General features: G+C 58.7%; 34 protein-coding genes and 2 pseudogenes (1 of these 36 running past the window's edge). 23 read left to right on the plus strand and 13 right to left on the minus strand.

Annotated features, from left to right (window positions below; genetic code table 11):
• Both DVK07_RS14215 and DVK07_RS14220 read left to right on the plus strand, forming a co-directional pair.
• Positions 1-332, plus strand: the 3' end of a protein-coding gene (locus tag DVK07_RS14215; protein WP_121597665.1) for an ATP-binding cassette domain-containing protein. Its footprint begins 724 nt before the window's first position; 332 of the gene's 1,056 nt are visible here — the last part of the coding sequence; its start codon lies off the left edge, out of view; the stop codon is at positions 330-332.
• Positions 329-1,204 carry an ABC transporter permease gene (locus DVK07_RS14220; protein ID WP_121597666.1) on the plus strand — a complete coding sequence of 292 codons (876 nt, stop codon included), beginning with the start codon at positions 329-331 and terminating at the stop codon, positions 1,202-1,204. Before DVK07_RS14215 ends, DVK07_RS14220 begins: the two co-directional genes overlap by 4 nt.
• A gap of 88 nt (positions 1,205-1,292) precedes the next feature.
• Here DVK07_RS14220 and DVK07_RS24355 read toward each other — a convergent pair whose 3' ends face one another.
• Positions 1,293-1,481, minus strand: a complete 189-nt coding sequence (locus DVK07_RS24355; protein ID WP_394338882.1) for a HalOD1 output domain-containing protein — start codon at positions 1,479-1,481, stop codon at positions 1,293-1,295.
• A gap of 323 nt (positions 1,482-1,804) precedes the next feature.
• On the opposite strand from DVK07_RS24355, the gene DVK07_RS24360 reads away from it, so the two are divergent.
• Together DVK07_RS24360 and DVK07_RS23365 are read left to right on the plus strand one after the other, a co-directional pair.
• Complete coding sequence (locus DVK07_RS24360) at positions 1,805-2,149, plus strand: HalOD1 output domain-containing protein (RefSeq protein ID WP_158603160.1); 345 nt, start codon at positions 1,805-1,807, stop codon at positions 2,147-2,149.
• A gap of 167 nt (positions 2,150-2,316) precedes the next feature.
• The gene (locus tag DVK07_RS23365; RefSeq protein WP_199719524.1) at positions 2,317-2,460 is read left to right on the plus strand and encodes a hypothetical protein; all 144 of its coding nucleotides are present in this window, start codon (positions 2,317-2,319) and stop codon (positions 2,458-2,460) included.
• 442 nt (positions 2,461-2,902) lie between these two features.
• Here DVK07_RS23365 and DVK07_RS22255 read toward each other — a convergent pair whose 3' ends face one another.
• Entirely contained in the window at positions 2,903-3,781 is an 879-nt protein-coding gene (locus DVK07_RS22255; RefSeq protein WP_147441169.1) for a hypothetical protein, read from the minus strand.
• 159 nt (positions 3,782-3,940) lie between these two features.
• The gene (locus DVK07_RS14235) at positions 3,941-4,969 is read right to left on the minus strand and encodes a response regulator (protein WP_121597668.1); all 1,029 of its coding nucleotides are present in this window, start codon (positions 4,967-4,969) and stop codon (positions 3,941-3,943) included.
• 635 nt (positions 4,970-5,604) lie between these two features.
• On the opposite strand from DVK07_RS14235, the gene DVK07_RS14240 reads away from it, so the two are divergent.
• From DVK07_RS14240 to DVK07_RS14250, 3 genes are read left to right on the plus strand one after another with little or no spacing between them, the layout of a single operon-like run.
• Complete coding sequence (locus DVK07_RS14240; RefSeq protein ID WP_121597669.1) at positions 5,605-6,276, plus strand: FIST N-terminal domain-containing protein; 672 nt, start codon at positions 5,605-5,607, stop codon at positions 6,274-6,276.
• Positions 6,273-6,728 carry an FIST C-terminal domain-containing protein gene (locus DVK07_RS14245; RefSeq protein WP_158603161.1) on the plus strand — a complete coding sequence of 152 codons (456 nt, stop codon included), beginning with the start codon at positions 6,273-6,275 and terminating at the stop codon, positions 6,726-6,728. The genes DVK07_RS14240 and DVK07_RS14245 overlap by 4 nt, the downstream gene beginning before the upstream one ends.
• Entirely contained in the window at positions 6,725-9,208 is a 2,484-nt protein-coding gene (locus DVK07_RS14250) for a GAF domain-containing protein (protein WP_121597671.1), read from the plus strand. The genes DVK07_RS14245 and DVK07_RS14250 overlap by 4 nt, the downstream gene beginning before the upstream one ends.
• 98 nt (positions 9,209-9,306) lie before the next feature.
• Here DVK07_RS14250 and DVK07_RS24365 read toward each other — a convergent pair.
• Positions 9,307-9,616 (minus strand): annotated as a pseudogene (locus tag DVK07_RS24365) (ATP-binding protein); the annotation flags it as partial.
• A gap of 50 nt (positions 9,617-9,666) precedes the next feature.
• Between DVK07_RS24365 and DVK07_RS14260 the strand changes: the two are divergent.
• The 3 genes from DVK07_RS14260 (at position 9,667) to DVK07_RS14270 (ending at position 11,346) form a co-directional block, all read left to right on the plus strand.
• Positions 9,667-9,864, plus strand: coding sequence for a helix-turn-helix domain-containing protein (locus DVK07_RS14260; RefSeq protein WP_233565435.1), 198 nt, complete (start codon positions 9,667-9,669; stop codon positions 9,862-9,864).
• A gap of 146 nt (positions 9,865-10,010) precedes the next feature.
• Positions 10,011-10,895: a DUF5821 family protein gene (locus DVK07_RS14265; protein ID WP_233565436.1), complete on the plus strand. Its 885-nt coding sequence runs from the start codon at positions 10,011-10,013 to the stop codon at positions 10,893-10,895.
• Between the two features lie 169 nt (positions 10,896-11,064).
• Positions 11,065-11,346: a helix-turn-helix transcriptional regulator gene (locus DVK07_RS14270; RefSeq protein WP_094519860.1), complete on the plus strand. Its 282-nt coding sequence runs from the start codon at positions 11,065-11,067 to the stop codon at positions 11,344-11,346.
• A gap of 46 nt (positions 11,347-11,392) precedes the next feature.
• Here DVK07_RS14270 and DVK07_RS14275 read toward each other — a convergent pair whose 3' ends face one another.
• Positions 11,393-11,620 carry a helix-turn-helix domain-containing protein gene (locus DVK07_RS14275; RefSeq protein ID WP_147441171.1) on the minus strand — a complete coding sequence of 76 codons (228 nt, stop codon included), beginning with the start codon at positions 11,618-11,620 and terminating at the stop codon, positions 11,393-11,395.
• 177 nt (positions 11,621-11,797) lie between these two features.
• Between DVK07_RS14275 and rdfA the strand changes: the two genes are divergently transcribed.
• From rdfA to DVK07_RS14290, 4 genes are all read left to right on the plus strand, one after another.
• A complete protein-coding gene (gene rdfA / locus DVK07_RS22260) occupies positions 11,798-12,466 on the plus strand; it encodes a rod-determining factor RdfA (RefSeq protein ID WP_147441172.1) in 669 nt (222 codons plus the stop codon).
• A gap of 75 nt (positions 12,467-12,541) precedes the next feature.
• The gene (locus DVK07_RS14280) at positions 12,542-13,402 is read left to right on the plus strand and encodes a hypothetical protein (RefSeq protein WP_147441173.1); all 861 of its coding nucleotides are present in this window, start codon (positions 12,542-12,544) and stop codon (positions 13,400-13,402) included.
• The gene (locus DVK07_RS14285; protein WP_121597675.1) at positions 13,399-14,667 is read left to right on the plus strand and encodes a hypothetical protein; all 1,269 of its coding nucleotides are present in this window, start codon (positions 13,399-13,401) and stop codon (positions 14,665-14,667) included. Before DVK07_RS14280 ends, DVK07_RS14285 begins: the two co-directional genes overlap by 4 nt.
• The gene (locus DVK07_RS14290) at positions 14,660-18,175 is read left to right on the plus strand and encodes a UvrD-helicase domain-containing protein (protein ID WP_121597676.1); all 3,516 of its coding nucleotides are present in this window, start codon (positions 14,660-14,662) and stop codon (positions 18,173-18,175) included. Before DVK07_RS14285 ends, DVK07_RS14290 begins: the two co-directional genes overlap by 8 nt.
• Before the next feature lie 272 nt (positions 18,176-18,447).
• Here the strand turns inward: DVK07_RS14290 and DVK07_RS23670 are convergent, their stop codons facing one another.
• Together DVK07_RS23670 and DVK07_RS14305 are read right to left on the minus strand one after the other, a co-directional pair.
• On the minus strand, positions 18,448-19,119 hold the full coding sequence (locus tag DVK07_RS23670; protein ID WP_233565437.1) for a hypothetical protein: 672 nt from the start codon (positions 19,117-19,119) through the stop codon (positions 18,448-18,450).
• 354 nt (positions 19,120-19,473) lie between these two features.
• The gene (locus DVK07_RS14305) at positions 19,474-19,677 is read right to left on the minus strand and encodes a hypothetical protein (protein WP_158603162.1); all 204 of its coding nucleotides are present in this window, start codon (positions 19,675-19,677) and stop codon (positions 19,474-19,476) included.
• A gap of 518 nt (positions 19,678-20,195) precedes the next feature.
• Between DVK07_RS14305 and DVK07_RS22725 the strand changes: the two genes are divergently transcribed.
• Complete coding sequence (locus tag DVK07_RS22725; protein WP_158603163.1) at positions 20,196-20,372, plus strand: hypothetical protein; 177 nt, start codon at positions 20,196-20,198, stop codon at positions 20,370-20,372.
• 1,478 nt (positions 20,373-21,850) lie between these two features.
• Here DVK07_RS22725 and DVK07_RS14310 read toward each other — a convergent pair.
• Positions 21,851-31,762: a type IV secretion system DNA-binding domain-containing protein gene (locus DVK07_RS14310; protein ID WP_233565438.1), complete on the minus strand. Its 9,912-nt coding sequence runs from the start codon at positions 31,760-31,762 to the stop codon at positions 21,851-21,853.
• 607 nt (positions 31,763-32,369) lie between these two features.
• Between DVK07_RS14310 and DVK07_RS14315 the strand changes: the two genes are divergently transcribed.
• Together DVK07_RS14315 and DVK07_RS14320 are read left to right on the plus strand one after the other, a co-directional pair.
• Positions 32,370-33,155, plus strand: coding sequence for a ParA family protein (locus tag DVK07_RS14315; RefSeq protein ID WP_233565441.1), 786 nt, complete (start codon positions 32,370-32,372; stop codon positions 33,153-33,155).
• Positions 33,148-33,675 (plus strand): HNH endonuclease, encoded by a 528-nt coding sequence (locus DVK07_RS14320; protein WP_121597680.1) that lies wholly within the window; start codon positions 33,148-33,150, stop codon positions 33,673-33,675. Before DVK07_RS14315 ends, DVK07_RS14320 begins: the two co-directional genes overlap by 8 nt.
• A 3-nt stretch (positions 33,676-33,678) precedes the next feature.
• Here DVK07_RS14320 and DVK07_RS22265 read toward each other — a convergent pair whose 3' ends face one another.
• The 4 genes from DVK07_RS22265 to DVK07_RS14335 all read right to left on the minus strand — a co-directional run bounded on the left by DVK07_RS22265 (position 33,679) and on the right by DVK07_RS14335 (position 37,061).
• A complete protein-coding gene (locus DVK07_RS22265) occupies positions 33,679-33,927 on the minus strand; it encodes a hypothetical protein (protein ID WP_147441175.1) in 249 nt (82 codons plus the stop codon).
• Between the two features lie 30 nt (positions 33,928-33,957).
• Complete coding sequence (locus tag DVK07_RS14325; RefSeq protein WP_121597681.1) at positions 33,958-35,568, minus strand: hypothetical protein; 1,611 nt, start codon at positions 35,566-35,568, stop codon at positions 33,958-33,960.
• Positions 35,565-36,341 carry an ABC transporter ATP-binding protein gene (locus DVK07_RS14330; protein WP_121597682.1) on the minus strand — a complete coding sequence of 259 codons (777 nt, stop codon included), beginning with the start codon at positions 36,339-36,341 and terminating at the stop codon, positions 35,565-35,567. The genes DVK07_RS14325 and DVK07_RS14330 overlap by 4 nt, the downstream gene beginning before the upstream one ends.
• A gap of 288 nt (positions 36,342-36,629) precedes the next feature.
• Positions 36,630-37,061, minus strand: coding sequence for an ArsR family transcriptional regulator (locus tag DVK07_RS14335; RefSeq protein WP_121597683.1), 432 nt, complete (start codon positions 37,059-37,061; stop codon positions 36,630-36,632).
• Positions 37,062-37,193: 132 nt separating this feature from the next.
• Between DVK07_RS14335 and DVK07_RS14340 the strand changes: the two genes are divergently transcribed.
• The 6 genes and pseudogenes from DVK07_RS14340 (at position 37,194) to DVK07_RS14370 (ending at position 42,040) form a co-directional block, all read left to right on the plus strand.
• Positions 37,194-37,769 (plus strand): hypothetical protein, encoded by a 576-nt coding sequence (locus tag DVK07_RS14340; protein ID WP_121597684.1) that lies wholly within the window; start codon positions 37,194-37,196, stop codon positions 37,767-37,769.
• Between the two features lie 134 nt (positions 37,770-37,903).
• Positions 37,904-38,671, plus strand: coding sequence for an IS5 family transposase (locus DVK07_RS14345; RefSeq protein ID WP_233565439.1), 768 nt, complete (start codon positions 37,904-37,906; stop codon positions 38,669-38,671).
• Between the two features lie 21 nt (positions 38,672-38,692).
• A pseudogene (locus DVK07_RS14355) lies at positions 38,693-39,232 on the plus strand (transposase); the annotation flags it as partial.
• Positions 39,233-39,685: 453 nt separating this feature from the next.
• Positions 39,686-40,702 carry an ATP-binding cassette domain-containing protein gene (locus tag DVK07_RS14360; RefSeq protein WP_121597686.1) on the plus strand — a complete coding sequence of 339 codons (1,017 nt, stop codon included), beginning with the start codon at positions 39,686-39,688 and terminating at the stop codon, positions 40,700-40,702.
• Entirely contained in the window at positions 40,699-41,469 is a 771-nt protein-coding gene (locus tag DVK07_RS14365; protein WP_121597687.1) for an ABC transporter permease, read from the plus strand. The genes DVK07_RS14360 and DVK07_RS14365 overlap by 4 nt, the downstream gene beginning before the upstream one ends.
• Positions 41,470-41,497: 28 nt before the next feature.
• The gene (locus DVK07_RS14370) at positions 41,498-42,040 is read left to right on the plus strand and encodes a metal-dependent hydrolase (RefSeq protein WP_394338883.1); all 543 of its coding nucleotides are present in this window, start codon (positions 41,498-41,500) and stop codon (positions 42,038-42,040) included.
• Positions 42,041-42,113: 73 nt separating this feature from the next.
• On the opposite strand, the gene DVK07_RS14375 is transcribed toward DVK07_RS14370, so the two are convergent.
• The gene (locus DVK07_RS14375; RefSeq protein WP_121597689.1) at positions 42,114-42,776 is read right to left on the minus strand and encodes an SdpI family protein; all 663 of its coding nucleotides are present in this window, start codon (positions 42,774-42,776) and stop codon (positions 42,114-42,116) included.
• Between the last annotated feature and the right edge of the window lie 500 nt (positions 42,777-43,276).

Below are 43,276 nucleotides of genomic sequence, written 5' to 3' on the forward strand. Positions count from 1 at the left end.
GTGTCGGCGGCGAAATCCTCGACGTCGATCTGGAGGACGGGAAAGACGCAAGCGACCGCGCAGCCGCCGTCGTTCGGGAGACCGACATCTTCAATTCGGAAGCGATGGTTGAGGTGACCGAAGACGGCATCAGCGTCACCTCTGAGAACGCTCGCGAGCGTGGCACGGACCTGCTCGTTGCCCTCCGGGATGAAGGATTGACAGTAACCGGGTTCAACATTCGTGCCCCGACCCTAGACGACGTCTTCCTCGCTATCACTGGCGACGAAATGGATGACGACCAAGCAGTGACGGGTGACGAGGCAGCAACTGCCGCGGAGGTCGAACAATGAGTACTCCGTCGACGGAGGCCGACGCCGATGTGCATCGAGTGAGCAACTCCTTCGTCGGTGACGTGTGGACGAATTTCAAACGCTGGAACCTGAAAGCCGTCCGCAACCCATTCGTGTTGGTCGTCTCGCTCGTCCAGCCGATCATCTTCCTGCTGTTGTTCACCGAGGTGTTCGGGCAGATAGCTGGCGGGGCGATCAATCGCGGTGGCGGCGCCGGCATCAGCTACGAGACGTATCTGGTTCCGGCAATCGCGATTCAGGTATCGCTGGCGGCGGCCATCACCTCCGGCATCGGCCTCGTGAACGATATCGAGGAGGGCATGTTCGAGAAAATCCTGGCGACACCGATGAATCGGACGGCCGTGTTCGTCGGAAAGACGGCCGCAGAAGTACTCCGGATCGTGGTACAGGTCGGGATCATTCTCGGCCTCGGGGTCTTGCTCGGCGCGGAGATCGCCACCGGGCTCATCGGCGCGGTCGGAATCATGCTTGTCGGCCTGTTGTTCTCGCTGTGGTTCATCGCCCTCTCGAACGCGGCTGCCGTCATCACGAAAGACCAGGAGTCGACGATCATCGCGGCGAACCTCCTCCAGTTTCCGCTGTTGTTCCTCTCGTCGGCGTTCCTGCCGCTAGACGCCCTCCCAGAGTGGATTCAAACGTTCGCTCGGTTCAACCCCGTCACCTATGGCGTCGACGCTGCCCGGGCACTGATGCTCGACCAAGACGTGATGACGGTCGTTGAGGTCACGCAATTCAGTGGCATCTGGAACACACTAGTTCCGGCAATTGTGGTTCTCGCTGTCCTCGATCTGGTACTCGGTGCTGTCGCGGTCTTCCTGCTCACCCGCGCGACGAGTTCGGACGTTAAGTGACGGAGAAATTTTATTTTTCGTGCTTAACAGAACCGTCCCAGCTACCTATCCCACCAGCTCGGAACGTTACGCCCGCTTTCTTCGGGGATTACCCCCCCCCCCCTCCATTTGACATACTAGCGACAACTTCTCCAGTCGAATAGACCATCACGTCAGAACCGTCGAGTTCAAATGAAACAGCTATATCACTTTTCGACTCGCCGGAACCGTGCTGAAAGAGTGCGTCCGGGTCAAGCACGCCATATAGGTCTCGCCCTGAGAGGCGTCTGATGGACACGGCCAAATTATATCACACCGTACATACTACCTTCTGTAACCAGGGGGGAGGGAAGCGCGTGACAATTTCCCTCCGTCATCATGTGAGTGGGGCTTACCGGTAAGCGTTCCTGATTTGTAGCCCAGAGTACCCGATTTTTACCAATGACTCGGACTTCCTTCTGATGGGTTGGAGTCTTATTTTGAAGCGAGATGTTCAGGACGTCATAGAACGGTTGAGATACCCCCCTTTTGCCCTCTCGAATTGTTCAATACAGAATAGCGATGTTTTGTCACTCACATTCTCACGACAACATTATGATGGGGTGAGGGTTGTGGTCTACTATGAACAATCGGGGAGAACCACTCGTATATCATGGCTGTATACCGGTCGTCGACGCAGAATACGACACCCAGAGAGATAGTTCCGCTACAGAGGCTATTATATGGGCTCTAGCAGACGCTACCAGTGTGGATCCGACTGTTCTTCCCCCGCTGTTCGATTACGTTGACCCGGACGCCATCAACGCGCTGTTTGACCGTTCTGAAACAGATATAGAGGGAACCACTATCCTCAGCTTTCAGATAGACACGTGGAACGTATTCGTTCGATCTGATGGTCGCATCCGCATCTGTGATGGGACCCAACCAACCGATCCGGAACCAGTTTTTGATTCTACCATCGCCTAACACGGTTTCTCTACGGTCAGTGCTTTTGATTCGTTTGGAGGAGCAGTGTATCAGGTAATTTACAACTAAATCTGTGAAACAATTGTGAAGTGTTCTATGACACCCTCGCGCAGATGTTATTAAATCCAGCAGTACAGTATATGTAGTGTCGAGCGGTATATTATACGATGGGAGGAGATGGTATCGTTTCGGACGAGAGGATTTGTGTCCTCTACGTGGATGACGACCAGGGACTGCTAGACGATCGCGTTAAGTTTGGCGTGATTGTGGTAGACGGCGAAGGCTTCGAGCCAGTTTTGAGCTGTCTCTAGCGCGACATTGCTGAAACTATTTACAAACGATGATGTTCGCCGTTCTATTTCCCAAAAGACACGTTCGATAGCATTCTGATTTCCATGTTGAATGATTTAAAATCGATAGCCATCTTCAGCGAGAACTGATCCGAGATAGTCTGCGTCATAGACGAGAAATTCCACGTTATTGAGCTGATAGCGCCGGTGTAGTTCGGTCAGAACCATCGCGTCGTCTGTTTATTTGCGGTCGGATAGAGACTCACTTAAAGGATCTCGTTCGTCTGCGGATCAACCGCGCCGTACAGCCAGAACTCAGGCGGGACTGGTCCGAAACCAGGGTGGAGATGTATCCCATTTCGTCGGTATCGCTTTTGACATAACTTCCGCAAAAAACCAGCAACCGTCGTATTGAGTTTAGATCGGTACGATGCACACGGCTCCGAGCACATTTCATTGATGGTTATAATTTTGATGGCGGAATTTTCTCTGTACTTGAAATTCCAAAGCGGTCGCGGTCAATATCGAGATCGAACGTGACACGGCCATTTGGGTCCGCTTCGCGCCAGAACTCAGGGAATTTTGTAACCGTCATCGTTCGTCGTTGCTGACTCCCCTGCCCAAACCACCCGAAGTTCAGAACTCCCTCGAAGGTTCGCTTGAGAAGCGCTCGTTCTCTCTCAGTAAGGAGCTCAGAATCGGCACCGGCAATAAGAATACTATTCGACTCGGCGGCTACGTGACAAAGCGTCTGCGAGATGAAATACAGATCCATCGGGTCAAGAAACTTCGAGGTGATCGGGAGGAAGTCAGAAATCGAGTCAACTATCGCAATCTCGCCTGGAACCTCCTCAATCAGGTCGTCAAACCGGCGAAACACTTGCTGATACTTATCGCTAGGTCGCTCTTCCTTTGATTCATACGTGAATCCCGTCCCTTTTTCGGCTGGCTTGACTGGCCCGAGGTCCGCTACGTCATTGGCGAGACTATGGAAACTGATGTGTTCAAGTGCCGTATCCACCCACTCTGAACTCCCGGTATCGTGAAGATTTCTCTGGAATCGCGTCTCCGAATCATTGATCGATAAATACCGAACCTGTGATGGCTGTCGAACATTGTTACTTACCTCTCCATATGCCAATTCAAAGAGATCCGACTCAGCCTGCCAGTTTCCGTGTAGTATCGCAATCGTTCGAAGGAACTCGTGATGCCCTGTTCCAAACGGTCCCATCGCGAGGAGGGTGGTTCCTGGTCGAATACCTCCACGAAGACGACTATCGATACTTGGGACACCTATCGGTATCTTTGAAGTACTCGTATCGCCGGTAGCATTTGGATCCATACTCAAAGGATGTCATAGTGGACTGATAATTATTCGGCTGCTGACGCCTGTCTCTTAGCCGTGAAACGGCCCGAACGCACAGATTAGACACTTATGCTGAAATCAACAATGTGCTACACAAGAGCGCAGAGGAGAATGTTAAGCCGATCGGACTGTCGGTCACCGAACAGCCTTCTCGATCCGTTCGACAAGAGTCTCGTACTGTTTCGGGCCGACATCCTTTTCGACGTAGTCGGTCACGTCGTCAAGGATCGCTTTCTTCGCTACCTCCTCGCTGCCCCGTCCGGTGTACAATATAAAAGGAAGCGTCGGATGGCGGTCTCGGACGGCACTGAGAAACTCGATGCCGTCCATACTCGGCATCTTGTAGTCGCTGACGATACAGTCGATCCGCTCGGCGCGATGAGGTTCAGAAAGACGTTCAAGTGCCGCGAGAGGCGTTAAATCCTCACTTATCGAGAGTCGACTCGACTGTTCGGCTAAGAAGACGCGGGTCATTTCTCGACTCTGCTCGTCGTCGTCGACGAGCAGCACCTCGATAGCACCATTTCCGTCCGACACCGACCCGAGCGCATCGACCGCGAGCAGGTCGGCACGGAGGTACCGACCGAAGAGGTTCAACAGGCGAAACGACGGAAACTGAACGCTGATCCGTTCTGCTCGGTCCGGTGCGTTCAGGAACAAGACGACCGCCGGAGCATCGGTTCCTGAGAGGCTGAACCGAGCGACGTCGTCCCGGTGGACGGTGATCTGATCACCGCCGTCTGTCGGTTTGAACCGTATCTCTGTGGCAGAGACACCGAGCTGACAGGATCGCCTGTCGTCACCCCGGTCGTCCGCGCGTCGGTGGGAAACGGACACTATCACGTCGACGAACAGCTGTTGAAAAAGCAGACGCTGGAACTTCACGAGCGTCGCAGCGTCGGCCCGCACGGCAAGTGTCTCGCGCCGGTTGCCGCTGTCGAACGCCAATGTAGCCGTCTCTGGCGAGTCGGCCGCGGCAGCCATTGAGACATCTCGTACGATGTCGAAAATCTTGTCGATGTCGATCCGACGCGTCACGTCACCAGTCCGGACGCGAATCTGTGCGGGCGTCATCCCGATGCGCCCGCGGCTCGGCGCGCCGCTCGTCGCTCGACTGAAATCGACGACAGCATCGAACTCGGCGACGATCGAATCAGTCAACACCTGCTTATTGACAGAATGATCAATAAGTGTTTGTTAAAACTATATTAAACGACGCCCTTGGCAGAGGATTGTTGATCAGGTCTCAGCAGTAGCTAGAAGTCACAGCGGGGAAAGGTGGCGCGACCGTGTTTGAACGGTAGTTGCCTTGTCTTGCCACCGGTTGAGGGGAGCTTCAGACGCTCTCCAAAGAAGATTTCGTCAAGCTAACCGAGAAATAGATGCCGTCTGAGCGATGCCATATCGTCAGACTGTATCTAGTTTCGGGTTTATCTGGCAAAATATTATAGTAAGAGAGTCTGAGACTGTCGTCACTAGGCGGAAAACAAGGCAATCGCACCGCTGGGCCACTCCCTGCGACGGGAATGTCGTGGTCGCGACAAATTCCGAGGCTGTAAGGGACGCGTGTCGGTTTCAGGTACCCAAGCGGTAGTGGAAGACGACGGCATTGCTCATGCTCGTGCCGCCGGTGGTGCTCCTTGTCACGGCGGTGATGTTCACCACTGTTCCGTAGCTGGGGGTAGTATGCTTCTTCCGTCAGCGAGGTCGATCCGACTCGAGTTGCTCCGCCGCGGTTCGATGTACGTGTAAGTAGAGCAGACCGTACGGGTTGGAACCTGTAGTATCGGAGTGTTAAAATGGCGCTTTCGCGTATCGAGCGTATGTATTACGTGTACGCCGACTCGCCCGATGCGATCCGGACGACAGTGCGTGATATGGCATCACGGGACGAGGTGGCAGGTATTTTGCTGTGTGCCGCACCGGACGCCGACATCGCCGACTGGCTCGACCCGTTCTTCCAAGAACTTGATTTGACCGTGTTCGGCGGACTGTTTCCGGAGATCATCTACGACGGTGAAAATACGGAGCGCGGGGCCGTCATCTGCGGACTCGCGTCCGAACCGCGCGTGACGACTATTCCGAATTTAAGTAGTAACCGCGATTACGCGTCCGACCTCGAACCAGATCTACCGGTCGATGGGTACGAGACGGCGTTCGTCTTCGTCGACGCGTACAGCGACAACATCCAACAGTTCATCAAGTCACTGTTCCGAACGTACAGCGTTGAACTCAATTTCATCGGCGGCGGGGCTGGAACGCTCGAAATGGAACAGCGTCCCTGTTTGTTCACGAACGATGGCATGGTGGAGGACTCTGCGGTGGTGGCGGCGGTCGAGACACCGGTGACGCTCGGGGTCAAGCACGGGTGGAGCGAGATCGCCGGCCCGTTCCGCGTAACGACGCTGACGGGAGCAAACTACGGGGTCTCGACGGCCGGCCGGCGTTCTCGGTGTATGAGTCTGTCGTGACAGAACACACCGGGACAGAAGTCGCGAGTGACAACTTCTTTGAGACTGCAAAGGCGCACCCGTTCGGGATTGCGAGGATGGACGGCGAACAAATCGTCCGCGACCCCTTTGAAGTGACCGAGACAGACGGGCTCAACTGTTTCGGAGATATCCCCGAGGGAGAGTTCGTACACGTCCTCGAAGGCGAGCCCGACTCACTAATCGACGCAGCCCGCCGTGCGGGGCAGGCAGCGCGCGAGTCGGACGCCACGGTCGACGGGCTGTTCTTTTTTGACTGTATCTCGCGGGTGTTGTACCTCGAAGACGAGTTCGAGCGCGAGCTCTCGGCTGTTGCGAGTGACGACACGCCGATGATCGGTGCCCTCACAATCGGCGAGATCGCCAACGACGGTTACGGACACCTCGACTACTACAATAAGACCGCCGTAGTCGGCGCGGCCGAAGAAAAATGACATCGCGGCAGCGCCGCGTCCAGACCCTCTACGAGATCTCGCTCGCGATCGAGACCGGCGAGACGCTCGCCGAAACAGCTGATAAGGCGCTCGCCGCGTATCTTCAAAAACTGAACTGCTCCGTCGGCGGCGTCTTCGAAACCACTAGGGCCGCCGATCGCGCCGAACTGAATCTCGTGACGTCTATTCCCGCGAATCCGACTCGGAACAAGTTATTTCGTTGCGCGCAGGACCGCCTCATGACCCTCAAAGACGGTTTTTTCGCCGGTTTTGCGATTCGTGGACGCCGCTCGGACAAGCCGACGGACGGCCGCTCAAAGCACGATTCGTCTCGCTCGACCGCCGACTCACTTCCGGCCACCGGAACGGTCGATGGCTCAGGAACGTACTACCTCTTCGAGCTGCCGGAGTTCGGCGTGTTACTTCTCGGTAAACAGGGCGGGTCACTCGACGTGGAGACCGTCTCGGCGTTGGATCCGCTGAATGATAGGTTGGCGCAGGCCTGTCGGGCAAACCGCAGAGAGCGCGCCCTCCAAGAACAGCGCGACCGGTTCGAGACCATGTTCGCCGCGACCGCGGAGCCGACTGTTGAGGTCGTCATCGAAGACGACGGGACCGAGCGACTCCACCGCGCCAACGACGCGTTCAGATCGACGTTCGGATACGACGACGAACCGCTCGGTGGCCGGGATATCAACGATCTGATCACTCCCGAAGACCAACCGGTAGATACCGACGCGCTCGCAGCGAGCCTCGAGACGGGGGAGCCGTTCAGGCGAGAGATGCGGCGCAAAACGCCCGACGGAATCGGGTACTTCCTGTTTACAGCCGTGCCGGTCAGCGCGACGGACCGAACCGAGTACTTCGGCGTGTACGTCGACATCACTGACCAACGAGAACGCGAACTGACTTTACAAGGGCTCTACGCTGCGGTACAGGACATTCTCACGGAGGGATCTCGCCGCGAGATCTGCCGTACGGTTGTAGAGACCGTCGAGTCGGTTCTCGGGCACTCGGACGTGGGCGTCTACCTGTATAACCGGGAAACGGGGGCGCTCGAACCAGTCGTCACGACCTCGGGGGTCCGAGACCGGTTGAGTGTCGAGTCGGTCACGTACACCGACAGAGACACCGTGGTTTGGGACGCGTACCGCCGGGGAGAGCCGATCCGGATCGAAGATACCGCGACGTTCGACGGCCGCCTTCCGAACGCGGAGCAGCCGGTCAAAAGTGCGGTCGTCATCCCCGTCGGAAGTCATGGTGTCGTCGTCGCATCGGCGCCTGAATCGAACGGCTTCACTGACGAAGACGTGTACTTTCTCCGAGTACTGAGTCAGCTCACGGCGATCGGTCTCAACCGCCGACTGAACGAGGAGGGACTCGAGCGGACCCAAGAGACAGCCCGGCGTGCGCTTCGCGAGCGCTCTCACGGTGACATGGCACGCTCAGTCCTCGCCGAACTCCCCGAGGCGCTGAACATGCCACTGATAGGTGTCTGGAAACACCACCCTGGGCGGCGTCAACTTGAGCCCCTCGCCGCGACCGATCACTCCGAGCAGCTGTTCGGGGATTTGCCATCGTTCTCGAGCGGCCACAGTCTCGCGTACCAATCCTTTGAGAGCGGTACTACCCTAGTCACCGATGAGGTAGCCGCGCATGCTGATTCCCACAACCTCGAGACGCCCATCGAGGAGGAGGTGATCGTTCCGATCGGCGACTTCGGAGTGTTGATCGCCGGGTTGACGCGCGCGGAAAGCTTCAGCGACCTCGACGTCGAAATGCTCGACTCCGTCAGCACCAACCTCGAAGCGATCGCGGAAGTGATTGACGGGCGTCAAAACGTGGACCTTTTGAATCAAGTCATCGCTCGGATCCTCAGGCACAACGTTCGAAACAAGCTCACGACGATCATGGGCTACGCATCGCAGATAGAGTCGGCGGCCGACGAACCGATTCGAGGGTACGCCCGGCGCGTCCTCGACAGCTGCCGCGCCCTCGAGAAGACAGCGCAACACGCCCAAGAAATGCGGGAGATCGTGAACAAGCGAAACGACATCACCTCAGTGGATCTCGAGTCCGCGGTCTGGGCTGCTGTCTCGGATATTGAAGCGGAGTACCCGGAGGGAGAACTGGACGTCAACGTTCGGGAGGCGCTGACGGTGACGGCGCACCCCGAGCTTCAGACCGCTCTTGCTCACCTGATTCGAAACGGGTTCGAGCACAACGACGCTGATGAACCTCGGGTCGAGGTCACAGTACGGCGAGACGAGGAGATCACCCTTGTCCTCGTCACGGATAACGGTCCCGGCATCGATCCGTACGAACTCGATGTGATCGAAAAACGCGGAGAGTCCGCACTGGAGCACGGAAGCGGTGCGGGACTGTGGATTGTCGACCGCGTGGTCCACTACTCGGAGGCGGCGCTGACCGTGGACACCAGTGAGGGAACAACGGCAATGATTACGTTTCCCGACCGGTGACGGTTGGCGGTGCGATCGGCGACCCGATCGCGACCGGACGGGTCGCACACGCGAGCGGCGGCTTGCGTCCGAGCGACGGCCCCCTCAGGCGGCCGAAGTCACTCGGTCCGAACGAACTCGAACCGCGTGCCGCCGTCAGCGATTTCCCCCACCGAGACAGCATAGCCGTGCGCCCTCGCGATGTCGGCCACGATCAAAAGACCGAAGCCCGTTCCCTCCGCGCTCGACAGCGTTCTGGAAGAGACTCTCAAAGAGTTGCGTCAGGCGCCCCAAGTCGCCGGTGACAGTCGGGAGCCCGTCCGAAACCGCGAGCGACGCCTCCGCCGTGTCGACGTACCCCCACGCCTCCGTCGTCACGGCCCTGAGGCCCACCCCCTCAGCGTCCTCGGCCACGGTCTCGCCGCGCGATCGAGCGGCGCAAAGAGCAGGGGTACGACCACGGCCGACCGCGGTTTGGGATGACCTACGACGCGAACGGCCACTACCAGGTACCCGGTGAAGAGTTCGACACGGTGACGGAGATTTTCCAACTTGACAACGCCGGGAAGAGCCGCCGGAAGATCGCGGACGAAGTCGATGTCCCGGTGGCGACGGTACAGAACGTTCTCGACCGTCGCGAGTGGTATGTAGAGCGTGAGCAGATGGCTGAGATATAGCCCTTACGAGCCGAGCCTACGGACAACCGTGTGAAACCACGTCTCAATGCGAGCAGTTTAGATTTCCAGACCGTGATTTGTAGTCGAATACCGGATTCTACTACCCCAGATCGAGAGTCACTACTACGACCGACAATCTGCTTCCTATGAGCGTACTCGAAACGGATAGTCAGCTCTATCCCGTAACCGACAAAGTAGTCCAATCCTCAGATATCACATCTGTTGAGTACATATCGATAAAATTACAAAATATGACCAAGCAACACATTTTCACTCAGATGATTCCCGAACGAGACGAGCCAGCATTGTATATCAATCCTCGCTCTGAACAAATCGCAGCCTTCGCAGAGGAAGCAGTAGCGGTTGAGGACCAGCCCAAGGTCCGACTGCTCGCAGACGTAGATGAAATCAAAGACGCCCTCTACAGCTTCCTCACGGCCTCAAAGATCGCCGAACTCATCCACCGGGAGCAACTCAGCCTCCGAACACTCACGGGGCCAGTTCAGAATACCATCTTCACAACCGAGTCTGAGGCCGTAGTTCCTGTGATGGACAAGCACAGTATTTCGAGCTCGGACCCCGAGCTGGTCTCATCAGTCTACGGTGAGTTCGACTCCAGATTCGAGGCTGCCGAGCAGTATCACCTCCGGACACCTGCCCTCTCAGTAGTGAAACAGACGCTCCGAGAAGAGATCGGCGACGATATCGCAGCCGACCTCGACGAAGTCCTCGCACACGCTGAAGAGATTTCCAACAGCAACGAATACCTCAGTATCGTCGAGATCATGCTTATTCTCGCAGCCCGCAACGAGGTCCTCCTCTACGACGTCTCGAAATGGGGAGAGGATACGGGTATCGCTTCCAAAGCGACCTTCTCACGGGCCAAATCAGCACTCGAAGATGCTGGCCTCATCGAGACTGAAAAAGTCCCACTAGACATCGGCCGCCCCCGACTTCGGCTTATCGCAACCGACGAGCTCGCGACAGCAGACCCGAAGACACTCTCTACCGAGATCCAGTCTCCACTGTAGCATCCGCCCCACGATAGCCACCGGCTATCGAGACGGGTATACGGTACTTCTTCGACTCAAGTGTGAGATGAAGCAGTCAAAATCACTGTGTAGAGGGTGTGAAACGTATTCTATAACACGCGGTTACCAGATCAATAGTATTTCAAAACTCGAATACGAAAATTGCGACATGTACGATCTCACTGGCTTTCAGCGCGATCTGCTGTACGTCGTTGCCGGACTTGATGACCCCCACGGACTCGCGATCAAAGACGAGCTCGAGGACTACTACGAAAAGGAGATCCATCATGGTCGGCTCTATCCAAATCTCGATACGCTCGTTGAGAAGGGACTCATCGAAAAAAGTCAGCGGGACCGACGGACCAACGAGTACAGTACTACTCGCCGGGGTACTAGAGAGATCGAAGCTCGGACTGAATGGGAAGCCGGGTATATTGACCACAACAGGTGACTGAACAACAATAATTGAGGTCAATTCACAGCCGGTGATCCACTGTTCACTTCAGCATCCAGACTTTTGTTCCGCCAACTAGCTTACTTTCAATTAGCCCCTTCTCCTCAAGTTGAGTGAGACGTTGATAGGCGCCAGGCTGTGAGCAATTGAATACATCTGCGAGTTCGACGGTCCCAGCTGGTTCGCGTTCTGCGAGCGCCTGTAAGAGCTCATCATCAGTGAAATCTGGCGTGTATTGTCCCGTCTCTGGGTCGCGACGGTCCTCGTCCACGGCAGAATGTACATGGGCTTCATAAATGACTCCACCGGATAGAGTGCGAACTCAAAATGAGCTCAGACGCAAACATTTAAGCCACTTATTGATAAATAAGTGGATGTCCGAAGGTGACGCCTGAAGCAAAGAAACAGGCCGGTGCTTAGAACACCGACCTTCGGGGCACCACACCCCATGTCAACGAATCCGAGCCAACATCAAGAGACTACCGACCCTGAAGAGATTAGACAGCTGAATCTTGAGGGAGAGGTAGTAGAGACGGATTGTGCGGAGAATTCCTCTTCAACTGGAGAAAAGCTCAAGCGGATTATTGATAAGTACGGGTTTACCGAACTTGGTGACCGACTTGAACGGGAGTACACCCCTCCGAAACCGGCGACGCTCCGTGAACTACAGCAGAAAGTCAATATAAAGATTCTAGATCAAAATATGCGTGGAGCGTTGACCACAGAAGCAGAGTATGAAGACTGTTGCCATCGGCTTACAGCAGATGACCGGGAGCTTACTGAAGACCGACTGAACAGACTCGGAATAGACGGCGAAACGGTACTCAATGATATGATATCTCACGGAACAGTCCAGAATTACCTGCGAACCTATCGAGATGTAGAAAAGCAAGGTCGTCGGCGGAACACTTGCGAGGAATCTGCTACATCGATGATCGCGATCCAAAACAGGGTTGAGACGATGCTGAAAGACGCAGTCGCATCTCACAGCGAACGAGATCAGATACCCACTGAGCCCGAAGTAGATGTCAGAATGAACGTTGTCTGTCCTAACTGCGATGAGAGTATCAGCGTTGTCGATTACCTCCAGTTACGGCAGTGTCCAAGGTGTATCTAGCGTGGTGAGGAACACCTGTAGTACGGGTACGTACGGTTTGGGCACCCATCGAAGCAGTAACGCGCTTCTCTCCTGATGCAACACGAACTCACCACCTCAGCGCTGCCGTTTCGTGTCTCTGTAGGCGAGCCGGACAGTCTCTGGACCGACGCGTCACGGACAGCCCAGCCGACGACGCTCATCATCACACCGGTCCAGCTACATCAACGCAATATTGAGACGCGACTCCGCGAGCGGGCACAACCAATGAGCAGTCTAATATCTCGGCGATTACGCGGAGTTGCTGAGGAGTTACTCAAAGAAACGGACGAGCCGGCCATCGCCGCTGACCGGGTTGACCGGCTCGCCTACCTCCCCGATGTCTTGGTCGAGTCGCAACGGCCCGTCTATGACCGCCTTGCTGCCGTCATCGGCCAGCCACTCTCACAGCACGTCGAAACCGTCGAGCGGGCACGAGGTGAACTTGAGTTGGTTACTGGGTTTCACCCCCAACGGATGGAACAAGTCGCAGACGCCGTGCGGTCGGATGCCCAGCGGGTAAGTGAACCGGCGACGATCGATACGCTGGATCTGCTCGCCGGCGTGTCACAGCTCCATCATGACCTTACTGACTACCTCATTACGGACACTATGGCTGAGCAGACGACTTTACATCTCGCCTCGGAGACAGCAGTTCTAACCCGCGCTATCCGCGAACTCACGGCCAACCCGGACATCTGGGCGGCAGCATACCCCACGATTGAGCAACTTGTGGTCGCCGGCGCGAGCATGCTCACGGCTCCGTTGGAAGACTTGCTTCGGGTCGTCGCCACACGAACAGACACCGATGTCCAGCTTTATCTTCGGACGGCGAGCGGGCCGGCAATTGCCGATCACCTCACTCAGACGACCGCTGTCGACGCGCCGGGTACGCAGGGGGTGTTTAGCTGGCGATGAACGCTCGGAACGACACCCACAGCGACACGGAAGACGTCGCCAGCAGCGAATCGGTGGTGGCCTCGGACACGACCCCAACGCCAACGGTCGAACTCGTTGGGCGCACGCGGCAGGAAGAGGCCAGGCTCGCCGTGGCAACGGCCGCAAGCCTTGTGGAACAGGGCGTCTCGCCAAGTGACATCGTGATCGCGACTGCGGACGTTGACCGATATGAGGACGCACTCACCCGGGCAACCGCACGCTATGGACACACGCCGGCGGTCTGGACGCCTCTAAAGGTCAAGCGAACTGTCCCGTACGAACTCATCGACGCAACGCTTAGACTGCTCGTTGAGCGCGCTCAGGGTGCCGTCAATATCCAGACGCTTACAGAACCACTCTTCCTTGGATGGGTGCCGGTAACTGGCCGGTCGGAACCACTTGCGCCGGCGGCCATCAACGAGATTGGTCGCGGCCACGCCGGGACGGACCAGCCGATCGACGAGTGGCAAGCCACTATCGCAGCCGGAGACATCGAGCACGGGACGAAACAAGACTGGATGGCGTACCTGAACTGGATCGCCGCACAGCCCGACGCGCCCACCTCCAAAGACATCGCCGAAACGCTCAATCCCGTACTTGAACGGTACGATGATGCCTGTCTCCCAGACAAGCCGGGTCAGAGGGCTGTAAGCGAGCTCGCAGCTACTCTCAGGGGATTTGAGCGGACAACGGAGTTGCTGAGGATGACCCGCCGGCGGTACACGCGTTGGCTTGCTACAAGCCGCACGGACAAGCAGTGGGGCGTCGTTAGAAACCTCCTTGAGTCGTTTGCGACGACAGTCCCGGGCAAACGTGAGCTACCGACAGCGGCCGCTATCGATGTCAAAGAGGCAAACGACTTGTGGGCACTCTCTGTGCCATACGTCATCGCGATCGGACTGGTTGCTGAGGAGTGGCCAACCACGCCGGCGTCACCGGTTCCGTCGGCCGCCCGGACGGTGATCGAGACTACAGACATCGACGGGGTCCGTCCGCACTCAGCGTGGACGACCGCCCGCGCCTGTGACCAGTTCGAGGTTGCCTCCAACACGGCGACCAAAGTGTTCGTCGTGACCCGTCACACAACAGATGCCAACGGTGTCGAGAAACGCCCCTCTCCATTTCTTGAGCACGTGGAGACGACGCGGGTACCCAAAGCGGCACAGCAAAGACTCATGACAGAGCCGTCGGTCATACCTGAGCCGCTCAGTGACTATTTTCCTATGGAGATGGACGATGAGTGACGACGTCCCACGGCTCGACCGCGATCAACAGCGGATGGTCAAGGCGTACCTCGGCATGGACCAGGGGCTCGCAGTACTTGGGAGTGTCCCAGGAGCAGGGAAATCTTCGGTTATCGGGAAGGCCGCGGCGAAAGACCTGCTTGCGCGGGCGGCAGCCGGCGACCCTCGTCCACATGAACGGGTGCTAATTGCGTCCTTTTCTAAACGGGACGCTGCCGATCTCGTCCCAGATATTGTCGCATGGGTCGAGGCGCTATACGAGCGCGGCGACACGCCGGCGGCACTGGATCGGTCTGACATCGACCGGCTGTGTAGGCAGGTGCGGGAGGCACCCCGAATTGGCACTTTGGATAGCGTCCTCAGGACGGTCTGTGGAGAAATCGTGACCGAGATGGGGTTTGACTCGATGCCGACTGTTGGCAACGATGCGCTCATCGAGCAGCTCCACCAAGATGTATACGAGAGGGTCATTGGAAATGACGCCGGCGCCCGTCTCGCTGACCGTGTGCGTGAGGGGTATGACACCAGCAGCGACACGGCGTCAGTCCGGAAACTCCTGCGTAAGGCGCTTAAGATCTCTCGCCGGCGACAACTGACGTCGGCCGAACTTGCGGACCGCCTCCGAGCAGCAGTGACGGCCAACTACCGTGGCGGGTCCACAACCTCCTTCGAGAGTATCATCGATGCGGTTGTAGCCTACCGTGACGAAACGACGGCGGCCAACGTCAAGAGCGGGCTCACAAGCGAGGAAAAACGCGCACTTCTCAAGGCAGATCAAGAACTCCACGAAGAGTGGAGTACGCTCATCGAGACGTTCGCCAAGTTGTTTGAGCAGTACGCTGGTGTATATGACAATCTCACAAGGGAACGCGGAGTCATCACTCACACCGACTGTGTTCATCTCGTAGAGACGTATTTCAGTGATGATCGGTTTGAATCTGCCCGCCGAGAGCGGCTCACACGGCGCTATCATGAGGGGATCGATAGCGTAATTATCGATGAAGCACAGGATGTCAGCCAGATCCAACACGATGCGTTATCGCATCTGGTTGCCGATGATACACGCATCCTACTAGCGGGCGACCTCGATCAGTGTCTCTACCAGTGGCGGGATGCTACCCCAGACCTGTTTGCGGGCGCACTCGAAGATGGAGAGTACTTCAACCGTGACTGGCATCCTCACAAGACTGAACGGGCTAAAAAGAACTATCGTTCGCGCCCGGATATCGTCCGGTTTGTAAACGCGGTCGCCAAGCGTGGACTGGGTCACAACGAACGGGGTGGTCTTGGAACGGTTACGACGGAGCCGCCGGCGATGTCGGCGACCCGCGACGCGGCTGATGAATCGTCGATTCACATCGCGAGTTTCGATGCGAAGGGAGCGCCTGGCATGGACGACTGGGTCGCTCCGAAGCAGGGGACTGGAGAAGCAGACACTGTTGCGAGATATGTTGCCAGCGGGATCAATACTGGCCGCTTCCCAGTAGCCGATGATGATACAGGCATCACGGCCCTGTTTCCCCGTCGACGCCACATGGACGCGTATGCTGAGGCCTTCGAGTCTTATGGCCTAACTGTCGCTGACGCCAGCGCCTACCTGTTTGAGTCACCTATCGTCAAGTCAGTTATCGACGTGGTCGAATGGCTCATCGACCCGACCGACAAGACCCGAACCCGCCGACTACTCGAGGAATCTGCGCTCGCTGCGTCCACTGAAGATCACGCCAAGGCAGGGTCCGGATTGAGTGCTGTCACCGAGACTGTGAGGGACACAACTGGAGTACTACAGGAAGATGCGGTCGGTGAGATTGGTGAGCCACACGATCGTGTCGTGTCGGGACTGGTAAGTCTGCGCGAAGACAGACGGATACGTCACGTTGAGCCGGCATCAGTGCTGGTCCGTGAGATCATCGACCGGCTTGGCTTGGAAGTCGACCCGCTTGGCATTGATCCGGCAACCGACGGCCCACAGCGTGTCGCGACGCTCGATGCGCTCGTCGAGTTAGTCGAAGAATGGGAAGATGACGATCGATATAGCCCGAAACGACTCCACGAGTTACTCAGTCCCTTTGTCGAGACGCCCGGGCGCGGCCCCACCCAACCGGTCGTGGACGCGGACGCCGTCGACATCGTGTTTCGCACTATCCACGATATGAAAGGCGATCAGGACGACATCGTCGTGCTGGCTGATACTTCCAGTTCGGGCTCGCCTAGGACCTCGAAAGCAGGACCGGAGACGCTCGTCGCAAGCGGTGACGGCATTGCCCTGGCACCGCCGGCGAACGCTGTTGATGCGGATACGCCACCGCTTCCGGGTGTTGACGGTGGCCTTTACGAGCTTGACCCCGCTAAGTCCAGAGACGGCACACAGGGCAAGCACGGCCTGCGCTGGGACTCAGAATATTGGGGCACAGAAGGAAGTGAACAAGCAGACCTACGCGGGCCGCCAGTTCGGCGGGCGGCGTCCGCCGCAAACCGAGCTGAGTGGTGGCGGACGCTACACGTTGCGCTGACTCGGGCACAACAGCACCTCGTTATCCCACTGCCTCGCACACAGTCCTTCCTCTCAGAGCGTGATCACTGGGCGCAGGTGTGTTGTGACGTGTTCGGAGAGGAGGTGATCACAGAAACGGGGACACACACGGTAGCGCTGCCGGATGGTGACGGTGCCACACAGCCGACAAGGGTTGCTGTCGATGGAGGCGAATTCGAACCAAGAGTCACGACTGAAGAGTCAGGGGCGGCTGTCCCCGCACAGCGTCCGCGTCGTCTGACGCCGGCGACCGATATCGCCGGTGAAGCGTGGTACCCACGATTTCTCCGACCGAGTTTGCTAGCGCCACTCGTAGACGATCCGGGTAGTACACTCGTGCCGACCCTTCGAGAACAAACGGTCCACACGGAGACTGACGCCATTGATCCTGATCTCCCGCTGTCGTTCGACACCGTTGAGACCGAGACGGTTGGTGAACTCGTCCACACACTTGTTGGGCGGCTCGTCCATGCGGGGGTTTCCGCGGAAGAGTTGTTTGGGCCAGCTGCTCGCGAGCACGCTGCCGCCGTCCTCGAAGACGAGGTCGACGTCGCAGTTAGTGATCCCGAGTGGGACGAGCTCTACACCTTCCTCACGGAGTACGTTCTCTCCGATCTGGCGGCCAGTGAGCTGTGGGAGCGTGTCGAGCGGGCAACAACCGTCTATACCGAGGAGCCGCTCCACGCGGTTATCCGTATTGACGGTGTGAACGTTGAGGTTCAGGGAGTGGCTGACCTTGTCGTCGTGATGCCTGACGGAGACTACCACGTTGAGGAGCTCAAAGTACAACTCGCACCAGCGACGGACATGCTGCGCCGGCGGTATAGACATCAGACGAAGGTGTATCAGTGGGTGCTAGAACAGCAGGTTGAGTCTGCTGTCAGCGTTGAGGCTCAGGTGACGACTGTTGGTGCGGTCGCTGAGACGTACACGGCTCAGTCACCGGAAATGGGACTCCGTGAGTTGTTACGGTAGAAGACTAATCGCAGCACTCACTCCGCGTTGACGAAGATTTCATCGACGGGTTCCCGTCCGACAGTGCGCCATGAGCAGCCTGTCCACTCTTCGTTTATCAGCCACCAGCCGTCAGCGTCTCGCCGTTCTTCGAACCGTATCTGCCGCCACGGCTGGCGTGCCGGGCGGTACGCGATTGCTAGGCCGTCCGCCGGCGTCTGGCGTGAGTCTGGCGCATCAAATTCCGATTCATCTGTTCCATCTGGTCGAGAATTCCTGGTCATAAGACACGGTCATAGAATGACCGCACTCATTACGAGATATAAATGCGGTCGCTGCGGGCCAGCCAACCAGGACTGTACTGCGTTGCCTCTGGAGTTTCTTGAGTGAGACGCTTCTGAGCAGGTGTGCGCTGGTGGCGCAAATCGCTGAATAGACGACGCGATGGTGGGACACAGGATTAGAGCTGCGTTGTGTTCCCGATCGGGGTTAATAGTCTTGCTCGCGTCCATCAGCCCGTCAGTGGGGGTGCGGAAGCGACCTCGCCGCTGTCGACTGGTCCGTGGGCGCAACGCGTGTGGAGCGAAGCGACTCGCGTGATGCGTCCGCGTCGACCGGGCGAGGTCGCAAGCGGAACACCGCGGAGTCGCTGTCCGCGTGGCCTCGATGACCTCGCCGTTGTGGACGACGGTCGCGACGACCGGCTGCTGGGTGTAGACGATCAGGTCTTCCTCGAGCGACTGGTACGGGCCCGCCGAGACGAACTGGCGGGCACACTCAAGCGAACAGAAGCCGACCGTCCCGTAGTCAGCGACCATCCCACGGGCGTCACACCCGAGGAGGAGTTTCAGCTGGTCGTCGACGTCGTCGTGACAGCCCTCACAGGCACACTCGATCTCGTCGTCAAGGGTAGTCGTCAGGTCAAACTCGGACTGGGGCGTCGAACCGCGAAGTGTTTCACTCATAGTCGGTTGGTCGGGTCACCCCCTCGGGGGAAACCCTCGTCTCCGGCTGGGGGAGATAATGTTGTCAGCTGAAGCGAGGTCAAGACTCGGCCGTAGCCGGTGTCTTCGCCACCGTGCTGAACGGTGGGTTAGTAGTTGCTGCTAACGTTACAACCAGCCGTCCCATTGGGGCCAACATGAGTGGGGAGTCACAGAGAGTTTCTCCCACTGGTAACCCATCGAGATCGACCCCGAACAAAACGGATTGATCGACCGTCTCCATTACAGGCTGGTTGCGGTTCCGTCATCTGCCGCAACAAACCCACCAGTGAACAGGGCGTGAAGAGGGGGTCACGACCCCCGCTGAGAAGCCGGTCAAAGCACCCGGCGTTTGCAGTCACTACACGCCACGTCACCACCCCCGAGACGGGTGGCCGACTCACTCGAACAGAAGTCACACCCCTCCGATCCACTCCGGGCGTTCATCGACAGCAACGCGGCGAAGACGATGCCGACGAGCAGGGCGATTGCGGTGCCGAACGAGACGGTGAAAACGACGAGTGCGAGAAGCGTGTTCATCTTGGGAAACCTCATCGCTGGCCCGGCCACAATAATGCCACCATTGGGTTGGGGCCTGCCGCCACTCCGTCCGGATTCAGACGGTGTCGTCTCACCGTGTTGAGACGGAACGAGGCCCCACCGAAGGTGGGTGGCTCGTGGACGCCATTCTGTATACCAGATTGCTGAGAGATTCTCGGTGGGGATACTGGCGAGGACTCCCGCCAAGAGGGAGTCGTCGAGGTGAGGGCAACCCACCCAGCAGAACGGTGACCAGCTGCCCTCGAGGCGTGTCGGTCGCAACCACTGTTGGTGGGGTGGACCCGACACCGTTCGGTCCCCGTCGGCTGTCAGACTCGAAGCGGTCGCCTGCCGTGTCTGTGGTGGTGGCGATCCGTCGCTGGTGACGGCCGACGGTGTCGTAGTCAGAATACTGAGAGGTCCGTCTCGATGTGGATCCTGATCGTCGGATCCGAGCCGATGGCCACCGATGGTGAAGCGGCGACTGGTCGCCGCGTCTGTGGTCTCGAGGAGAGGCGGTGTCGATGCCGATTGGTGACCACGTCGTGACCCTCGGTCGGGAGACGCCGCGAGTCGAGATCGACGAGTCGAGTCGCATCGACAAGCCCACCCGGACGAGGGGATCAGCAGAGCCGGTCACCGACGTCGGAGGTGAGAATCCCGGCGGGGTCGAAGCCGTTCCACACGGCGTGTGATCGTGGCGATGGTGACAGCCGGCCGGCGTCTGCGGTCGACTCGTCATCGGCTGACTCATCAGGTTCCTGAAACAGTCACCACAGCCACGACTCGGCGGTGAGAGATTAGTCGACAGTCGATGTGTTGAGGGAGTCTCTCGTCTGTGGATCGGACGGCGTGTCGACGGCGGTCGACTGACCCTCGAGGGGACTGTCCCGGTGGCGGTCATCGACCGTCAGGAGATGGGAAGTCTACCGAGACGATCGTGGTCGTCGAGACGACGAGTCGTGTTGCGTCTGGGGTCCACCTGACCCGCGGGGAAGTGTGCTGAGGCTATTTCGAGATTCTGAGAGGATTCGTGAGTCACGCTGTGTCGGTGAGGCGGTGGCAGTGGCGACCGCCGTGTAGTGGTGTCCCCGTCTTGCTGGCCGACTGCCCTCTGCGGTCAGTCTCGATCTCGGTGGTCAACCAGCTGGTGGTGCTTCTGTCTGAGGTCCAGTCTCTCCATGTCCCCTTCAGGGGACTGCTGGGGTGATCCCGGTTGCCTGCTGTATCAGGCATCTTACTCTTGGCCCTTGGGCCTGAACACCCCCACCCAACGGGGGTATATCGTACCTTTTCAACACGCCGCTGGCAAAATCAGGGGGTGTTCTGAGCGGGTGAAAATAAGTCGATCTCAGAAAACGGCTGAAACGGCTTTTTAGAACACGCTCAGGTATGCGAGCGAGTCATATTTGATTGAGCAGTGATTTTGGTGTGGTGACCCCCTGACCACCCGTCACGTCTTGCGGTTTTGGAGTGTGGTCAAGGGGGGTGGCTACAGCAGGGCAGATCTGACCCAAAATAGCCCCCCGTCTAGTTATTTTCACGTTTAGCCTTGTATCTATCCAGATTATTATGCTTTTGAGCGTAATAAACTCATGATAGGGTCAGCTAATACCCCCTGACCACCCGTCACGTCTTGCGATTTCAGATTGTGGTCAAGGGGGTAGTTTGCCAAACACTGAGACCCCCTGACCACCCACTACGTCCTATTATTTTCAGGCATTCTCAGAATCCCATATTTCTAACAAAGATGCCTGTAATTATTGGTGAGAGGGCGGCGGCGCAGATCGAACTATTTTTCGTCGGGTTTGGTGGAGATATCTACATGGAGCCTACCCCCCTGACCACCCGTCACGTCTTGCGGTTTTGGATTGTGGTCAAGGGGGTATTCAGTGTGTATAGAAGTCAAAATCCGTGGCGATGTAACGGAGATCGGGTTTACAGATAGCACTGGATTCAGAATGGAGTGGATGGGTCCTGCGGACGACTACGCAGGGACGATAGGAGAGCCGATGGCAATGGGGGTGCTGCTCACTATTCGTCTACCAACAGGCAGTAGATTAGATGTAGAATGTAGGAGAAATCACTGCGTGCGTTCTTATCTAAATCCATATAGTTTGGAGAGACATCGAGAGACAGCTATCAAAAATACCGCTAGAAGACCGATCCTGCGTTAGTCGGTCTTATTGAATTTCCCCTCGAGGTTTGCGAGTGTCTCACCTTCTTCAGTCAGTTCGATTCCGAACCAGACTGTCTTCCGTGGCTTGTTCTCAAAGCGGGGCCGACCTTCCTTCAGTTCGACATCGACTTGCGCTTTCAGCGGCCCGGTAAACGCACCCGGCGCGTACTCTTGAATCGCCACGTTATCCACCGACGTATCAGTACTGTTATGGATATGCCGAAGGCAGATTTGCGCCCACGAATTGAACGCATCACGGAGTTCGGCCTTCGGAACGAACACCGTCTCGTCGGTGTCGGTCGTGATCGTCTCGTCTTCCGTGTTGGTGTAGCGACGGAGGAACTGCTTCAGTGGGTCGGGCATGTCGTCCCCGATGAGCGGCTGGCCATACTTGCGGTGGATGCTGTCGAACGCAACGTCTTCTGTGTCGACCGAGGGCGTCGTCGAACTACTCTCGTCCCCGCCCGAGTCACCACCGGATCCACTACTGTCCGCGAGGCGTGCGGGCGTGTATCCTGTCGTGTCCTCGATATCTTTGAGAACTGGGAAGTACACATCATCCGGGAGCTTGAGGTTGCGCTTCCCGGCTTTGTTCCTGCCCGGCGAGTCGGCATTCTGTTCGTCTGAACCACCGTCGGAATCATCGCTATCCCCGCCGAATTGTTCGAGGTCCTCAGGCTCGCAATAATCGTTCTCGATCGCGTATCCCACAAGCCCCTTCAGGGGGATGGGTGTGTGCTCTGGAACGAGGTTGTTCTGGCGAGCGTAGGTCCACAGATGGAGGTACTCCAAATCATCGAGATTCTGACCACTCGCGGAATCCTTCGGGTCGCGCTTGCCCATGTCACAGAGGGCAAAGTGTTGGAAGTTATAGAGTGCTTCCCGCTTGTGGCAGTAGGCAGTTTCGTCGTCGATCACGACGAAGTAGTTCTCCGATTCACCGAAGTGACCGAAGGGGTTTTTCCCACGGGATCCGGGCGTGAGTCCAAGGTCGCGCAGGTCGAGGTTCCAGAGGGGGTTGTGGCTCCCAGTGAGCTCGCGATAATTCCCTTCTTCGATCCGGTCTTCTATCTCCTGTGGGTCGATGTCCATCGCGGTGCTGGCGTCGTTCACCAGCCCCCCAATGTTGCCCGTCGCGGCGGGGTGTTGTGACGGGTGGATTGTGGGGATGAATCCGAACAGCGAGAGGGGTGGATACACCGCGTTTTGTTCAGGCACAGGATCGAGAACATTACCCTCCTCACGAAGCGTGCTCGCGTCGCCAACAGGCCACCTGTGAGCGGCCGTCAGCGCCCCCGTGTCAGCGTCGGGATCAGCCGGGATGATGTGGGGCTCACGAACGGGCAGATCCACACCCGTTTCCGTCCGGTCGATCGCCCCGACTGTCTGGGAGAGGTCGTGCGCTGTGGGGTAGCCAAGCGACGCCGGATCCATCCCGGTTGGGTACTCGCCAACTGGGTTCGACCGGTCGGCAAGCGCCCGCATCCACGCAGGGGCCGTGGCCGGTCCATCACTCCCGTCGTCGGCGGGCGTCGGGCCATTCCCCATCGTCAGTCGAAGCGCCCACTCAGCCGGCGGCGTGAGCGCGAGCCAACCCTCTTGGAGGAAGTCGTCAAGGTCACGTTTCTCATCGCCAAACTGCGGCAGTTCCAAGAGCCACACGTTCGTCCCACCGTAGTCAGTGTGGGTCGGCTCCTCATCGGGCGTCAGCGCCGTCTGTCCGTCCGCGTCGGCGCTCGCAGCAGTCTCGTCTGTCTCGGTGTCGACGTCGATCATACCGAGCCGCGTCGCGACTTCCTCCCAGAGCTCGTGATCATCCTCGTTGGGGTCGGCGTCGCCCTCGAGGACTTCTTCGCGATACACCTCGGCGGCCGCTTGGACCGTCCCGGTGAACGTATCGTCCGGCGACGGCGTGTGGGTGTCGAGTACCCGGCCCATGTTGACGGCACTATCCACGCCCGGCCCGTACTGGTGAATCTCGATGACCTCGCTGATCGGGCCTTTCCCGTGGAATTCGCCATCGGACTCCAACAGGTGAACCGGGACTTCTTCGGCCGTGACGGGCGTTTTCTCCTCTGCGTCGATGTCGGCGTCAGCCGGCGGCGCGACGCGAATGTCCTGATCGTCGAGTTTGTCTTGGAGCCTCCCGTCACGGGCAGCTTCGAGAACCAGCTTCCGGGTGAACATCTCGTCGCCGGGGAACGAACCCGTACAGAACAACTCCCGGATGTTCATGTCGCGTTCACACTGGCGCTCGTCGTGGTCCCGGTCTTCCTCCGCAAGGACGACCCGCTTTGGCGGGTCAGAGTCTTGGAGGAAGTACACGTCGGGGATCTCCCGGCGCTTGATGATCTCCGCGAGCACGTCGCGGTGCTTCATCTTGAACGATTTCGTGACCGGGGAGATGCACGGAATCCCGTGAGCGTGAGCGGTAATCGCGTCGGCCATCCCCTCCGTGATTGCGAGAGGTTCGCCCTCGACGATGGTCTCCCGCCCGTAGATGGGCTCGTCAGCGATGGTGTAGTTCTTCGTCGTCGCGAGCTTGGCGTACTTCCCCTTCGTGAAGTCGTCAGGGTGCGTGCCGTGTTCCGTATCGAAGTCGGGCTGGCGCCCGATGAAGAAGGCGACCTTGCCGTCCTCGTCGTAGTACGGGAAGATGTACCGGCCCCGGAAGAGACACGAGAGGTCGGCGGGATCGTCAGGATCGTCAATCGTGGTGTAATCGACGTATTCCTCGCCTTCTTCGTTCTCGCCGTAGGCGTCGTTCGGCTTCGTGAACAGCCCGGTCGCGACCATCGTGTGGTGGCTAAAGCCCTGCTCCTCGAGGTGGAAGAACAACTCCTTACCGAACGCAGGCGCCCACCCGAGCTGCTTGTCATCGACGAGGTCGTCGCTCCAGCCCCGATGGTCAGCGCCGAGATACTGATACGGCTGTTCGTCGGCGGCGAAGTCCTCGGGCTCGGCAATGCGCTCGGCGGCGTCTTCGGTGGACTGGATGCCGGCGGTCTGTGCGTCTTCGCTCGGCGGCATCGCGTCAGCCGCATCCGGGTCTTGCTCAACAGGGTACGCCGGGTCGGGCTCGTCAAGCGCGGTAAAGTACTCGCGGGGCGTCTCGGGTTTCCGGTAGCCCGCCTCGAACGCCTGTTCCTCGTTCCACGTGACGTTGTTGTCGATCGTCGTATCCAGCTGATTGTGGAAGAAGCGGGCGGCTTCCTCGAGGCAGGCTTGGACTGCGCCGAGGTCCGGTGTGGGGCTCAAGCGGAGGTCTTCTGGGTCGGCGTCGACGAGCGTGCTGTTGGGCTCGGCACGCGGCTCGCCGGGTGCGGTTTGTCCTGTCGGGTGTGTGTCGTCGGCGTCGCTCTCTGCGTCGGCTGCGTCGTCTGCGGGCGGCTCTGTCTCGCCGTCGTCCGGGCCGGTGTCGCTTTCGGCGTCCGTCTCGGCGCCGTCGTCGCTCCCAGTGTTCGTCTCGGCGTCGGACGTGGTGTCTACGTCGTCCTGACTCCCGGCTTCGCTGTGTGCGCCTGTGCGTCCCTCTGAGCCATTCCGACTCTCGGACGGGGCGTTGGTCGTCTCGGTGTCGGTTGCGGCTTCCTCGTGTGTGCTGGCCGTGTTTGGCTCGGCGCTCTCGCCGTTCGCGTCCGCAGGCGTGGGGGACGCATCTTCGCTGTCGTCCGTAGCGGGTGTCTCTCCCCCACCGTCCGGGCCGCCATCGGTATCATCGGAACCGCCGTCGCCGGAACCGTCGCCGCCGGAGTCGTCGTCGCCAGAAGTGTCGTCAGAGTCCGAGCCGTCTCCACCCACGGGGTACGCATCCCGGTCGAACGCTGCGGCGTCGATTTCCGGGCCCTTCTCGTCGCGTGGGGTGTTCACCTTGATCTGGCCCGTCTCGTCGTCGCGGTACACCGAACCGTGTTCACGGGCGACCTGAGCCGTCGTCTCGGCCTGCTCTTGGGAGAGGTCATGCGTCCCACGGAGTGCGATGGACATGGCCTGTGGTGTGAACGGGTCATGTGGTTGCTTGGACGCAGAGTTCAGCACCCCATCCCAGAACGTCGGGACTGTCCGTTCACCGAGTGCGAGTTGCTTTCCATCTTCCTCGATGACGCCAGCGTCGACGCCCGCCCCGATCGCGGCCCGTGCCATCGGATTCTTGAACTCGTGGTCGACCGTGAGCGTCATGACTGCCATCGAGACGTCGATGTTCTCGTCGTGGTCCGTTCCGAGGGCGTCCCACACGGGCACCCAGCTGTCCCGACGTTGCATCTCTGCGATCTCCTCGTCGGTGAGGTAATCTTGCGGAGAGTCACGCGGTCCGGGCAACCGGAGCGCATCCTCACCGACAGGCATGAGTTTGTTCGTCGCAATCCCGATCTTGATCGCGTCGGCGGCCTGCGGACCACGGACACCGGGCCCGTACCGGAGTGCGCCGGGCAGGTTGTCCCGGAAGATGGCCTCCGTCTCGTTCAGGTTCGCCGAATCCCACACGTCCTGCCAGAAGGCGGCGTCGGTGGGGTCTTTCGCGCCGAATTTGTCAGTGACTGCTTCGGAGTCGATCTCAATATCGTCGGGTGAGCTATCCTCGTCGATTTCGTCGCTATTGGCGATGTACGTCGTTCTCAGGTTTTTCATTGCTGCGTCGTAGGTGAACGTCAAGGCATCAATCGGGCCGTTACTATTGTCTCCGTCTTCGAGGATATCAACTGGCCCGTCCGTATCGCTGTCGGCGCCGAACGGGTCGTCTTCATCCACGGCCGTTTCGACACTGGGAGACGGATCCTCGTCAGGCGTGTCGCCGTCGTCCGTGGCCGCTGTGTCGCCCTCATCCGTGGCTGCGTCGTCATCGTGGATCCCGACAGGGTCGTTGGAGTTGCCCCCAGTGTCGAGCCCACCGATGTCTTCGTACACCGGCATGTGCTTTTTAGGGACCATCGACTCCAGCGCCTCGTCGGGGATGGTCGTGTACTGCTGACCGCCGGTCACGGATTCACCAGTGTGGCTGTCCGTGCTTTCTGGAAGCTTGTGTGTCAGAACCCGACTCGGGATGGGAACCGCCTCTCGTGTGAAGCCTGCCCGGTCCAAGTCGATGCTGGATGCGTCATCATCGGCGTCTGTCTCATTGTGGTTAATCGCGGCCTGTTCAGGAACATCTTCGATGCTCTCGTACGTCCCCTCAGGTGAAGCGGAAGATTCCGGGGACGCATCGGCTTCTGTAGACTCACTATCCACAGCCCCTCCGTCTGTGGAAGAGGCAGTCTCGTCGGGTGAGTCGTCGGAGTTAGCGCGTGCCGCTTCGCCCGCTGGCGAGAGGAATGCTGGGAGGGGTGTTTGGACGATGTCCCAGTCATCTTCTGTGGGCGTCTCCTCAAACTCCCGCTCCGGGACGAACGGCTCGTAGACGAGTTGCCAGTCCTCGCGAAGGTCGCCAAGCGTCCGGTAGCGCTGGACCTCACCACCGGGGTAGACCACCCACTCGTTGTTGTGGTCGTCGTACCGACACCACACGTCGAACGCGTTCGTTGACCCAAAGCCCTCGTCCATCCGGAGGGCGCCTTTCTTCGCGCCACTCATGCCGTCGTACAGCTGAATCTCGTCGTCGTGGGTGTTGACCCACACCGCTTGCTTGCCTTTCCTGATGAGCGCGTGCTTGCGCTCACCGTCCGTTGGTGTCCCCAACTCGAGGTAGTCCGTCTTGTTGTAGTACAACGGCATCGGGTCGCGCTCTGTGAGGTCTCCGGCGTCACTCGGGTCCTCATTGGGACGCATCCGGAGATGATCCCGAATGAACATCGGGTCGGTGAGGATGTGGTTGACACGGGCAGCAGGAGCTGTCCGATCCTTAGCTTCCATCTCTGGCGTCAGGAACATCGCGCGCTGGCCGCTCCGAGCAGCACGGGCGAGATTCTGGAGTGTGTGGGCCGGCTTCTTGTACGTCGACGTCTCTGCTTCAATCGCGATAACCCCGCCATCAGAGAGGTCTGCGGCAATCGGGTAGTCCTTCTTGAACTTCTCAAGCAAACGCGAGGCCCGCTTTGTGTCGACCGTCGTGGCGATAGGCGGATACGCAACGGCGTCAGGCAACTGTTGTTTGTTGTCCTGCTGGACGATCGAGACTTCCATCCCAGTCGCTGAAAGCATCACGAACGACCGCCGAAGCACTTCGTTGTGCTTCTCCGTTTGATGCCGCCACTCGTCTTCTGCTTGCTCAAGAACCGACCGAATCCCTTTGTCCGTGATCGACAATTCCGTCTCCGGGTCGGTGATCCGAACCTGTCCTGTCGGCGTCCCGCCCGTCCCCCGGACGCTGGTTTCCTCTTCTTCATCCTCGGGGTCAGCCAGTTCAACATACGCCTCATCGACGAGGATTCCGTCAGGCAGCTCCTCGAAGTCCGTCGACGTCCGGCGGTGGAACCCCTCGTTTGCGGCCTCGACACTCACCGAGAGTGTGTCGTCGCCGTCCATCTCCGGCGGGTCGATATTCAACGCTGGGGCGGGCTCAAGCGTCTCGTATGCGCCGGGCAGTGTATCGAGTGCGTTCTGCCGGATCTGTTCAGCCCACACTGCTTCGAGGAAGCACTTCGTCAGGTCGTGTTCGCCCCCGAGATGCATCAGGGCGTGTTCCGACTCATCGAGGTTCTGCTCGAGCGCGTCGACGCCGTACTCCTTGAGGTTCTCCCCGATGATCGCTTCGGCTTCTGCCGGCGTCCGCCGTGCGGGGTACGGGGCGAAGGTGTCGGGCGCAAGCGGGTCCGACCGCATCGGCCCGTCCTCGTCCATCGTGGAGATCGTCGTCAACGCGGTGTAGGCAGGCAACGACTGGATCGTCCCCGAGTCGATGTCGTCGTCGTCGAACCGCTCGGCGATGATCCGGGCGTCATCAACCTCTGTCACACCGAAGCTCAACAGCGTGTCCGTGTTCCCGAACATCTGCTTGAGCGTCTGGGGCGCAATCTCACGCACCTGCGAGGGGTTCTGGAGACACGTCACAACGCCCATCTTCCCAGACCGGGCCTTCGAGAGCATCTTGTCAAGCGCCATGTTCTCCGAGGCGATGTCGTCAAACTCGTCCATGAACGCGAAGAAGGGCTCCCGGTCGGCCTCCTCGATCTTCTCGCGTTTCCGGATGGTCGACCACACGCGGCGCATGATCCCCGTGGAGACGACCTTCCGGATCTCGTCAGACCGCACCGTGTTCCGGACGAGAATGATCTTCCCCTCTTCGACGGCGTGCGAGAGGTTGATCGTTCCATCTCGGTGGGCCACAATCCCCCGGCTGATGGGGTCTTCGACCCAGTCTTGAATCCGGCGGAGAACCGGGTCGATTTCCTCGGTGTCCATCTCCGCGATTTTCGTCGTGTACTCGTGGATGAAGCTCATCCCCTCTTGGCTGACGACGTTCGAGAACTTCGCACGGCTCTCGTTGTCGGCCAGCACGTAGTACATATCGACGAGGGTGAACTTCCGTCGCGACCGAATCATCGCACGGGCGATGTTGGAGGTGATCCCCTCCATCTTCGGGCCCCAGTACTCACCGCCACGCAGGACCGCCCGGAGGTCGTTGATGATGGACTCAACCTCGCGGTCGAATTCGATCTCCGTCTCACAGTCGCCGGGCTCGAGGAAGTTGATCCCCGCGACTTTCTCGAAGGTCTCGCTGCCCGGCTCAACCCAGATGATGTCGTCCATCCGCTCGTCGGGCAACTGCGTGATCAGGTCGTCGACGGTGTCGCCCTTCGGGTCGATAAAGACGAACCCGTGACCCTTCCGGGCGATCTGGTTCATCATCATGTTCAGGGTGGTGGATTTGCCTTTCCCCGTCGACCCGAAGATCGTCATGTGGCGGAACCACGAGAACGGCTCAAGCCCGATCTCCCGAATCCCGTCCATTGGGTTGCTGTCGTACCCCAGCCAAATCGGTTCGTCTGGATGGTGGGTGTGCGAGTGAACGAGGCGATCACGCACGTCGAACCCCGCAAACAGGTCGCCGTCCTCGGCGGCGCCGTTCCCGCTGGCGGTCGCCGTGAGCTCGAACGGGAAGTAGCGCTGGAGTCCCGGCTCCCGGCGAAGCTGGACATCAGTATCCGACTGATCGTAGGTGTAGTGTTGGTGGTGGGCGGGGTTCTCGCGACCGCGTGTGTACGGGCTTGGTGGGCCAGTCTCGTCGCCCGTCGTTTGCGGCAGGTCTTCTTCGGGCTTTGCGGGAAGGTCGGCCACGCCCTCGACGTCGTCTTCCGGGTGTGTGTCGCTCGGCCCGTCCGTCCCCCTCCCAGACTCGGCGTGGTCTGTGGGGTCCGTGGCTGGTGTCTCCTCTCCCTCGTCTGACTCGGGCGTCTTTCGGGCACCGGGGGCGGCGAACACGTCGTCGCGTTCATCGAGCGCTTCAAGATCGATCCCGAGTTCGTCGGCCCGCCGGTTCTGGAACTTCCGGATGAGGTTGTCCGCGACGTGGTCGTTGTATTGGCTTTTGATCTTCTCGCGGGTGAGTTCGCCGTAGATGAATTTCCGATACACCTCGTTGAACGCCTCTTGCTTCTCAGGCGTCGAGTCGACGTCGACGGTCGCGGTGGGTGCGTCGGGCTCCGTGTCGGTGGCTTCTGTCTGGTCATCAAAGAAGAATCGGAGAACTGTTCCGAGTCCCTTCATGAACACGGAGTCTTCCTTCTCTGTCGGGTCGGGGCCGACAGTATCTGACTCTTCAACTTGGTCACCAGAGAGGGACGCCATCGCAGACGCCTCGCCACCGAGTTCGGACAAGTCACGGTTCACCCGCATGTCTGGTGGCTTTGTTGTCCGATTTGCTTGTGCGGGAGGCCGGTTGCCGACGCCTTTGCGCGTCCAGTCGATGTTCGTCTGGTCGACTTCCTCTCCCGGAAGGTGGACTACCCCTGCGAGTTCTTCAACATTCAGCGCTGTCTGGTCGTAGGAAAACTCACGGGCGGCAGTCCGCCGGGCGAGTTCTTTGACGCCCCGTTCCTTGAACGCGAGTGGGATGAACGCCTGCCCCGTCTCGTCGCTGTGGTACTGTGTCGAGTAGACGTTCGCGATCCCGTGGGCGTGGTGTTTCGCAATGTCTGGCGACGAGGCGAAGACCAGAAAGCGAGTGTTGAGGTAGTACGCCTGCTTGCCTTCCTGATTCAGGACGGCTTCGGCTGCTCGGAGGTCCTTTGCTGACGGATCGTCTAATCGTGGGTTAAGGTAGCTACCATTGTTCCGGCCGTAGGTGAGGCTGTCGTTGATCTGGTCTGCGCTCCACTCGTGGAGTTTGAGCCCGTCGGTCCAGTTTCGACTCGCAGGGGTGAAGACGAACTGGACGATCGCGACTTCGTTTGAGTAGCCGACGAGTTCGCTCAGGACACTGCGAAGTGGGTCGGACTCGAACGCGTCGGGGCCACTCGTTCCGCGGAGTGGTCGATACTTCTCTTTGTTGAGTTCGAGCTTGCCGCCGGACAGATACATTCCCGGTTCGATTTCGGGAAACGGTTTGTCGACGGGCTTGATCTCGGCGTTTGGATACAGCCCAGAGACTTGCTGGCGAAACTCGCGTTGGTGGATCCGGTCTGGAAGGCCGAAGTGGAATTTGACGGTCTCGTCGGTCAAGACAAGTTCGAAGGAGAACTTTTTCGGTCGCTCTCCGAGGTTGAATCGTTGCGCAAGTTCCGAGTGAGTGACGCCCTCGTTGTGGAACCCGGCGATGAGTTCTTCGGCGTATGCTAGTCCGTCTTCCTTCTTGTGTGGACGGACCCGATTGAGGCTGCCTGCGTATGAGTTTGCGGCGTTGTTAATCGTCTCGACAAACTCTTCGGTGATCTGTGGTGCGTCCGGCTCTCTGGATCCGAGTTGGAGATGGCGGAGGTTCTTGAGCCAGTCTGGGAGCGTATGATCGTGAATGCGGTTAAGTGGGTTTTGCATATTAGACAACCCCCTCACCAATTGACTGTCCTACATCCCTAGGAGAATTAACTCGGCTAGTCAGATTATCACCGCGTGTAGACCTCACAAGCTCATTTTCGTGGTCCTGGCTGTCACTGAATCCAATTTGGTTGGACGAACCAGTGTGTAATTGAATTCCAGCTATCTGTGGGTCGTACGAGCAATATATATTTATAATCTCACATATACTTTGTGTGTTAGAATTTCTGGCTATGGTTACTGATAATCTGTTCCAATGAAATTGGCTTGTAATTGGAAGGCCTTCGTATTCCCAGAGCCTCCCTAAAGAACGGTTCAGTCTCACTATTTACACCTGTGCGGAACGCTTGAGGGCAAATTCGGCATCCTATGCTCATATTTCGATTCTCGATAATTATAATTGCTTGGGAGCCCATAGAAGTTTAAGAAAAAATATATTTATGGAATAGAGTGTGAATCGTCTCAAGCTCAGGCCTTGGACACTCGGCCTGCTCAATCTGCCGATGTCTGACATAGATTTATTATGGCAGCGTTTCGATCGTTTCGCAGAATGCCGCAAACGACTGAAACGGGTGAAACGATCGAAACGTCACCGGCGATCGTGGCGATGCTCAACCAGAAAGGCGGGGTGGGGAAGACAACTCTCACCATCCACGTCGCCGGCGCGCTCGCCGATCGTGAACTCGATGTCCTCGTAGTCGACCTCGCACCGGAGGGGGCGCTCACGTCGATCCTTGGCTACGACGAAGCCTACAGCGATCTTGATCGCGAGGTGTCGCTCCACGAACTCCTTCTAGACCCGAGTCGCGCCGCCGGCGTCGAGAACCTCGTGCTTGAAGGTGAGGAGTTTGATCTGCTCCCGTCAAATGAGCGCATGGTCGACCGGACTGGTGGGGAGTTGAACGGCGAGCCGCGAGCCCGAGAGCGATTGAAGATGGCCCTCGACGAGCTTGGCGCAGGCTACGATGTCGTTCTTGTGGATAACATGCCGAGTATCAACGTTCTCACGGACAACGCCTTGGTAGCGAGTGACGGCGTTCTCATCCCGGCGTACGCCGAGGCACTCTCTGTACAGGGGCTCGATCGCCTGCAAAAGCAGATCGATAGCGTTCGGGAGTACTTTGGTACAGTCAGGATCCTCGGGATCGTCGCAAACCGCGTCGAGCACAACAAGCAGGCCGACGCGATGCTTGAGCAGCTCCACGCCGAGTTCGAGGACGGACTCGGCATCCCAGTGTTCGACGTGTACAAGCGAGTCGACCTCCAGCGAGCGATCGCTGCGCAGGAGCGCTCTATCTTTGCTGCCGAGGAGCTCGACACTGACATGGCCGAGGTGATCGCCGAGATTGCGGCGCTCGTCGACGACGAACTCGTGGGGCAAACTAATGACTGACGACGAGGACGACGCCAGCGAAGAGCTGGGGAAGACCGGGGAGAAGATGGGCGGCATCGCCGACCGTTTCGGCGCATCAACTGACACGACTGACACGAGCGAAACGTCCGAAACGTCTGAAACGGGCGACACGACCAGAACGTCTGAAACGCCTGAAACGCCTGAAACGATCAATACGGGCGACGACTCCGCGGCCTCTCCCGATATGACTGAAACGATGGACACGACTGAAGCGCTTGAAACGAGTGAAACGATCGAAACGTCCGAAACGGGCGACACGACTGACACGCTCGTCCCCGGCGATGAGGGGTTCGTGCTGCGAGAGGACTGGAACGGGCGGACAATCTACCTCTCGGACAACGACATCGACGAACTTGACATCCGCTACTCCGAGGTCAACGTCGAGTGGCAGCGTGAACACGGCGAGCAACTACCGAAGAACGAGGAGTTCTACCCAGCAGTGATCCGGGCGGGGCTCTCCGGGACGTCGATTGAAGAAGAGCTCGGCCTCAAGGACTAGCTGTTATAATCTATAACCCAAGTTGGTCTGCCATCCATTTTTTCCAGCCCTCCCGAACATCGATTCCCAAGTAGCGAACATCGTCGTGTCTTCGACGTACGCATCGAACTCATCTTCTGGTATCTCTTCGAAGTCTTTCTCGTCCTCGACTGTCCATGGGCTTTCCTCGAAGAACTCCTCGATGTCGCCGAAGTCAGAGAATGAAGGTTTGCCATGGCAATGAGGTCGAGTTAACGGCGAACGTGTGCTCACCAGACGGCTCGTCTGAAACGACCGGCGGGGTCACGCTAAGGTATAGCGTCGGTGCCGCCGGAGCGCATAGCGGTAGGAACCATACGAAACGCCGACCGTCAACAGCAGATACGTACCGAAGAGTACGCCGAACACGGGCGTTAACACGACGTTTCCGGTGACGGCGAACCACGTCACGAACAGCCCGAGAACCGTTCCGCCACCCACGACGAACAGGTACACCATCATGACGAGCGTCGACGGAACGACCGTTTCCGTCCCCCAGAACTCGCGCTCCTCGTAGATCGGATACACCGAGCCGATACCGACTGCAAACATCGCCGCAGTGAGACACATCACAACTCCAACGGCGGCAGTTGCCACCGCCTCAAGCACCAGTATCCCGAAACCGATCGAGACGAGCGAGCTGAGAACAGCGATCGGCACTCCAATCGCAACGCCGGCGAGAAGCCGTCCACGGACGAGAGCCGCGGATGATGTCTCGGTGAGGAGGAGCAGCGGTAGTTGCGGCCGCTCGTCACCGAGCGGGTTCAACCCGAAGGTAGCGCCTGAGAGGTATGTCGCGAGAACGACGCCGCCCCCAGTGATGAGGGGTCCGAGGGCGTCGCCCGAAAACTCGAGAAACATCGTCCCGAACGGTACGATAAAAAAGACGGCAATCAGGAGATGACTCAACTCCGCCGGATCACGGCGACCGCGCACGAGAATCCCCCACGCGATACGACCGGGTTTAGTCCATGCGAACGGTCGTGGGGCAGAGAATCCGCCGCTCGATCGCCGCACCTGCGTCGACTCGTTGTTGCCGACCGAATCGGTAAACCAGAGCGTAGAAACCTGCCTAGTCGAGACGACGAGACCGACCGGCGTGAGAGCGATTAACGCCGCGAGCACCGCCACCGCCTCCGGAGAGGTCGGTCTGGAGACCGGTGTTCCGACGAACGCGAGCGCAACGTATTCCACGAGGGGATCGAACGCTACTGTCGACAACAGCCGTTGTACTGAGAGGTCGGATTCGACGATGAACTGCCCGGCGAACTGTGACGCGACGACGAGTCCGACCATCGCGAGGATACCGACCGCTTTCAGGAGACGGCGAAGGCTGGGGAGTTTCCGCAGGAGTCGCAACACAGCAATTCCCCCAGCATACCCCCAGACGGCGGCACAGCAAACGAGCGGCAGCGCGACCGCCCCGCCCGAAGCAACGAGCAGCGGCGAGTCCATTCCGAGTGCGAATGTGACCACCACTGCCCCGACCGGAATCCCGAACCACAGGGAGAGCCGCCCCACCTCCGCTGTGATGAGCCCGATAACGACTGCTCGCGGGTGAACCGCCAGCAGGACGAAATCCGCACCGTCGATATGTCCGAGCCGTTCGAGGGTCCGAAACACCGATATCGACAGGAGACCGAGAGGAACGAGCGTCGCAGCGGGCGCGAAGAACGGGACCGCCGTCACGGAGCGCGCGGTTTGCCCAAGCACATACGCTGTCGGCAGCGCGAACAGGAGCGCGCCGCCAAAGAACAGCGCCGTGAGCAGGAGTCCAAGGACTCGACGGGGGTTTCCTAGGTACCCACGGAGGCTTCGGACGAACTCCGCTCGCCCAATTCGGAGCCCGTGGCGAACGTCCTGTCGGACGCTCATTCTCTCCGAGAGGCCGCCCCCGGCTCGGGGTCGCTCGTGACGGCGAGGAACGCGTCTTCCAGGGATCCACTCTCGCCAGTCTCCGCACGGGCCTGTACTTCGGTGGGCGTCCCCTCGGTGACGAGTCTCCCGTCAAACAACACCCCGACCTCGTCAGCGACGGCTTCGACCACCGGAAGAATGTGTGTTGAGAGGAACACCGTGGTTCCTGCGTCGGCGAACGCGGTGATCGATTCCCGGATAGTGCGCGCCGCTCGGGGGTCAAGCCCCGATGTCGGTTCGTCTAAATACAGGACGTCCGGCTCGTGCAGGACGCTCTGTATGAACGCGGTCTTCTGTTTCATTCCCTTCGAATACCCGTCGATCCGCCTGTCTGCGTCACCGGCTAACCCGAATTGATCGAGGTACTCGCCGATGCGCTCTCGGGCAACGGACCGCGAAATGTCGCGAAGGTCGGCGACGTATTCGAGCTGTTCGCGGGCGCTGAACTCGTCGTACAGCGGCGGCGTCTCAGGGAGATAACCGACCCGACCGGTGATCGCACGCCGGTCGCTCGGGTCGACGCCACAGACGCGTACCGATCCGCTGTCCGGATCGCTGAGACCGGTAAGGAGCCGCATCGTCGTCGTCTTCCCCGCCCCGTTCGGGCCGAGAAAGCCGTAGACGGTCCCGTGCGGGATGTCGAGCGTGAGACTGTCGAGAGCGACTTCTGAGCCGTAGCTCTTCCGGAGATCGGTCGCCAGAATGGCGGATTCGTCGTGGGTGGAGGGCATACGTAACGGATGTCATTTCCCGAACCAGTCGTCTATGCGTTTCGGAATCATCTTCCGGTCACACGTACGGGGGTGATGCCGCATGGGTAGATAGCGATGTGATTAGGGGGCGTGGTCGCTCCTGTACAGCCTTGGAGGATAGAATTAATACGTGCCTTCTGTTCGATTCATCTGTTCTGGATCGAAATCGAGACTGATCTCTCTTGTCTGCTCTGCGCTGGTTCCGCTTCCGGTATATCCCAGACGTCGAGTTCTGTGTCCGGCAGAACGTACGCCTTGCGGTGGATTTCAGTTTCGTCCGTTCGGCCGCTCGGCCCCCTCTGCGGCCTCGATTTCGTCTGTCTTCTCGACTTCGGCGAATAGTTCTCGGTATGCGTCGGGTTCAAAGAGGTTGTTTCGGTCGAACAGTTCGCGAGCGGCGTCGGTCAGCTGAAAGAACCGGTATGGATGACCCCGTTCGAGCCCCTCACGATCCCGTTCGATGGCCTCGATCAGTCCCACTTCTTCCAGCCGGATGAGATGGTCGGTGAGCGTCGACGCTGCGATACTCGGATTGTAGTATTCGAGTTCCTTCTTCGAGGGCGCGCCTTTCGGGTGACCGACGATGGTCCCGATGATATTCGCACGGGTCGTGTCGTCAAGGGCACTCAACGCTGCGATCGGATCGAGTCCGGCCGAACTCTCGGCTGGGGTGAGCGGGGTGGCGTCAGGCCGGGACATTGTGTATCAGTGTTTGTCTCCCGGCCCCATAACCATTTCGGTGAATATCGAAGTGGTAGCCAGAGTGCTCGCGTATTCCACTTCCGGTCGGATTTCCGTACCGTTAGGTGGCGGTGGTGAATCCTATCCAGTATGACCAACGACGACGCTACCCGTGCCGTCATCGACAAATTGGGAGATCAGCCGGGAGAGACGCTCACACCAGAACGGATCGAGGCAATCCAGACCGCGATGCATGAGGGCCTCGGACGATTTATCAACAACACGTCCTACTTCGTTCTCGGTTCCTACGGTGAGGAGGAGCGGCCACGATTGGAGGCTGTTCGCGACCAACTCGCGAGCGATGCCGCAGCCTCGGACTCCGATGACGGGGTTGATGCGTTCCTGATGGACGATATTCTGGACGTCTCGGAGTTCTTCACGTCGAAATTCAAGCTACTGGTCAGCTACGCGGACCATATCGTGGGGGTGTACGAACATTCTCAGGGCGGGCACGCGTGGGAAGCGGGTTACATCGATCAGCCGACCTATCGGAAACGGACGCGGGTCTTCTATCGAATTTACGAGACTGAGGAGGAACAGTACGCGGCCTACGACGGGATGTTCGCACACTATCTCCTCTCGATGGAGCGCGTTGACCGTGCGTACACGTGGACGACGCCCGAAGAACTTCGTAATTGTGTGGCGGACGCCTACGCGCCCGATTGATGTGCTGTGTTGAATAGCGATCTTATCTGCCGATATCGTCGGTTTAGAAGGGTGAAGCCGAGGAAATCGAAGTTGGTATGGAAATCGACATCCTCGACTTCGTTGAGTAGTGTCGTCACCTAGCTAAACAAGCCTTGGGGAAGCACGCGGGCGAGCCCGCCAGCGGCGGGTTCGCCCGCTGGGTCCATGTCGTTCTACACTGTTTCCGGCTCGAAGAGAACCACAGCTACCGTGAAACGCCGAATCGGCTGGAGTACATGGCTGAGGTTCGTGATGCTCTCGATCTTGATCAGGATCCTCTCCCCGATTATACGACCCTCTACAAGTCTTTTGATCGGTTGAAAATGTGGGTGTGGCGGGCGCTGCTGCGCGTTTCCGCGCAGCAGCACCCGCAGTCCGGCCACGCCGCTCTCGACAGCACGTTTTTCGACCGTCGGCGTGCGTCCTCGTACTTTCGCCAGCGAGCAGGACGGACGATACAGACGCTAAAAGTGACGACATTGACTGATGTGGAATCGCTGGCTGTTCTTGACGTTCACATCACAGCGCGGTGGAAGCACGACACGAAGACTGGACCGCAGGTCGTCCGCCGAAACGCGGACGACCTGCAGTCCGTCGCCGCCGACAACGGCTTCCAAGACTGGCACACCGAGTACGAAATTGCCGCATATGACGTTGAGTATCTCGTTCATTACCGCGGTTCGTCAGCGAAAGCAGCCACGAACAACGCACTCAACCGAGCAAATGGTTACTCTCAGCGGTGGATGGCCGAAACATCGTATTCGACGACGAAGCGCTCGCTCGGCGATGCCGTGCGAGCGCTCGGCTGGTATCGGCAGTTCCGTGAGATCGTCTTGATGTTCGCCATCATCAACATAGAATCGCTGTGTGAACCTCTGTAACCGTGACTCAGCATCTATTCAACACAGCAGTGTGATCGAGAGTTTGACTCGATACAAGTGTTCCAGACGCTCTCAAATCTCGATGTAAACTACCTCATTCCGAAGCGGGTCTCCAGCTCCGAACGGGATGTACTCGAAAAAATGGAGGGAGACGACTAAGAGGTGGCTGTTGAGTCGGCTTCTATCCATGTAGAATCTGGATCGCATCCAATGCGGCTCCTGTACGTGCCGTCGACGAGTGGGGAGGGAACGGCCGTCTTCGCGACGAATCTCCGAGTCGGTCCGGAGGAAGCCGAGCCGTTCTGTCAGCGCTACAGCCGCCGGTGGCAGATCGAGAGTGAGTACAAATCGATCAAAGGTGACTTTCTCGCCAAGACTTCCTCGAAAGACTACCGCGTTCGCTTGTTTTACTTCGTGTTCGCGGTCCTCTTGTACAATATCTGGCGGCTCACCGACTTCTTGCTGAAAGCGGGCGTGGGAGGTGAGATGGACTACGCACCCGTGTTGACTGCGGGTGAGTGTGTTGAGCTCGTTGCCTCGGCGTTGATCCCGCACGACTGATCAGCTGAACCCTCGCTGAGTCTGTGGTTCGGGAGTGGCAACCCTATTCAGCAGCGCTAAAATCCACGTATTTTCCAACCTTTGACCCAACAGTATGCCGACAAGCGTTTGAAAGCAGCTTTCGGTTGTTGAATTGAACCACTGATCAGCAAGAATTTGGCCAAAAATGACCCATCTTCCGAAACTGTGAACATCCACAACCTCGGAGGATAGATTTGATGCGTGACTTCTTTTCACGGAGTTGACTATTGTACCAATCACGGACTCCGATCTGCTGTCAGCTCCCCGTCTAATACTGGTGTAAATTAGTTCTGGAGGCCAGCGCTAGATCTGTGAGGACATTTCGCGCCCCGGTGCCCATCGGGAATCGAGCGTCCAATGGTCAAATATTCTGTACACTAAAACGTCCGGAGCAGTTAAGAACTTACTGAACGTTCAGTCAGTAAGGGAACTATGGACGCAATCCAGGTCGACACGTTGACCAAGCGGTTCGAGACGACGACAGCGGTCGATGGACTGTCGTTCACCGTCGAGCAGGGCGAGTTATTCGGAATGTTGGGCCCGAACGGCGCGGGCAAGTCCACGCTCATCAACATACTCTGTACGCTGCTGAAACCGAGCGACGGACGTGCGACGGTCAACGGCTACGATATCCGCGAGGAGACAGCAGCGGTCCGGGATAGCATCGGAATCGTGTTTCAGGAGCCGGCACTCGACGAGGAACTCACCGGCGCGGAGAACCTCGCGTTCCACGCGCGATTGTACGGGCTCGGAAAGGCCGAGCGGACTGAACGCATCGACGAAGTACTCGAACTCGTCGATTTGGCGACGGTACGGGACGAGCCCGTCAAGCAGTACTCCGGAGGGATGAAGCGCCGGCTCGAAATCGCCCGTGGCCTGATTCACGAGCCTGCCGTCCTGTTCCTCGACGAGCCGACGCTTGGACTCGACGCCCAGACGCGCCGTGCGACGTGGGAGTACATCCGACGGATGAACGAGGATGCGGGCGTCACGGTCGTGTTGACGACCCACTACATGGAGGAGGCCGACCAGCTCTGTGACCGAGTGGCTATTGTCGATCAAGGGAAGATCGTCGCGCTCGACACTCCTGAAGCACTCAAAGACCAGCAGGGTGGCGACGTCATCGTGGTCGGCCTCGACGGTGACGCGGCAACGTTAGTCGCCCAGTTAGAGACACAGTCGTGGGTTCGAGAGATCGACGTGACCGAAACCGAAGTCCACGTCACGCTCGAACTCGGCGAGACGCGCATTCCCGACCTCGTTCGGATCGCCGACGACGTTGGGGTTGCCATCACGTCGGTCGAACTCCGAAAGCCGAGCCTCGAAACGGTGTTTCTCTCGCTCACAGGAAGTACGCTTCGAGAGGCGGCGGAGCAGACGACGGCTCCCGAAGACGGCACACCGAGTGACGATAGGGCAACGTCAGGACCCGTGGAGGCAGAGCAATGAGTTTCATCGACCTGCAGGGCATCTATGCGCTCTGGCTCCGGGACGTGAAGCGGTTTACCCGGACGCCCTCGCGCATTGTCGGGGCATTGCTGACGCCCCTGTTGTTCCTCGTGTTCCTCGGAACTGGCTTCAGCGGGGCGACGATTCCGGGCCTCCCAGAGGGAGTCGACTACCTCCAGTTCCTAGTGCCCGGTATCGTGGGCTTCGCGATGCTGTTCGGCGCATCCTTCGCAGGGCTCTCGATTCTCGCAGACCGTGACGTGGGGTTCCTCAAAGAGATATTGGTCGCGCCGGTGAGCCGGACATCAATCGTTCTCGGGTGGATTGCGGGTGGCTCAACGACGGCAATCATTCAGAGCGTTCTCATCCTGATACTCTCGATACCGCTCGGCTTCCGGGTTGTGAGTGTCCTCTCGATCCCGCTGGCGTTGGTCATCCTCGCGTTGCTCGCGATGACGTTCGTCGGGTTCGGTATCGCACTAGCCTCGCGATTCAGCGACAGCCAGGGGTTCGGTATCATCATCCAGTTCATCATCTTCCCACTGTTCTTCCTCTCGGGAGCGCTGTTCCCCCTGGAGGGGCTCCCGACAGCCGTGCAGTACCTCGCGTTGGTCAACCCACTCACCTATGGCGTCGACGCGCTCCGGGCCGTGTTGGTCGGCACATCGACGTATCCACTTGCGGTTGATCTCGGCGCGTTGGTGGTCTCGGCTGCGATCATGGTCGGGCTCGGTGCCGCTCTCTTCGAGCGAGTAGAGGCCGTCTGATCGTGCCACCGGTTCGAGTACGCTGATGATGGTGACGACGCACGCGGCGGTCGGCGTCGCGCTTGCGACTGTTCTCCTCCCCATCGGTCCGGAGTTCACCACGACCGCGGCAGTTGCCGGACTTCTCGGCGGTGCCTTCCCGGATCTCGATGTCCTGTTCGAACACCGGAAGACGCTGCACTTCCCCGTGTACTACTGGGTCGCCACCGTTCCGACCGGCCTGCTGGCGTTGGTCTCCCCTTCAACGGCGACCGTCGCGGTCCTGTTCTTCCTGCTGGCGGCGGCTGTCCACTCCGTGATGGATGTCTTCGGCGGCCCCCGCGACTGGCGGCCCTGGGAGCACACGTCTAACCGAGCGGTGTATCTCCATTACAGGCGTCGATGGCTTGTCCCGCGGTCGGGTATCCGTTACGACGGCGCACCCGAGGACCTGCTGGTCGCTGCCGTCTGCTCGCTGCCGGGGCTGGTACTGTTCGATGGAACACTACAAACAGTCACGATTGTCGGTCTCGGCATCTCGCTGGTATACACGGTTTTTCGTAAACAGATACCGGCGTTTGTCGATGCTTGACTCATACCCAGTCAGGGATGTGCGTAACGCAATTCCGATTTACAGATAAGTGAGGCAGGGACCTTGCGGCGAGTCACGTTGCAGTCTTCGCCGCATCCTCGTCGAGGCGTCGATACAGGAGAAACGAATAGATCATCGTGATAGCCGCGGTGAGCAACGCGGGAACGAGCAGGAAGTAAAGCGCGTACTCGTGGAATGCGAGTCCAACGAGTGTCGAAGCAGCAGTGAGTTTGAACAATCGCCCACCGAGGTCGTGCGTTCGACGCCACACCACATCGCTGCTGAGCGTCCATGGCGTTCGGATTCCAACGAACCAGTTAGGCTCTGCGTTCGAGAGAAGCACACCACTGTAATAAAATAATCCCGCGACGCCGATCAGGATTAGTGCGGTAAAATCGAACTTGTAGCCGAGGTTGAACGCGACGATACCCGCATGAATGAGAAGCATATAGCCGGTGAACACCACGACGAACCAATCGTAATAGGAACGAAATTCGGCGATGTTCTCACCGAGAGGATCGATCCGGGGCAAGAGAGCAAAGACACAAAGCAAGACTGCTGAAAGTCCGGGAATGAGGGCTAGGGAGACGGTCTTTGACATTGTACCGTCCGGTTGTCCGGCGGCGTTCCAGTGGGAGACCATCTGCTCGGGAAGTGACGGAGCGGCAAGGATACTGACTCCGGCCGAGAAAACGACGAACACTGCCGCGATAGTGAACCGGCGCCCACTCTTCATAGTTTCTGACACTGTTGTGAGCGATATAGGTTGTTCATCAACGAGTACGTAGACGGGGCCTCATCATAGAGTTGATGACTGTGAACGCTCCGACGAAATCCTCAGTGAACCGTTCGAGGAGCTGCTTGAGCACCGGTCCAGGAAGGACTCGAACGAGCCACCGGTAACTGTAACTAGCGGCTTTCTGATGAGTCCATACACGACCGAGACACCGAGCAGACCCAGTACAACACATCAGAAAGATCATCTCGATCTAAGCCGAGAGCGTCTCAGGCGTGATAGCCGGACTGGTTTTCGAGCGGGGTTCCGGAGACGGACTGACTAACGAAAACTGGATCTGTTGTCGTCGGCCCGCCGTGAATCGTGTCGCTATTGCTCTGTTGAATCCGCAGAAGGCGGCGGGATAGCGTCGCTCTGAAGGTGGAAACGAAGCGGAAGAGCCGAATGTGTCCAAACTACTCTTCCGCTTCGTTAAGCAAGCCGCGTCGCTGGCTCAAAAG

The organism is Halorubrum sp. Atlit-26R, from assembly GCF_003666015.1.
GTDB lineage: Archaea > Halobacteriota > Halobacteria > Halobacteriales > Haloferacaceae > Halorubrum.

Coding starts and splice junctions, on each gene's coding strand:
- DVK07_RS14220 (WP_121597666.1), top strand. CDS start 329: ATGAGTACTCCGTCGACGGAGGCCGACGCCGATGTGCATCGAGTGAGC.
- DVK07_RS24360 (WP_158603160.1), top strand. CDS start 1,805: ATGAACAATCGGGGAGAACCACTCGTATATCATGGCTGTATACCGGTC.
- DVK07_RS23365 (WP_199719524.1), top strand. CDS start 2,317: ATGGGAGGAGATGGTATCGTTTCGGACGAGAGGATTTGTGTCCTCTAC.
- DVK07_RS22255 (WP_147441169.1), bottom strand. CDS start 3,781: ATGGATCCAAATGCTACCGGCGATACGAGTACTTCAAAGATACCGATA.
- DVK07_RS14240 (WP_121597669.1), top strand. CDS start 5,605: ATGGCGCTTTCGCGTATCGAGCGTATGTATTACGTGTACGCCGACTCG.
- DVK07_RS14250 (WP_121597671.1), top strand. CDS start 6,725: ATGACATCGCGGCAGCGCCGCGTCCAGACCCTCTACGAGATCTCGCTC.
- DVK07_RS14260 (WP_233565435.1), top strand. CDS start 9,667: ATGACCTACGACGCGAACGGCCACTACCAGGTACCCGGTGAAGAGTTC.
- DVK07_RS14265 (WP_233565436.1), top strand. CDS start 10,011: ATGAGCGTACTCGAAACGGATAGTCAGCTCTATCCCGTAACCGACAAA.
- DVK07_RS14270 (WP_094519860.1), top strand. CDS start 11,065: ATGTACGATCTCACTGGCTTTCAGCGCGATCTGCTGTACGTCGTTGCC.
- rdfA (WP_147441172.1), top strand. CDS start 11,798: ATGTCAACGAATCCGAGCCAACATCAAGAGACTACCGACCCTGAAGAG.
- DVK07_RS14280 (WP_147441173.1), top strand. CDS start 12,542: ATGCAACACGAACTCACCACCTCAGCGCTGCCGTTTCGTGTCTCTGTA.
- DVK07_RS14285 (WP_121597675.1), top strand. CDS start 13,399: ATGAACGCTCGGAACGACACCCACAGCGACACGGAAGACGTCGCCAGC.
- DVK07_RS14290 (WP_121597676.1), top strand. CDS start 14,660: ATGAGTGACGACGTCCCACGGCTCGACCGCGATCAACAGCGGATGGTC.
- DVK07_RS23670 (WP_233565437.1), bottom strand. CDS start 19,119: ATGAGTGAAACACTTCGCGGTTCGACGCCCCAGTCCGAGTTTGACCTG.
- DVK07_RS14305 (WP_158603162.1), bottom strand. CDS start 19,677: ATGAACACGCTTCTCGCACTCGTCGTTTTCACCGTCTCGTTCGGCACC.
- DVK07_RS14310 (WP_233565438.1), bottom strand. CDS start 31,762: ATGCAAAACCCACTTAACCGCATTCACGATCATACGCTCCCAGACTGG.
- DVK07_RS14315 (WP_233565441.1), top strand. CDS start 32,370: ATGCTCAACCAGAAAGGCGGGGTGGGGAAGACAACTCTCACCATCCAC.
- DVK07_RS14320 (WP_121597680.1), top strand. CDS start 33,148: ATGACTGACGACGAGGACGACGCCAGCGAAGAGCTGGGGAAGACCGGG.
- DVK07_RS14325 (WP_121597681.1), bottom strand. CDS start 35,568: ATGAGCGTCCGACAGGACGTTCGCCACGGGCTCCGAATTGGGCGAGCG.
- DVK07_RS14330 (WP_121597682.1), bottom strand. CDS start 36,341: ATGCCCTCCACCCACGACGAATCCGCCATTCTGGCGACCGATCTCCGG.
- DVK07_RS14335 (WP_121597683.1), bottom strand. CDS start 37,061: ATGTCCCGGCCTGACGCCACCCCGCTCACCCCAGCCGAGAGTTCGGCC.
- DVK07_RS14340 (WP_121597684.1), top strand. CDS start 37,194: ATGACCAACGACGACGCTACCCGTGCCGTCATCGACAAATTGGGAGAT.
- DVK07_RS14360 (WP_121597686.1), top strand. CDS start 39,686: ATGGACGCAATCCAGGTCGACACGTTGACCAAGCGGTTCGAGACGACG.
- DVK07_RS14365 (WP_121597687.1), top strand. CDS start 40,699: ATGAGTTTCATCGACCTGCAGGGCATCTATGCGCTCTGGCTCCGGGAC.
- DVK07_RS14370 (WP_394338883.1), top strand. CDS start 41,498: ATGGTGACGACGCACGCGGCGGTCGGCGTCGCGCTTGCGACTGTTCTC.
- DVK07_RS14375 (WP_121597689.1), bottom strand. CDS start 42,776: ATGAAGAGTGGGCGCCGGTTCACTATCGCGGCAGTGTTCGTCGTTTTC.